Below are 56822 nucleotides of genomic sequence, written 5' to 3'. Positions count from 1 at the left end.
CCGCAGGACGTCGTCCGGTTCGAGGCGCCCGAGGCGGGCCGGCATGTTGGTCTCGCACAGGGCGTCGAACGCACGGAGGGCTATCGACGCGTGCGCAGGGCCGCCCATGGCGGGCTCGAAGCGCAACGCGTTGCTCCACGCGGGCCGACGGCAATCCGGGTCGGCCGGGACGACGCCGAGTTCGGCGAGCGCGACCCTTGCCTCCGGCAACATCGCCGCGAGGTCGCGCCGGGCCGGCGCTTCTAAGATGTGCGCCGCCGCGGTCATAAGGGAACGGTTGAAGTCCGAGAGCCCCGCGGCCGAAGCGCCTCGCACGACCAGCACGCCGAGCCACTCGGCATCCCGGAGGTCGAGCAGGCGGCGCACGCCCAGCGCGAGGCCGAGGGCGGATGGGCCGTCGGCCTCAAGGGTCGGCGGCTGATGCGGCCTGAACCAGCTTCGACTGCCGAGCCACACGACGCCATCGCGGAATGGGACGGAAAACACCTCGGCAAGGCGTGGATCGGTCGAGGCGTAGCCGAGAATCGCCACGTGGCCGGCGGATCGCGCGCCGGGCGACCCCAACGCCATCGCGGCGCCCTTGGCGAGTTCCACCATCGGATCCGCGATCCCAAGCACCCAGGCCCGGAAGGCCTGGGCGAGGGGGGATGCGTCGGCTCCGCGGGCGGCGGAGGCGAGGCCGGCTCGGATGTCGGCGATACCGGGTCCGTCGCTCAGAGGAACCACGGCTTCCTCATGACGCGGCCGCCTTCGGCGGCATCCGTGTCCCAACCGGGGGTCCGCTCCAGGCCCGACAGCTGCTTGGCGATCTCGTCGGCGTAGACGAGCGGGATGGGCAGGCCGGACGGCCCGAACGTGCGCCAGGAATGGAACGCGAAATCCGATGCCTGGCGCACCAGGACCGGCATGTCCCGATAGGTCGAGCTGTCCTGGAGGCGGAGGAGCACCGGGCCGGGCAGACCGTGGGAGGCCGCCTTCACCTCCCTGCGTCCCGTCAGCGTCAGGAGCCACTCCGCCTCGCTCAACCGCAGCGCCTGCCCCCGCTCCGGGGCGAACGCTCCCTTGCCGTCGGGCCAGGCGCGGTCGAACATCGTGAACGGATGATCCTCGACGACGTGCAGGAATGCGAAGCTCACGTTCGTCGTTCCGATCCCGGCGACAGCCCTCTCGACGGCCTGGACCGTCTCACGACTAAGCTGCGTGAACGCGTGGAAGACGAGCCTGACCGCATCGCCGGGACGCCACGCCTCCTCCCGGCCGATGCGCTTGATGGCGTCGACGATGCTATCGCTCAACGCGGCCGGGTAGGCCTCGAACGGCACGGCCGCGGTCCGGGCGTCCAGGAAGTAGTGGCCTTGGCTGGAGAAGACCGTCGCGATTCCGACGAACCGCTCGCCGGCCCCGCGACGACCCTCCCTGACCGTGTGCGACCCGAGCCCGACGACGAGTTCGTGATCGGTCGGCGACCGCGCGACCAGCAGCCAGGGGGCTCCGCCCAGCTTCGCGTAGGTCGCCAGGCTCATGTTGGCCAGCGCGTTAGCGTAGCCGAACGCGTCGAGGTCCAGCATCTCGGTCGAGAGCGCCTGGACCGGCACGTCCCGCTTGAGGAACGTCGCCTTGCTCATCCAGTACGGGCTATCGGCGTGCGGCCGGTCTTGCCAGGCCCGCTCCACCTGCACCATGGCGAGGTCCCAAGGCTCGTCGCGCGAAGCCGCGTCCCTGAGGGCGGACCGCGCGGCGTCGGCATAAGCCGGGCCGCCACGGCCGGCGGCCTCGAAGTAACGGACCTCGGGCTCGTGCAGCCTGAACCGGCCGAGCAGCCCGCTGCCGTGGGGGACGAGGCCCGCGTCGCTCGCGATGTCGGGCCTGCCGTGCAGGAAATCCCGCATGGCCGCGGCGACCTCGTCGCGACGGCCGGCCTCGTGAACGACCGCGATGCGCGGTCGCTTCGGCTCGAACGTCTGCCGGTCGAACGGTCCGGTGCGGTCCAGGCTCTGCTGTTTCCAGCTGTTCGAGGTCTCGGGCGAATGGACCGGGTCGAACGACAGCTTCGGCCTCCAGACAGCCTCGGCGGGCGGGAAGGCGTCCGCGTCGGCGGCCTGGTCGATCAGCCCTCCCAGGCGGAGCGGGACGCCGTCGGCCAAGTCCATCGACCGGTTCCCGAGCTGGTTGAGCACCCCGTGAACGATCTCGATAGTCCGCCGGCCGCCATGCCACTCCGCCTCGGCCTTCTGGACCGCCTTGAAAGCCCGCTCGGAGTTCCCCTGCGTGATCACCTCGACCACCTTGTTGAAGTTGGCCCGCGTGGGTTCGAGGAAGACGTCCCCGCTCGACACCACGGAGGGGCCCGCCCCGTGATCGTCCAGGGTCAGCGTGTCCTGCCCGACCTCGACGACGCGACCGGCGTAGGCGAGCCGCCGCGATACCTTCGGGTCGGGATCCTCGCGCCAGGACGAGACCGCCGCACCGGTCAGCGGCACGCCGAGTTCGAGGAGCGTCCGGCACGACGCGTCGATGATCGTGCGCAGCCGCTTCGAGCAGGTCAGGACGACGTAGGCGTCGCCCCGGGGCGGCCGCAGGATGCGCGTGTCGAACTCCAGGACCAGCCGCTTCTTCAGCCAGTCGGGCAGGCCGATTTCCTCCGCGAGGACGTTCTCCCGTTTGCCGGCGACGGTCGGCGGCCTCCTACGGATCAGGAGGTCTGCCTCCGGGGAGGCCGCGAGCAACCGGAAGACCGCCTCGCGGGTCAGCGCCGACACGAGCCGCAGGTGCTCGGCCGCGGGCAGTCCCATCCTGTCCGTCGGGAGGTTCGCCCCGGGGGTGAGGGGCACCACGGCCATGTCCGTCTCGCCGTGCCGCGTCGCGAACACGTCGTTCTCCGGCCGGTCGAGATAGGCGTGGAGCAGCGCGCGGTCGAACGGGGCCACCGAAGCCGGGATCGTTCCCGGAGGCGTCATGACGTGGATCGCGTTCAGGGCGAGCTGCGGACGGACCCTTTCGCCGGGACGGAAAGCCATGCCGCACTATACGCGGCAGTCACGTTAAGACGAGCCGCAACCGTCCTGCTGCGCGGCCGTCCACACCCTATGCCGTCGAAACCTCTAAGCGAACAAAGTCGAAGGGTCCCGTACGTCGACCTTCGGCTTGCCAGGCGAGCGTTTCGAGAAATCGCACTTCGTTTGTGAGGGGTCCCTGATAAGCCCGAGTCATTACCTGAGGCGGGGACCACGTCATCGGTTGGCCCGGCAGGTCGGCACGTGCCGGTCCGCTGATCCCGCCTGCACCGCCCGGTCCCGTCAGACGGTACATGCGCCGATGTGGTGTCTGGATTCGGGCCCTGCTCCCGGTCGTCATCGACACGGAGGCATCGAAAGTCGGCCGATTGGGCGACGGCACCGGCATCGCTCCGACGATCCATCCGGCGGGTTTCGGGGCGCCTTGGTCAGCTTATCCGCCGTTTCCGGTAAGGACGAGGGCGTCGTGAGGCTGAACGTTCCAGATATGTTCCCCGTCGCCGACCACGCCGCGCAGGGCCTCGTCGAGGACATCGACCTCGGTGATGCGGTTCACCAACACGATGGTCGACGCCCTACCATGAGCGCCGTCCTGGCCGACGACGCGCGCCATCGCCTCCCGCACGGATTGTCGCCGATGCCACCGTGCCGACTGGTCCCTGGGCGGACGCAGGTCGACCGGCGCGTGCATGTAGAGGCACGACAGATCCTCGAACAGGCGGAAGACCGACAACCTGCTCAGCCCGGGCAGGTCGAAGTACGGGTAGAGCCGTGCATCGACCACCAGCGCGTGCCGGCTCATTGAGACCGCGCGCGTGAACGTCACGCCGTGGATGTCGGCCATGGGCAGGCACGAGATCCGGCGAACAGGACGATGGTCGAAGAGCGAGAGCTGCCGCACCGGCGCAGACGGGGCAGGAAAACCGTCGGTTTCCCAGGACGTTGTCTCGACGAGGCGGAGGAGTGGTTTGCTCACGCTTGCAGCGCTCCCAGGCCCGATTCGAGATCTAGATAATGTACCCGCAGCACTTCTGAGTGACCACCCCAAACCGGCTCGCCGACCCTGTAATCCCCGGTCAGCTTGTCCTTGTAGTCACGGTCTTTCAGGAAGGCGCGGGCATACATCCTCGGTGCGACCCCGACGAATGGATGGAACAGGACCTTGGCGTTGGCCGCGGGGGCCGGGACACCGGGCCGTGCGGGGCCGACAGATCCCGAACCCTGTACGCCCGAGGGCGGTTCCCAGCCGTCCACAGCCGTCGTGATGGCGTCGCAATGGAGGTTGATCGCCCGGCTTTTCGGATAGGGCTCGATGTACTGGACCTCGTCGATCCCGGCGGCGACGATATGCCGGGCGCAGTAATGGCAGGGGAACGTGCTGACGTAGAGACGGCATCCCCTCGGCGAGGTGCCGGTCCGGGCGGCGGTCAGGATCGCGTCCATCTCCGCGTGGACCGCCCGGCTGAACTCGATCAGGCCGCCGATCTTCGTGCGCCGGAGCTCGGCCACCGCCTGGCCTTTCTCCCGTCCCTCGGCCAGCGCGGGGTACTTGTCGATGAGTTCGCCGATGATCTCGTTCTGCTCGCGGTTGCTGCTGCAGAACTTGTCCGGCCGGAACGCGCAGCGATGGTCGGAGGCCTCCCCGTCGAGGTCGGTCCCGTAAAGCCCTCCGCCCGCCCTGGGCACGTCGTTGGTGCCGGTCGCGACGATGTTGCCCTTGGCGTCCACGAGCGCCGCGCCGACCTGCCGCGACAGGCATGCGCTCCTCAACTGGGCCGAATGGGCCTGATGCATCGCCGTCTCGGCGACGTTCGGCCGGATGACGTCGGACGCCGTGAGGATCCGCACCAGGCGCCGCAGCGGCTCGTTCATCCCGGTGTTCTTCGGGTCGTCGCCGGCATCCTTCGAGTTGTCGACGAAGAAATCCGCCTCGTGGAAGGTGTCGACGACGTGCTGGCCGTGGCTCTCCGGCGCGTCGCCGTCGCGATCCATGAAGGCAGTGACGGCGCGGCGCGTCTCCGGACGGCCTCTGTCGTTGAAGTCGAACAGCTCACGGGTCAGCCGGCCATGGCGGGCATCGTCGTCGCATACGACCCCGACGAGCGTGAAGGCGTCCTGGTAGATCCTGCGGAGGAGATGCGCCTCCGCCGGGTGGCGCAGGGAGTCGATGATGTAGGCACGGGGCCTGCCGTCGATCTCGCCCTCCGGCCTGCCGCTCGCCTCCGCGCGGAGGGCGCGGATGCGCGCGACGACCGCGCGGGCGACCGCGGCGTTGTCGCCGAAGGCGAGCCGCATCGCGTCGCCCAGGTCCTGCATGTGCACCACGCCGGCGAGGGTCTTGCGGCCGCCGACCGGGCCGAGGTCGCGGCCGTTGTTCCGGGCCCAGGCCTTGATCTCAGCGCTCGCCTTGACGATGCGGACCTCGTATCCGCCGTCGCCGACCGACTGCGTTTCGAGGAATTCCTTGACGATCTGTGCTGCCCGGCCTGCCCCGGAACCGCCCGGTCCGACGACCGCGATGAAGAGCTCGTTCGCGCGGAAGCTCCGGAGCAGGCGCTGGCTCGTCTCGCCCGGGCGCGGGCCGGCCGCGGTTGGCAAACGTCCGGTCGTCGCTGCATCGGCCATTAGGGGTCGACTCTTGGAATGCCGTGGTCACGGGCGCACCGCTGGAACGCCGCGGGGATGACACGGCGGCCTCCGCCTGTGAAGTGGCCGTCTCAGGGTGCCTCTAACCGCTCCGACCTTTCGAAGGCGTGTTCCGTCTTTCCCGCTGGTTAATCATCGGCTGCTTTGCGGGGCTGCTCGCGGAGCCGACCTAACGTTTTCATGCTCGCGAGTGATGCGATTCTCAGCCGTTCGACGCGCGAATGGCAACGTTTTGAGCCATGGCGACGCCTGTGCACCGACCCGCCCGCTGCGGAACCAGGGCGATCAGGCTACGGTCAGCCGCTTCGCGTCCGCTACAGTCATTCGAATGCCATCGCAGGTATCTCCACAGCGGACATCGGCTTAGAGGCCTCGGCCTCGATTTGACCGCGCTGAGCCAAGCAGTCCGCAATCGCGGTGCAGGCCTTCGCCCAGGCGACTCCCAAACACCACCGGCCAGGACGTCCGTCGGCCAATGCACGCGGAGTGCGACCCGGCTGATGCCGACCGTCAGACTGATGACGTTGCCGGCAGCTACGAAGTAGTGCCGGGTCGCGCGGCGCGGCACAATGCGGGCGAGAAGCGCGGCGAGCGTCAGGTAGGTCACCGCGGCGAGCGTGGCCTAGCCGCTGGGGAAACCCGCCGTGAACACCTCCGGCGCGTTCGGGACCGGTGTCGGGCGCGGGCGCGAAGATCAGCTTCAGGATGGTTGACAGAACTTGGCCGCCGAGCACGGAGACGGGGACGAGCAGGAGCGCTCGCCTACGGCGCGCCACGGCGAGATAACCTAGGACAAGCAATAGCATGAGCCCCAGGAACACGGTGCTGCCGAGGCTCGTCAGGTCCCGCACGGTCTCGGGCAACCAGGGCGGCCCGAGCAGGTGAGCCGGATCGCCCGGCTGGCGGAACATGACCGGCACGTGCCGGTCGAAGGCTATCGTATCGCCCTCCGCCATCGCCTCCGCGAGCTAACCGAAGCCGAGCGTGAGGGCGGATGCGACGAACAGCGCAGCCAGCCAGGCGAAGACCGGCCGGCGTGCCGGCGGCTGCGCCGAAAGGGATGCGTCGCGGCTCATCGCGAGACCTGCGGATCGGCGCCCGGATGCCGGCCGGCCCGCTGCGGCAGGAGCACGATCAGGGCGATGATGAAGGCCGCGATGACGGCTGAGGCGAGCGGCCGGCTCAGGTTCAACCCGCCCTGGGCGACCGGCTTGTCGAGAAAATCGCCCACCGTGGCCCCGAGCGGCCGGGTCAGGATGAAGGCGGCCCAGAACAGGCCCACTCGGGAGACCCGCGTCCGGTAGTAGAGCACCACGACAACGGCGAGTGCAGCCCCGAAGACGAGCGCGCCGCCCTCGTAGCCGAGGCCGCCCGTGTCGGCGAGCCAGTCGCCGAGCGCGGTCCCGAGCGTCTGCGAGAAGGTGATGGCCGCCCAATAGAAGGCTTCCACCCGCGGGGTCGAGACCGTGTCCACCGACACCGTGCCCTCGACCGCGTACCAGAGCCCGAGCACGGCCGCGAGGCAGGCGAGCAGCAGCGTCGCGCCGCCGGTATAGCCGATCCCGAGGGAGCGGTCGGCGAAGTCGGCCATGGTCGTGCCGAAGGTAGTCGAGGCGACGATGGTCGCCCAGTACAGGGCCGGATGGAACCGCTTCGCCAGGATCTGGGCGACGACCAAGGCGACGAGCACCACCGCGAACAGGGCGGTGCCGGCGAGGTAGCCCCAGTCGAGGGTCATGGTCACGGTGTCGCCGCCGGTCTCGCCGAGCGTGGTGGCCAGGATCTTGATGACCCAGAAGCCGAGCGTGACCGCGGGCACCTTGCTGAGGGTGCGTTCAAGATGTTCGCTCATCCGTCTCGGGATCCCTTTCGTAAGATGGCTCAGGCCACGTCGGCTTGCGCCGGATGCTGGCCGGCCCGCTGCGGGACGAGGAGGACGCAGACGACCATCGCCAGGGCGAGCAGACCCGAGAGCGTGATGTCGCCGATGCCGAGGCCCCCCGAGGCGGGTGGCTTGTCCAGCGAGTTGGCCAGCGTCGCCCCGAGCGGACGCGTCAGTACGAAGGCCGCCCAGAACAGGGCAGGCCGGGAGACGCGGGTGACGAAGAAGAGCGCCGTGACCCCGGCCAGGGCAACGAGGATCAGGACGGCGCTGCCCTCGTAGCCGAGGCCGGTGCTGTCGGCCATCCAGTCGCCCAGCGCGGTCCCGAGCGTCTGGGAGAACATGATGGTCGCCCAGTAGAAGCCCTCGGCCTTCGGGGTGCCGACGGTCTCCACGGCAACGGTGCCGAGCGTCCGCTTCCAGAGGACGAGGGTCGCGAGGACCGAGACGAGAAGGATCAGCGAGCCCCCGAGATAGCCGATGCCGAGCGAGCGGTCGCAGAAGTCAGCGAGCGTGGTGCCCGCGAGCGTCGTGGCGGTGATCACCGCCCAGTACAGGAGCGGATGGAAGCGGTCCGACCGGAGCTGTGCGACGAGCAGGAGGACGAGGATGCCGCCGAAGATCGCGGTCCCGGCGAGGTAGCCGAGGCCCAGCGTCAGCGTCACCGCATTGCCGCCGACCTCGCCCAGCGTGGTTGCAAGGATCTTGATGGCCCAGAAGCCGAGGTTGACCTCCGGGACCTTGCTCAGCGTCGCTCTGCTCTCGATATCCATGCGGCTGAACTCTTATGCGGCGACATCCGCCTCGATGAAATGGAGGCATCAGACTTCATCGTCAGTCGGGGTTCGGACCTTCGACTTTGTTTTCGAGAACCCGACCGGTCGCGGCGTCGACACCGACTTCATGCGTCACCGAGCCGTTCCTGATGTCGAACGAGTAGCGGAGGCCGCTGCCGCCGGGCTCAAGCTCCAACTCCTCGTCCGTGACCTTCCCCGGATGCGCCTTGAGGGCGATGGCCCGCGCCTCGGGCAAGCCGATCTTGGCCTCGCGGGAGAGTTCCTGGCCGGTGAAGGCCAGCGCAGGCTGTGCCACCAGAAGTGAGGCCACGACCGCAGCAGCGTGCCACCTCGGACGATTGGTCGTCATCGCTTCTCTCCACGTCGGTTCGATCACGGGGCAATCACGCGGCGCACCCGCGCAGGGCCGCCGTCCGGGAGAGCGATAGCCTGCTAAAATGAGGACAGAATGAGCGGCGCGTCAGGCCGGCAGCACGATCCGGGCGAGGACGCCTCGGCGGCCGTCCCGCCGGTTCTCGACGGTGAGCCCGAGGCCATGGCGCTCGGCGATGTGCCGGGCGATGGCGAGCCCGAGGCCGGTACCCTCGATGTCCGGGGGCGCGGCGCGGTAGAAGCGGTCGAACAGGCGCGCCTCGCTGCCCGGAGGAAGGCCGCAGCCGGTGTCGTGCACGGCGAGGACCGGCATCCCCGCCTCCCGTCCCAGGCTTACCTCGACCTCGCCGCCCGCCGGGGTGTAGCGCAGGGCGTTGTCGAGCAGGGTCGCGATGAGCGTCCGGATCTCGTCTGCAGGGGCGTGCAGCGTCGCCGAAGCGGTGATCGCCACGCCGAGATCGATCTCCTTCGCCTGCGCCAGGACCGCATGGTCGCCTACGCAATCGATCAGCACCGCGGCCAGGTCGAGGCGTTCCGCAGCGCCCTCCTGCCCGTCGAGCCGGGCGAGGCGCAGCAACTGGTCGACGAGCCGGCTCGCCCGGCGCAAGCCTTCGGCCAGCGCGTCGCGGCTCCCGGGCATGTCGGATGCGGGGAGAACGTCGAGCTGGGCCTGCATCGCGGCGAGCGGCGTTCGCAGTTCGTGCGCGGCATCGGCGACGAAGCGCCTCTGCGCGTCGAGCGCCGCCTGCAGGCGTCCGATCAGCCCGTTCATCGCGCCGACCAGGGGGGCGACCTCGACCGGCACGTCCTGCGTCGGCAACGGGGTCGTCGCGGACACGCTGCGCCCGGCGAGGTCTCCCACGAGCACGTCGAGCCGGCCGAGCACCCTGTTCATCGCCCAGCCGACCACGAGCCAGGACAGGGGCACGAGCAGAAGCAACGGTGTCACTGCGCCCAGCGCGGCGTTGCGCGCGAATTCCGAGCGGACCACGTCGCGCTGGGCGACGCGCACCGTGACGGGGCCCGCGGCCCTGGTGTAGGTCCGCCAGGTCTCGCCGCCCATGACCGCCTCGGCGTAGCCGAGCCTTTCGGGCCGGCGCATGTCCACGCCGGGATCGTTGCGCAGGATCCGGCCGTCCTGCCAGATCGTCACCGCGATCTGGTCCTCGGGATCCTCGTCGGCGGCGGGCGGGGCTTGCGCGGCGCTCCGCCCATCGACGAGGCCAGGCCCGGCATTCAGGGCGACCTGCCGCAACTGCCCGTCGAGGAAGTCGGCCGCCTCGCCCCGCGCGAGAAGGTAGGCCGCGAGCATGGCGGCGATGCCGATGCCGGCGAGGAGCGCGGTCATCCAGCCCAGCGCGGTCCGGCGCAGCGAGGCCCCGCTCACGGCTTCGCCACCATCCAGCCGGCGCCGCGCAGGTTGAGGATCACGCCCTTGCCGACCTTGCGGCGTATCGACAGGATCAGCGCGTCGACGGCATTGCTCTCGACCTCCTCGCCCCAGCCATAGATGCGTTCCTCGATCTCGGCCCGCGACAGGATGCGGCCGGGCCGCTCCATGAGGGCATGCATCAAGGCGTATTCGCGTGCGCTGAGCACCGCCGTCGCGCCAGCATGGGTGAGGGCGTGGCTCTCCATGTCGAGCTCGGTGTCGGCGGTGATAAGTCGAGCGCTGGCCCTGCCCGCACGCCGCCGCAGCACGGCGCGCATCCGGGCAAGGAGCTCGCGCGTCTCGAACGGCTTGACGAGGTAGTCGTCCGCTCCGAGGTCGAGACCCGCGACGCGGCTGTCGAGGCCGTCGCGGGCGGTGAGGATCAGGACCGCAACGTCGTTCCCGACCATTCGGGCGGACCGCAGCAGGTTAAGTCCGTCGGCGTCGGGCAAGCCGAGGTCGAGCAGGACAAGGGCATGGCCACCGGCCCGCAAGGCGGCCTCGGCGCCTTCCCCGTCCCGCACCCAATCCACGGCATAGCCTTCCGTCGACAGGCTGCGGCGTAGCCCGTCGCCGATCATTGGGTCGTCCTCGATGAGGAGAAGGCGCATCGGATGAGTTCCCGCCCGCCCTGCGCAGGCCACAATGGTTCGACGTTCGACGCTGCCGGCCCGCCGTCGGCACGGGGCCAGCATGCCCGCCGCGGTGACGACCATCCAGGTCGCGGTGTTTCACGGTTCCCCGCTTTCGCACGTAAACCGGACCGGGCGGAATTCTCGAACGCCGCTCTCAGTCTTCGCTCGTGGTTCGACGGGCCGCTCACCGTCGCCGGCCCGGGATGATAGGATGACGGGGGACGCGGTTCCCCCTGCAGCGATACGACGGCTGTCCGTGAAAGAGCTTACGTCATCCTGGCCATTCTGGGCCGTGCTCTCGGCAGGGTTCGCCGCCCTCACCGCGATCTTCGCCAAGGTCGGGGTCCAGAACGTCGGCTCGGACTACGCCACCTTCGTGCGCACCCTCGTCATCCTCGCCGTGATCGCCAGCATCCTGGCTGTCACGGGCGGCTGGCAAACGCCCGGCTCGGTGTCGAGGCGGACCTACCTGTTCCTTCTCCTGTCCGGCGCGGCGACGGGCGCGTCCTGGCTTTGCTACTTTCGCGCCCTGAAGCTCGGGGATGCGGCCCGTGTCGCACCGATAGACAAACTCAGCGTCGTGCTGGTGGCCGTGTTCGGCGTGCTGTTCCTCGGCGAACGACTTTCGGCGCCGAACTGGGTCGGCGTGGTCCTCATCGCGGCGGGTGCCGTCCTGGTCGCCTTCAAGGGGTGAGAGGGGGCCGCGCGGTCCTCGACCGCCCCTTTCGAAGACCGAAGTTCAGCACCCTCATCCGACGTTGCCGAGCGGAGACAGAACGGCACAATCCTCGGGGAACCCCCGCGGGGTACCCACGGCGCGATGGCGACACGGGACGGCACCCGGCATAGTCCACCCCATCGACATAGGACGGACCGGACGCGTGAACCGAGACTTGGTCGCCAATCTCATCCGGCACTGGCGGGAGGACCCAGGGGCGTCCTACAGGACATGGTTCCTCTGGGAGGAGCGCATCAAGAACTTCCGCTCGATCCGGCGCGGCCTGCAGGCCGTGGTCGACGAGATCAGGGCCGACACCTTCGGCAATGCCTACCGGGGCTCTTCCCTTGAGACGGTCGTCCACTCGGTCGCCGAGCAGCGGCAGGTGTTCAAGGGGGCGGACCACGCGTTTCTGTGGAAGCCGAAGTTGCGCATCCCCGACATCTACGAGGACCGGGCAAACCAGGTCGCGTTCGGGCGCTTCCTCGATGCCTGCCTGTGCTGCAACGCCGAGGCCCAGGTGCTCGCCGCAGTCCACGCGCTCGACCAAGCACGGATCAAGGGCCTGGGACCGGCCGCGGCGAACCTCCTCTACTTCCTGCACCCGACCTGGGTGCCGCCGTTCAACACCGCCATCGTCAAGGGGTACAACGCGCTCACCGGCGCGAAGGTGAAGCTCGGGCGCTGGGACGAGTACCTGGCGATGCGGCGGGGCATCGTGGAACTCAACGAAACACACCGGGCGCTGCTGTCCAACGATTTCGGGGCCGCCGCGGGATTCCTGTTCGACGTCGGATCGGGACGTTATCCGTTGCCCGACCTGGATGCGGACGGAGCCTTGGCGCGCTGGCGGGAGGATCTCGACCGCGTCCGCGCGGAAGCCGCGGCGACGGCGTCGCGGTCGGTCCAGGCCGGGCGCGAGGCCGACCATACGCACACCGAGGTCCAGGGCTGGCTGCGCGACCTCGGGCTCGCCCTCGGCTACGACGTTTGGATCGCCTCGAACGACGGCAACCGGCCCTACGGGTCCGGGCGGCTCTCCGACGGCTGCCTGGACCGCCTACCGGCGAGCCTCGCCGCGAAGGGGTCGACGGAGACGGTGCGCCTGATCGACGTGCTCTGGATCGGCAAGGGGACCGCGGACGTGGCGGCCGCGTTCGAGGTGGAGCACACGACCAGCATCTACTCGGGCATCGTGCGCATGCTCGACCTCGCACTCGGCGTCGAGGGCGCCACGGCCCGCAACTTCTTCCTGGTCGCACCGGACGACCGGGAGGGCGATGTCCGCGCCCAGTTCGCGCGGCCGGCGTTCTCCCGCGTCGCGGAACTGGACCTGCGCTATCTGCCCTACAGCGAGCTCCGCGGCCATCGCGAGGCCATCGCCCGCTTCGGCAGCGGCCTGAAGGGCGTGCTCGCCATCGCCAAGCCGATCTCGCGAGGGGCGTGAGGCCCGAGCTCGGCCCACGGCACTCCCGCCGTCGGCCGTCACCGGCGACGTCGCCGGATCGGCCGCGGCCACGGGCGTACCTCTCGTAGCGCAGACGCCGGCTCGACGCAGGTCGTACCCCGGCTCGGTCGTCCGCCCGGTCCCTCACGATATGAAGGAGGGAAGCGGCGCGCGCCGACGAGGCCCGTCCCGGAACGCATCGGGTCGGGCGGGGACGCACGGCGCCCCGCCGACACGCCGGGCCGCGCGGCCGGCGGCGGTGTTGCCCCGCGATCACATCGGCCGCGGAACGCGCTCACGGCGCGACGGCCGGCTTGATCCTCCCACGTGGGAAGGCGGCAACCTCGCGGCAACCTGACATGTCGCCCGGCCCCACGCCGTGGCCCATCTGGGGAACCGCAAGTGGCATCGATCCCGCAAAACAATTCCACTCCGACGCGTCGGAGGTTCGTCTCCGGCCTGGGCGCCTGCGCCGCCGTGGGCCTCGCGGCGCACGACCGCGCAGCCTTCGCCCTGACGAGTCCAGGCGAAGCTACCGTTCCGCGGGCCGCCACGTACGACCTCACCCTGACCCGCCGAACGGTTGACAAGACCGGCACCCCGACCTGGGCCAACACCATCAACGGCGGCGTGCCCGGGCCGGTGCTGCGCTGGCGCGAGGGCGACGTCGTCACCATCAACGTCCGCAACGAACTGCCCGAGATGACGGGCATGCACTGGCACGGCATCATCCTGCCCAACGACATGGACGGAGTGCCCGGCCTGGAATTCCCGGGCATCCAGCCGGGCGAGACCTTCACCTACCGCTTCCCGGTGCTGCAGAGCGGCACTTACTGGTACCACAGCCATATGGGCTACCAGGAGCAGAAGGGGGTCTACGGCGCGCTGATCATCGAGCCGCGCGGCCGTGACTTGGTCCAGGCGGACAGAGACTACGTCGTGCTCCTCAGCGACTGGACCGACGAGGATCCCGAGCGCATCCAGAACAAGCTCAAGTACCAGGCCGACTACTACAACTTCGGCAAGCGCACGGTCCGAACGTTCTTCGCCGACGCCGAGCGAAGCGGGCTGGCCGACACGATCAAGGAGCGCTGGCACGAGTCCGAGTCGCGCATGGACCCCTCCGGCCTGGAGGCGCCGTCCGGCGAGACCTACACCTACCTGATGAACGGGCAGCCCCCCGGGGCCAACTGGACGGCGCTGTTCCGGCCCGGGGAGCGGGTCCGGCTGCGCATCATCAACGCCTCCGCGGCGACGTACTACGACGTGCGCATCCCCGGCCTGACTATGAGCGTGGTCAATGTCCACGGCAACGACGTCGTCCCGGTGCAGGTCGACCAGTTCCGCATCGGCGTGGCCGAGACCTACGACGTGATCGTGCGCCCGCGCGAGGCGCGGGCCTACACGATCTTCGCGCAGGACCTCGGCCGCTCCGGATACGCCCGCGGCACGCTCGCGCCCCGGCCGGGAATGGAGGCCGAGATCCCGCCCTTCGACCCGCGGCCCCTGCGGACGATGACCGACATGGGCATGCAGGGCATGATGGGCCGCGACCAGATCGGCGCGTCGCACCCCGACGGCTCGCGCATCGGCGGCATCCTCGGCGAGCACGCCCACGAGATCGTCCCCGACAAGCGTCGCCTCGCCGGCCACCAACCCATGGCGAAGTTGCCGCCGGGCGTCGAACTCGACGAGACCGGCGTCGAGGTCCAGATGAAGCCGAAGATGCTGACGGACCGGACCCGCATCCCGGGCGACGGCCTGAACCAGCTGGACCGCCGCGTGCTGACCTACGCGGACCTGCGTTCGATCAACCCCGCGGTCGACGACCGCCCGCCGACCCAGGAGATCGTGCTCAGGCTCAGCGGCAACATGCAGCGGATGATCTGGGGCTTCGACGGCAAGAAGTTCACCGAGGTCGGCCCCATCGACGTGACGGTCGGCGAGCGGTTCCGGCTCGTGATGGTCAACGAGACGATGATGAGCCACCCGATCCACCTGCACGGCATGTGGATGGAGCTGGAGAACGGCCACGGCCGGCACCGGCCCTATCTCCACACCGTCAGCGTCGCGCCGGCCGAGAAGCTGTCGATGCTGGTCACGCCCGTGGCGACCGGGCAGTGGCCACTGCACTGCCACATCCTGTACCATTTCGAGGCCGGCATGTTCCGCACCCTCCGCGTCCTGCCGAAGGGGGCCTGATGCGCGCGCCGGCAACCTTCGCCCTCGCGGCTTCGCTCCTCGCCCTCGCTTCCTCGGCCGCATTCGCCCAGAGCGTCACGGGGCTTCTCAACGGCGGTACCCGCCTCGGGCCGGACACGCTCCAGGGTGCGGCGCCCTACGGCAATCCGATCCGCGACGACCGGGTCTACGCCCACGCCTTCTTCGACCAGTTCGAAGGCCGCCTCGGGAGCGAGAGCTACTTCCGCTACGACGGTCAGGCCTGGATCGGCGACGACTACAACAAGCTTTGGCTGAAGTCGGAGGGCCGCTACAACGCCGACAATCGGGGCCGCTTCTCGGACGGCGACCACGAGGCGCTCTACGCCCGGCCGATCTCGACCTACTTCGACATGCAGGTCGGCGTGCGCTCGGACATCGACAGCCTGCGCAACCGGACCTGGGCTGCCTTCGGCATCCAGGGCCTCGCCATCGGGTTCTGGAACCTCGAACTGACCGGCTACGCCAGCGACAACGGACGCTTCGCCTTCCGGGGCAACGCCTCCTACGACCTCTACCTGACGCAGCGCCTCATCCTGCAGCCGCAGATCGAGATGAACGCCTATTCGAAGGCCGACCGCGGCCGGGAACTCGGTTCGGGCGTCTCGGACATCGATATGGGCCTGCGCCTGCGCTACGAATTCACCCGCGAAATCGCGCCGTACGTGGGCCTCTCCTACCAGCAATTCCTCGGCGGAACGGCGGACTACCGGCGCCGGTCCGGCGAGGGGAACGGGGACCTGCGGGCGCTGGCCGGCCTGCGCCTCTGGTACTGAGCCGCGTCCCGACGGCCCGACGCACCCCACGGTGTCGCGAAGCCGGGGCGCCGGGTGGCCGCCCGATGCCGCGAAGGCGTCCGAGGCCGCGGCATATCGTTCGAACACCACGGCCAACGTGTCAGGCGACCCCATCGGACCTGTCCGGCGCGCCCGACGCGATGCCGTCCTCCACAGAACCAAGGACATCGACCGTGCCGCTCGCCTCCCGCCCGATCATCTCTGCGCTGTGGCTCCTGGCAGGCCTTTGCTCCGCGCAAGCGCAGGCCGTCACGGAGCCGGGGATGAAGGGCTTCGGGATCAGGGCGGTGGAAGGGAGGACGCTTCCCGAGATGCTCGGCCGCTGCGCCGCCGCCGACAGAGGCGAGGCCGCCCTCGCTCCGGGCGAGACCCCGGACTTGTTGGCCGCGCGGTGCGACCAACTCCGGCGTTCGCTCCGGACCCAGCCGGGCAACACCGCCCAAAGGCGCTGACCCGCGGGCCGCCGACGCGAACGTCCGCCAGGTACGTGCGGCTGGCGCGCCGGAGCCCCGGATCGCCATCCGATCCGGACCGAGCCCGTCATTTCGTCGGGCCGGCCGCGGCGCCCGTCGACGGGGCTGGAGCGGACCCGCCCCCCGTCCGCGCGGGGTCGTGGGCGAGGGCGTCGAGCAGCGGGCATTCCGGCCGTTCGTCGCCGGGGCAGGTCCCGGCGAGATCCCGCAACGAGGCCGCGGCGTCCGCGAGCGCGGCGGCGCGTCGTTCCATGTCGGTCGCGCGCCGGAGGGCCAGGTCCTTCACCCCGGCGCTGGCACGCGCCTCGTCGCGCCACAGGCGCAGCAGCATAGCGGTGTCGGCGACGGAGAAGCCGAGCAGGCGGGCCCGGTGCACGAACCGCAGCGTGCGCACCTCGTCCTCGGCGTAGACCCGATGGCCCGACACCGACCGGGTCGGCGCCGGGATCAGGCCCGCGCGCTCGTAATAGCGGATCATCTTGGGCGAGATCCCGCAGGCGCGTGCCGCCTCCCCGATCCTCATCGCCCGCCCTCCCGGTTCGTCGAGGCCCTTATGCGCGCCCGGACGGGCCCGAACGCCACGACCGACCCGGCCCCGCGAACGCCCGGCTCGGGTGAACCCGGGAAGAACCCGAGGCGCGGTCGCATCGCGGGCGGCCGACCGGGTCCGCGCGGCCGCAGGTCCCGCGTCGCCGCCGGGGCAGTGATGGACGGCGGTGGAACCCCGAGCGCCGCGCGCCCGTCCGCCTTCACGCCCGGGTGCGGCCGCACCGGAAACGCGTCCGGCGCGCAAGCCGGGTAGGGGGAAGGGGCGTGTCCGCAATCGGGGAAACGCAGGGCGAGAGCGCGCATCGGCTAGGCCGCCTCCCGCGTCGACACCGACCTCGCGATGCCCGGCCGAACGCCGGCCGGGAACTCGACGGCCCGCGTGACCTCGGCGAAGCGCGCGGCGGCGTCCGACCAATCCTGGGCGAAATCGAAAAGCTCCCTAAGGGCGGGCGCGATCTCCTTGTAGGCCGCAAGCGCCGCCACGAGGGCCCCGAGGGAAAGGCGACCTTGCACGACGAGGTACCCGCCGATCAGGAAGAAGAAGAACGGCGTGAGGTTGGACGTGTAGTTGTACAGGCTCTTGATGCCGCCCTTCATGTCGTTGATGGCGACCCGCACCCGCTCAAGCTCCTCGACGTGGGCCATCCGCCGCCGCAACGACGAGGCGTGCGGATCGCGGCCCGCCGCGGACGTGGTCGGGCCCGGCGGCCCGTCCGCATCGGGCGTCGTGACGAAGGCCCCCAGGGTGCGTGTGGCGAGGACGCGCTGCCGTACCTTCGCGTTCAGGCGTCGCTGAAGGCGCGGCAGGACCGTGAGCTGCACCGGCAGCATGATCAGCGCGGCGAAGCCCAGGGCGACGTCCTGGAGCAGGAGGAAGGCGACGCTCGTGACCAGCACGCCCCCCTGCACGATGGGGACCGCGACGAGGCTGCCGCCGAAGTATCCGATGGGCTCGACCTCCTGGACCGCCACGGCGGCGAGCGTCGTTCGGCGGTCGGCCGAGCGCTCCGTGCGCACGCGCCGCAGGACGGCGAGGCGTAGGCGCCGCACGACGCGCTCGTTGACGCGTCCGCGGACCCGGGTCGCCGTGTACTTCGTGAGCCCGTTCAGGGTGAGGACGGCGAGGTAGCCGGCGCACAGGGCGAACAGGAGTTCCGTGCGGCCCAGCGGAAGGCCGAGGAAGGTCATGCCGGGATGGCCGTCGCCTCGCGCGTCGGCGAGCGCATGGTTGACGATGTGCTTGGGTATCTCAAGGGTCAGCCAGGCCGCCGGCAGCGTCGCCAGCGACAGGAAGACCAAGCGGACCTGGATGCCCAGCGTGGCGTCCAGGACGTATGCCTCCAGGCGCCGGCCCGGTCGGAGCCCGACGCCGCGATGCCGACGGCCGCGGGACGGGGCGATCCGCCGGCCATCGGTGGATCCCCCAGCACCGCCACCGGGACCGTCCGACGAACGCCGATGGCGGCGCAACGCGGCGCGGCCGAGGAGCCATGCGGTCCACGCTGGCGCCACGACGAAGATGAGGACGGCGTCGGCGACGATCCACCAGTGGCCGTGCGGGTAGTCGAGGCCCGTGAGCCTGTGGGCGAGGGCGTGGATGGCTTCGATTGCCGTCACTGGGCAGCTCGGTTCGAATTTCCGGGAAGTGAGGGCGCGGTTCGTGGTCCGGCGTTCGCGATGGTCTCAGTCGGCACCCGGCGGCCCTGCCTTTCGTGCGTCGCCCTCCGAGGAGATGCCGTCCTTGACGGGCGCGCGGTCGCTCACGTCCCGTGCAGCGGGGCGCGCCCATCGACCTACGGTCCCCGTGTTCGGTTCGAACCGGACGGTCCGGAATGTCCCGAAGGCGAACTGGCGTCTCGTGCGGATCGAACAGGGCGTGAGGCCCGCCCGCTCGACGGCCTTGAGGGAGGCGGCGTTGTCGGCGTCGACGAAGGCCACCAAGCGTCGTTTGCCCTGCGACCGGGCGCGTTCGGCGATCAGGTGCACGGCGGCCGCCATGACGCCCAGGCCGCGGAAGCCCAGCGGCGTGAAGGCGTTCTCCAGCATGGCCTCGTCGGCCGCCAGGACCGGCAGGGCGCCGGAACGCCGGACCGCGTCGCCGTAACCCGGCCCGGTAAGCCACTGGATGTGACAAGCTCGGTCAGATCCGGCGTCGGCGAGCACGTAGCAGCGGCTCGGCAGGACGCCATGCGCGGCGGCGCGCAATCGCCACATGACGTCGTCGCGCTCGCGCTCGGCCGCCTCGTCGCCCCCGACGGGGAAGAGGGCCGGCAGGTCGTCCAGTCGGAAATCGCGCAGCCGGACCGGGATCCTGGCAGCCGGCGATTCGACGGGGACCGTCAGATACCGCTCGAAACCTATGGACACGCGCTCGGAGTAGAGACCGAGGGCCATGCGGCGGGCCAACCTGGCGCGCAGCATGGCCCATCCATCGCCGAGGGAGCCGTCGCCGCGCGCTTGCGGATAGGGCTTGAACGTCATGCCGGGCCTGCCTCGCCTGTCCGGAGACGCGCGAAGGCGACCGTGCACCGAAGGGCACGGGTCCCCGGCGGTCTCCGGCGCACCTGGTTCGACGGCGGGGACACCGCCCTTGAGGGCCGCATCAGCCGCCCCCCATGATCCGGGCGGTCCGGATCTCGACGGCGCGGACCCGCGCGACGTGGGCGGTCCAGAACCGGTTCGCCAGGAGCGAGACGGCCGTCGGCGCCGCGCGGGGTCTCGTTGCGGATGTCCGCGGGATGCCGGGACCGGCAGTCGCCGCGACCGTCGCGAGCGACGACCTCACGGCGGCCAGGCGGTCGCGGACGCGCCGGCAATAGTCGATGGAGCGCGGCGTCATGCGCTCCTCGCCGTGGCCGGCGCGATACTTGGCCAGGGCACGGCATACGTCGCCGCCCGCAAGGCTCCAGGCCCGTGCGAGGTAGGCGACGCCGAAGCGGGCGTTCGTGGCCGGGTCGAGGAGTTCCGCGGCCGGCCCGCGATGGCCCAGCATCGCCGCCGTCGCCGGCCGGACCTGCATCAGCCCGAGTTCGCCGACCGTTCCGACGGCCCCGGCGTCGTAGCCGCTCTCGACGAACGCGACCGCCTCGGCGAGCGCGGGCGGGATCCCGCGCGCCGAAGCCTCCCGCGCCAGGAGTTCGCCATAGGCGGCTCGACCGCCGGCCGTGACGTTCCCGACGTCGACGCCCGTGACGGTCGCTCCCGCGTTGCCCCCCGGCCCCTCCGCCGCCTTCGCCGCGCCGGCGGCCGCGGCGAGGCTGAGGAGGACGCCGAGGGCGCGAGGCGCCGCGGCCGGGATTGGGCGCCGCCGGCCGGTCCCCATCACTTGGCCTTCTGGATGCGGGTGACGGCGATGGACCCGTTCACCCGGTCGGCGGAGAACCGCACCCGCTCGCCGGGCTTCAAGCCCTTGAGCATGGCCGGGTCCTGGACCTTGTAGGCCATGGTCATCGCGTCCATCCCGATGTTCGGGATGGTCTCATGGTCGAGGGTCACCTTGCCCGCGGCGTCGTCGACCTTCTTCACGGTCCCGGCGACGAGGGGTGCATTGGACGGCGTCGCCGGCGGCGCCGGCTGCGAGGCCGCCTTTTCAGCGGGAGGCGGTTCGGGCCGGGCCTGGGCCGGGGCCGCCTTCGCTTGACGGTCGAGCGGTCCCTCGCCCGAGGGCGTCTGGTTCGGCTGCGGCCGGTACCCGGCCTCGCGGCTGCGGACCAGCCACCGCTTCAGGTCGTCGATTTTCCCTTGCTGCTCGTCCTGGATCTTCTGCGCGGTCTCGCGCAGCTGCCGGTCCCCGCCGTAATCCAGCTGCGTCTTGGCCAGGAACAGCGTCTCCTCGTAGCTGGCGATGAGCAACTCGGCGAAGTCCCGGTCTGGGTCGCCGGTCAGCTTCGTGTCCCGGAAACGGTTCGCCATCGTCTCGCGCGCCCTCTCCAGGGCGGCCGGCGCACCCTTCGCGGGCTGTGCGCCGGCGCGCTCCGAAACCGAGCAGAAAAGGACCGCGGCGAGCGCGGCGGACAGGATCAGGCGTCGCATGGTCGCTCCATCTCAAAAGCTCGGCGCCCTCGCGCGCGCGACCGGGCGGAAGCCGCGCGAGGACTCGCCCACAGGGCGCTACTTCGCCTTCTGGATCTTCGTGACGGTGTAGGCCCCGCCCGCCTCGGCGACGTCGAAGTCGACCTTGTCGCCGGCCTTGAGATCCTTCAGCATCGCGGGATCCTTGACCGGGTACGCCATCGTCATCGCGTCCATGTCGAGCTTCGGGATCGCGGCGTGGTCGAGCGTGACCTTGCCGGCGGCCGGGTCGACCTTCGTCACAGTCCCCTTCACGGACTGCGCCCACGCCGGTGCCGCGACCGCCAGGAAGGCCGCCGAAAGGAAGGCGAGCGTGATCTTGCGTCTCATGGCTTCTCTACTCCTTGGGTCCATCGAACCGCCGCGCCGGCGCCGTTGAGGGGATCGGCGACCGGCGCGGCGGACTTCGGAAGGGATCGCTCCCGCTCCGAACGGGTCTGCCCGCCGCGCGCGCAACGCCCCCGGCAGGCCGTCGGGCGGCGCGCGGCCGCCGGCTCAGTGCTCGTGGCCGCCCGCGTTCGACGCGGTGCGGCGCGTGCGCGGATCGACGACCCGCAGGTCGGTCTGGCGGGCGCGCCGGCCCTTGGGCGTGTCCGGGGCGCGGGCCGGCTCGGGCATCGGCTCCCCGGTCCACTCGTAGGCCAGGGTGCCTTCCGGGTGCCGGTACCAACCCGGGTCGCGGTAATCGCCGGCCGCCAGGCCCGGGCGGACCTTCAGGACCGTGAACATCCCGCCCATCTCCACGGACCCGAACGGGCCGGCGCCGGTCATCATCGGCAGCGTGTTCTCGGGGAGCGGCATCTCCATCTCGGACATCATGCCGCCGCCGGTCGAGCCCATCGGCATGTAGCCCGGCGCGACCTTCTGGATCTGCTTGGCGGTGCTCTTCAGGTTGACGCCGATATAGGTCCGGACCGAGTGACCCATCGCGTTCATGGTGTGGTGCGACTTGTGGCAGTGGATCGCCCAGTCGCCGGGATTGTCGGCGTTGAACTCGATGGCCCGCATTTGCCCGACCGCAACGTCGGTCGAGACCTCCGACCATTGGCGGCTCTCGTCGATCCAGCCGCCATCCGTGCCCGTGACCTTGAAGTCGACGCCGTGGACGTGGATCGGGTGGTTGGTCATGGTCAGGTTGCCGAAGCGCATCCGGACCTTGTCGCCTTGACGCGCGACCATGGGGTCGATGCCCGGCCACACGCGGCTGTTGAAGCACCACATGTTCATGTCGAGCATCGTGTTGACCTTGGGCACGTAGGACCCGGCCTCGATGTCGTAGGCGTTCAGCAGCCAGACGAAGTCGCGGTCGACCCGACGTTCGGCCGGATCGCGCGGATGCACGACGAAGAAGCCCATCATGCCCATCGCCATCTGGACCATCTCGTCCGAGTGCGGGTGGTACATGAAGGTGCCGGAGCGCCTCAGGATGAACTCGTAGACGAAGGTCTTGCCCGGCGGGATGCCGGGCTGGGTCAGGCCGGCGACCCCGTCCATGCCGTTGGGCAGCGTCTGGCCGTGCCAGTGCACTGCGGTCGCCTCCGGCAGACGGTTGGTGACGAAAATGCGCACCTTATCGCCCTCGACGGCCTCGATGGTCGGTCCCGGAGATTGGCCGTTGTATCCCCAGAGCCGCGCGTTCATGCCGGGCGCCATCTCGCGCACGACCGGCTCGGCGATCAGGTGGAACTCCTTCCAGTCGCCGCGCATCCGCCAGGGCAGCGTCCAGCCGTTGAGCGTCACCACCGGCTGGTAGTCCGGCCCGCTGGTCGGATAGAGCGGCGGCTGCATCGTCGCCTTGTCCATGATCGGGGCCTCCGGCAGGCCCGCGGCCTGGACCCGCCCGCTGATCATGGACGTGCCGGCGAGCACGAGGCCGCCCGCTCCCAGGATCCCTCTGCGCGAGATGTCGGTCATGATGCTTCTCCGAATGCCATGGGCGGACCGGGGTCCCGACCTCAACCGCCGGGCGTCGCGACGGCGAGGCTCGTGCCCGGGCTGCCTCCGGCGGCTTCGCCGCCGTAGTTGTCCGCCGAGAACCCGCCGCCGACGGTGGCCGCCTTGAGGTCGGTCGCCGCGATCCAGAAGTCGCGTTGCGCCTCGATCGCCTGGATGTTGCTCAGGATCCTGGCCCGGGCGTCGACGATCAGCGTGGTCACGTCGAGGAGCATGCCGCTGTATTGCAGCAGCGCCTGGTCCTGGATTGTCCTGCGCAGGGGCAGGACGCTGGTCTGGTAGTGCCGGGTGATGTCGTACTGCCCGCGATAGCGCTGGTACGCCTCGCGGACCTCCGAGCGGGCGTTGACCGCGCGCTCCGCCAAGCGGTTCGCGGTGGCGAGGTAAGACTCCTTCGCGCCGAGGACCGCCGTCGTCCCGAAATCGTAGATGGGGATGGTGAGATCGGCCGTGAACCCGTTCAGGCTGCTCTTGTCGACCTTCGGGGCGGAGCCGCTCTCGAACGTCCTCGACCGCGTGTACTGGTTGGCGAAACCCACGTCGAAGACGCTGACGAAGCCGCTGGCCTGGTTCAGCCCCAACTGCCCCACGAGCGACTGCAGCTCGAAGCGGGCCGCCTGCACGTCGGCCCGCTTGCTCACCGCCTCGGCCTCAATGGCGCGGCCGTCCACGAGACGCTTCGGCAGGGCCGGCAAACCGCTCGGCAGTCGGAAGTCGATCTCGCGCCCCCAGAGGCCGAGCAGGCGGGTCAGGCGCTCGCGCTCCGCCCGCTGTTGGACCCGCGCCTTCCCCAGCTGCGCGCCCAGCTCGCTGTAGAAGGCGTGCTCCCGCGCCTGCTCCAGCTTGTTCAGCGCGCCCGTCTCGCCCAGCTGCGTGGCGAGCGTCGAGGCGGATCCGGCAGCCGCCAAGGCCTGCTCCAGGAAGGCGGTCGCCTGGTTGGCCGCCACGGTCCGGTAGTATTGACGCCGCGCCTCGCCCCCGAGCCGCAGGACCTGCTCCGCCGCGTTGTACTGGTCGGCCCTGAACCGCTGCCGCGCGATCTCGGCGCGCACCGGCAGCGTCGCCAGTTCCAGGACGCTCGCGGCTACGGAGCGCTCGATGTCCGTGTTGAACCCCAGACCCCACTGCGTGATGGAGAAGCGCGGGGAGGGCGGCAGCGTGGCCTGCACGTACTGCGCCTCGGACACGCCGAGGTCGTTGAACGCGGCCTGTAGGCCCCTGTTCTTGAGCAGGGCGACCTGCACGGCGCCGTCCGCTGTCAGCGGACGACGCAGCAGCTCGTCCACCCGCGCTTCCGCGGTCGGCGCGATCCCCTGGTCGCCCCCCTTCACGATGTCCTTGCGCAGTTCGAGCGAGGCGTAGTCGCCCGCGACCGAGAGGCCCGCGTCCGGCGAGAAGCTCGCGCAGCCTCCCAGGAGCGCGGCCAGGACGGCCGAGCTCGCGGCCACGCGCGCGGAACGCCCCCGGACGGTCTCGTCCGGCGCGCGCGCGGTCTTGCCGCCTCGTCCCGGCGCGGTCGTGGTGCGTCCCATGTCGGGTAGTCCGGGATGGGAGCCGGTTCGGTTACAGCGACGGAGCATCATCGGCCTCCGGAATCGCGCTTGCCGCCCATTCCGGGCATCCCGTCCATGCCGGGCATGCCTTCCATCCCGCCGGACCCCGTCTTGGGTGCGACCTGCCGGTTGAGCTCCCGCCAGTCCTTGGGCTCGACGACGCGGAAATCCTGCACGCCCGCGGTCACCTTCGCGTAGCGGGGTGGCGGGACCGGCACGTGCGGTTCCGAGGGTAGGACGAGCCCGACCGGAACGGCGGCGGGCATGCAGCCGGCGAGCGGCAGGACCGCCGCGAGCGCGGCCGGTCTCGGCAACTTGAACATCGTGGATTTCCCGGACTGAGGCGGACGGCCGCGGGCGAGGCCCGGCGCGGCGCCGGTCGCGCGGCCGGGGCCCACGACGGCGTCGCGCCCGACCGAGGCGTCGGGTCGTCGAACGGAATGGTTGCTCGTCCCGCCGAAGCGGCCGTGGGCGCGTGCTAGAACCGCCCGTGCGTCAGGCGCCCAGCCTCGGCGGTCGCTCGATCCGGAGCGGATGCGCGTCGACGGCCCCGTCCTCCTGGACGATCAGGACCCGGTCGGAAGGGCGGTAGTCCGTAGGCGTACCCAACCAGACCGCCACCGGGAGCGCCGCTTGGCAGCCGAGGGTGCAACACGGCGACGGGCAGGCCGGGCGCTTCGAACGGTGCCGGTGTCCCGGGCAACCATCATCGCTGGCGGTCGCAGCCGGCACGTCCTGGGAACCCGCATGAATGCCGGCGTGCCCGGTATCATCCGAACCGTCGTACACCAGTCGCGTGTGTGCGTGGCGTGCCTGGGGCACCGCGCCCGAGATGTCGGCGAGCACGCGGTCGGTCATCGTGGCATGCCGGCCCATCGTGCACGGCGCGGCCGGCGCGATGGCCAGGGCCAAGGCGAGCACGGCAAGCAGCAATGTGCGCACGATGTTCAATGATCAGGGCCCCTGCCCAATCTTGGCGTACATTCGCACGGCCCGGCGGAAGCGGCAATCCAATGCGGCGGGCGCACGCCGCGGAACAACAGTCTGTTGGATTTGCGCCACAAGGCAGTTTCAAGAAGGCTACCGCGAACGCGCCGACATGCACGACACAGTTGTTTGAGCGCGAACCGGACCGGCGGCGCGCCGGTCAATGCGTGTGGTCGTGGTCATGCGGAGCGGCGGCATCCGGAGCCTGAGCCGTACCGGCCTTGCCCGCGGCGGCATCGGGCGTCGCTGGCCCCTGCGCGGGGGCCGCGGGGCCCTGATCCTGCGGTAGGCCGGGCTCATGGCCGTGGTCATGGTCGTGGTCGTACCCATGGCCATGGTCGTGCGGAGCGGCGGCGTCCGGCGCCCGAGCCGTCCCGGCGTTGCCCGCGGCTGCTTCGGGCGTGGCCGGACCGTCCGTTTGCGTGTGGTCATGGTCGTGGGCATGAACGTGGGGCTGGCCGCCGCTTCCGGGGTGGACGTGGTCACCCGATTTCGGGAGCGCCATGACGCCCAGGCCGTAGCGGTAGACGTTCTCGCCGCCGAGCCAGCCCGTGACCGCGAGCGCCCCGGCCCCCCCGGCGAGGAGCGCCAGCAGCGCGATGCCCGCGCCGGCGCCCTTCCGCCGCTCCAGCCAGGCTACACCTCCGGCGACGAGAAAGACCAACGCAGTGGCGACGGCCCAGCGGAGGTGGACGGACATGTTCTCGTGCGAGGCCGCGTCGTGCGCGACCGTGTTGTACGCCGACCAGCCCGTCGCCAGGGTCGCGACCGTGACCGCGATGCCGATCGCGAGGTTCCAACGGGCGGCCGTCGTGAGCGCGGCCCCGGACGGCGCTTTCCTGAACAGGGTTCCTGCGGCGAACAGCGCGGTGGCCGTGATGAGGAGGGCAATCGTGAAATGGACCGCGACCGGATGCCAGTTCGGGATCACCTCGATCATGACCGTACTCCCAGGAAAACGTCGATGATGGGACGGTCGGCTTCCGCCCGGACCGGTTCGGATGGGCAAAGGGCGTCGAGCGGGACGTCGTGCCGGGGTGAACCAGCCGTCGTCGCCGAGTCGGAGGAGAGGCCCGTTCCCGGATACGGTCCCGGACGACCAATCCCCGCGGACGGGGTCACGCCCGCAGGGAGGTTCGGAAGCCCCGTGCCCGCCCCCTCCCGTCGTACCCAACTCGGGTCTAAGAACGGCGCCCAGGCTTGGCAATAATTAGCCGCACATGCCTGCGGGTAGTGGCATGCCCCGAGCGCTGTAACCTTTCGGGGCCCGTTTGCGGACTGACCTTCGAGCCGTGGCGGTTCCCCTTCGCGTTCGGGCGACGGGCCGCGTGACGCGGGCCGGCGGACGACGTGCGCGCCCCATGCGGCACGACGCGGCGGTCGCGAGGGGCATTGCGGGGTGGTGGATGACGCGACGGACTTCGAGCTTTGGCCCGGCATCCACGAACCGGCTCGGCTAGGTAGAAGACTCATTCAGGTCCATGCGATGACACAGGAAACGAGCGCGACGGCGGCGAGGTAGTTGCAGGCCAAGCGGTCGTAGCGGGTCGCGACGCGCCGCCAGTTCTTGAGATGGCCGAACAGGCGCTCGATGCGATTGCGCCGCCGGTAGGCGATCCGGCTGTGCTTGTAGGGCACCGTCCGGGTGGCCGTGGACGGGATGGTGGCGATCACCCGGTGGCTTTTCAGCCAATCCCTCAGGCTCTGCGCATCGTAGGCCTTGTCGGCGATCAGGCGCTTGGGCGGCACCACGGCCTGCACCAGAGGCAGGGCCATGCTGATGTCGGCCACGTTGCCGGGCGTCAGGGCGAACGCAACCGGTCGGCCACGACCATCGGCCAAGCAATGGATTTTGCTCGTGAAGCCGCCGCGCGAGCGCCCGATGGCCTGGCTCCAGGCCCCCCTTTTCCGCCCGATGCCGAGCGGTGTGCCTTCACGTGCGTGGCATCGAGCATCAACTCGTCGGGGACAGGGCCTGCGGCAGCGATCTTGGCAAACAAGCGCTGCCAGACACCGCGCTGCGACCACCTGTTGTAGCGGTTGTAGATCGTCGTGTGGGGCCCGTAGGCGGAGGGCGTATCCTGCCAGCGGCAGCCGACCTTCAGGACGTGCAGGATGCCGCTGATCACCCGCCGGTCGTCGACCCGAGGCTTGCCGGGTTGGCCGTGCGGCAGGTGCGGCTTGATCCGCGCCCAGGCTTCATCCGAGAGCCAGAACAACCGTGCCATCGCGATCCTCTTGCGCTGGAAACCTCAAACTCAGGAAGAAAACGCAAGCGAGCGCAGATGGTTGTATGGGTTCCCTACCTAGCATTACAGTTGCGTTCTTGACGATGTTCTGACTCATTGCGTCACCATGATTCGCACATCATGGACCTCGGGGACCTCAATCGAGGCGACGCTGGAGCTCTGGGCCTCGTCCCTGCGTGACGTGAAGGGTCGTATGCGGCCCCTGTTCACCCAGGAGCGGGTCGCCGCCTCGGCCGGGGCATTTTTGGACGGGCTGCTCGGCGCGGAGCGGCGCAAGACCGGTTGGATGCGGGCGGAAGCCGCGGGCGACCCCGGGCCCTGGCGTCAGCAGGCCGTGCTCGGGCGCGGGCGCTGGGATGCGGATGCGTTGCGCGACGTGGTGCGGGACTATGCCCTGGAGACCCTGGCCGATCCGGACGCAGTCCTGGTCCTCGACGAGACAGGTTTCCTCAAGCAAGGCAAAGCTTCGTGCGGCGTGCATCGCCAGTACACCGGCTCGGCCGGCAAGATCACGAACTGCCAGATCGGCGTGTTCGCGGCCTACGCCTCGCGGCACGGTCACGCGTTCATCGATCGGGCCTTGTACCTGCCCAAGACCTGGACCTCGGATCCGGCCCGATTGGCCGCCGCCCACGTGCCGGAGGGGACGGGCTTCTCGACCAAGCCGGGCTTGGCCCTGGCGATGATCGAGCGAGCGATCACCGCCGGCGTGCCGTTTTCCTGGGTGGCGGCCGACACTGTGTACGGGGTCGGCGACATCGAGATGGCGCTGCGGCGCGCGGGCAAGGGCTACGTGCTCGGGGTCAAGACCGATCACATGTTCAACTCCTGGGCCGGCAAGCCGCCGGTGGCTGGCACTGCCGAGGCGATCGCCGACGGCCTCGCTCCGTCGGCCTGGACACGTCTGTCGGCGGGCGAGGGCACGAAGGGCGCGCGGCTGTACGATTGGGCCTATTGCGAACTGGCCGACCTCGACGGCGCCGACGACGACCAGGACGGCCTGTGGACGCGGGGGCTCCTGATCCGGCGCAGCCTGGCTGACGGCGAGCGGGCGTACTTCACGACGTGGTGCCCGGCCGGCACACCGATCGCGACCTTGGTGGCGGTCGAGGGACGGCGCTGGGCGATCGAGGATGCGTTCGAGACCGCCAAGACCGAGCTTGGGCTCGCCCACAACGAGACCCGCTCCTGGCACGGCTGGCACCGGCACGTCAGCCTGGTGATGCTGGCCTTCGCGTTGCTGGCGGTGATCCGCCATCACGCCAACGCGACGCCCCCAAAAAGCCGAGCCCGGCCGAGGCTACGCGATCCCTGATCCGCTGGTCGGTCCAGGAGATCCGCCGCATCGCCGTGCGGCTGGCGCAGCGGCGCATCCAGCCCGCCCACGTCATCGCGTGGTCGCTCTGGCGACGGGCACATCAGGCGGCCGCCCGAAACGCCCATCTCAAACGCCGCGCCTCAGACGCCAAACCGCATCGACGCCGTAAGACCGGCACGACAAGCCGCAAACAGAAAAGCCACAAAACGCAACTGTAATGCTAGCCCTGGTGCCCCGGGCGGAGGAGGAACTGCGTGGGCTGCTCATCGCCAGCCTCGGGGGTAGCGCGGCCGACTACCGGCGCTTCCTCGGGCGTCTCGGCTCGCATCTGCGCGCTTACTACAAGGGCAAGCTGGTCCGCTCCGGACGGAGCGACACCGAGGCGGAGGATCTCGTCCAGGAGACGCTGATGGTGATCCATACGCGCCGGCACACCTATGACGTCACGCAACCGGTGACGCCGTGGATCCACGCCATCGCCCGGTACAAGCTCATCGACCATCTCCGGCGCACGCGCGCGTCCACGACGGACGTCCCGGTCGAGGATGCGGGCGTGCTGGTGGCCCATGACGATCACGTCGCGGCGGAGAGCTCGCTCGACGTCGAGCGCCTCCTCGCGCACCTGCCGGCCAAGATGAGGAGTGCGATCCGGTCGACGAAGGTCGAGGGACTGAGCACCGCGGAGGCGGCCGAACGCTCCGGCATGACCGAGACCGCGGTCAAGGTGAGCGTCCATCGCGGCCTGAAGGCGCTGGCGAACCTGGTGGGAGGCAAGACGCGATGAAGACCGACGAACTCATCGGCCTCCTGGGCAGCAGCTTCGAGCGCGAGCCTGTCCGGACCCCGTGGATGACCCGCCGGCTCGGGCTGGCGGTGGCCGTCGGCGCCGCGGCCGCGCTCTGCCTCGCGCTCGCGGTCCTGGGGGTTCGTCCCGGCCTGATGCAGGCCCGCCCGCTCGTGTTCCTCGCGTTCAAGTTCGCATTCGCGGCCGCGGTCGGCGGTCTCGCGCTCCGGTATCTCGTCAGGGCCGCGAGGCCCGGCGGCGAGAGCCGCGTCCATCTCGGGGTCGCCGCCCTGCCGTTCGTCGCGGTCGCGGCGCTCGCGGGGGCGAGCCTGTCGATGACCCCGCGCGAGCACTGGCATGGCCTGATCTCGGGCCACACCTGGCTCGAATGCCTCGTCTCGATCCCCCTAATCGCCGTCGTGCCGTTCGCCGTCGTCACGTGGGCGGTCCGGCGGTTCGGGGCGCCGACGGACCTTGTGCGGGCCGGGGCCCTGGTTGGCCTCGCCTCGGGCGCGGTCAGCGCGCTCGGCTATTCCCTGCACTGCATGGACGACACCGTGCCGTTCGTCGCGGTCTGGTACGGAGGGACCATCGCGCTGTGCACGCTGGCGGGGGCGCTCCTGGGACCGCGCCTGCTCCGATGGTAGCGAACAAGCCAAGGGCGTACCAAGGCGGTCGGCGAAGATGACTGTGTCTCGCGGCGCCGGCCGCAGCACGAAAAAGAATTCGCGCAATGTCGTAACAATGAGCGCGGGACGTACGGACTCAAGGAAAGGAGCCGCGAGCTTCCGAGTAATGATCGAGTTCCGCCATGAGAACCAAGATCCTTCCCGTCTTCGCCGGCATTGCAATGCTTGCCGCACTGCCAGGTTATGCGCTCGCGGGGTGGATGGACAACGTCCCGTCCCGCTTCATACCCCAGACGCATCGAACGCCGCCCCGTCCTGTCGGATCGGCGGAGGTCGGCTCGACGACCGGGTCGATCACCGAGATGCGCCGGCGCCCTTCCGTTGAGCGGCCGGCGCGTTCCACCCGGGACTTCTGACGCCGTCGGATCACTTGGCCTTCCGCCCGGACCGAAAAGCTGGCATCGTGAATCCGTGACGTTCTGGCTCGCCCTTCGGCGGCTGATCCCGCTTCTCGCGGTTCTCAGCCTCGCCCTGACGCCGGTGGCCGCCCCCGCGGCCGTCGCGGGCATGCGCGCGTCCGTGATGGCGCAGGTGGGCGTCGGGCACGAGGCGATGCCGGTCGCGGACCCCGCCGACATGGCGGATGTCGACATGGCCGAGATGCCATGCTGTCCGCCCGTGAAGACGGCGAAGCCCGACTGCGCCAAGGCGGGTTGCCCGCTGCTGGCGCTCTGCCTCGCCGGCATCGCTTCCCTCCCGCCGTCCGCGGTGTCCGTGCCGGCACCGGTCGCGACGCGGACGAGCCGGGCGTGGCCCGATGCCGCGTCCTTCGCCAGCATGCACGGGCCACCGTTACCCGAGCCCCCCCGAGCCTGAACCCGATGCCGCCGGCGTAAGCGCCGGCACGATGGCGCGCGACCGCGCGCCGGCGACCATCGCGTTCAGGAGACCGTACCCGTGACCAGGAATCCCTTCGTGCGCGCCCTTACGGCCGCGCTGCTCGGCGCCACCCTGTCGGCCCAGGCCCTGCCGGCGCTCGCCGGCATCAAGGACTATCAGTTCCAGCTCGTGCAGCAGGACGCCAAGGTCGGCGACGCCGTCCTCGCCGTCCGGCTCGTCGACAAGCGCAGCGGCAAGCCGGTGACCGACGCCGTGATCTTCGCCAAGCGCCTCGATATGGCTCCGGACGCCATGGAGGAGATGGCCACCAAGGTCGAGCAGGTGCCGTCGACCGAACCCGGCATCTACCGCTTCAAGGCCCATCTGGGGATGCAGGGCCGCTGGCGCCTGTCGCTGGCCGCCAAGGTCCAGGGCGAGACCGGCACGGTCGAGGGCGACCTGATCGTCCAGGCCGCGAAATGAGCCGGTCCGGATGGCTGGCCGGGGCCCTCGCCGCGCTCGCGGCCGCGGGCGTCGGGTATTGGGCGGGGCACGACGGCCCCGCCGTGTCCGAACTCGCCGGACGCGCGGTCTCGGCGCTGCCGACCGCGCTCGCGGACCGGGCTCGCGACGGGCTCGCGCATCTCCTGCCTCCCGCGGCGGGCCCCGCGAGGGCCGCCCCGTCCGGCCCGATCGTCTACTACCAAGACCCGGACGGAAAGCCGGTCTACTCGCTCGCGCCGATGGTCACGACGGACGGACGCGAGTTCCGGGCCGTCCGCGCCAGCGAGGACGTCCGCTTCGACGGCGAGGCCGTGGAGGCCATGCCCGCCGACATGGCCGCCCACGGCATGGCGGACGGCGGCCAGCCAGCCGGGTCGTCCAAGCCCGGCTCCGGTGACCGACGCGTCCTGTACTACCGCAATCCGATGGGCCTGCCCGACACCTCGCCGGTGCCGAAGAAGGACTCGATGGGGATGGACTACATCCCCGTCTACGCCGGCGAGGACGAGGGCGGCAACGTCGTGACCGTCTCCCCCGGCAAGGTCCAGCGCACCGGCGTCCGGACCGAGACCGTGGAGCGCCGGGTCGTCGCCCAGCCCGTGCGCGTGCCCGGCACCGTCGCCCTCGACGAGCGGCGCGTGACGGTCATCGCGACACGCTCGGACGCGTACGTCGACCACGTCGAGGACGTCACGACCGGCGACCGGGTCCGCAGGGGCCAGCCCCTGGTCCACATCTACTCGCCCGACATCAACGCCGCCGCCGCCCAGCTCATCGCCAATCCCGGCTTCGACGGCGCCCGGCGGCGCTTGCAGAACCTCAACGTCTCCGAGGCGGTGATCGACGAGATGGAGCGCACCCGGAAGGTGCCGATGGCCATCACCTGGTCGTCGGCCCGGGACGGCGTGGTCCTGCAGCGTACGGCCGTCGAGGGCATGAAGGCCGCGGCCGGCGACACCCTGTTCCGCATCGGCGACATCTCGGTGATGTGGGTGCTGGCCGACGTGCCCGAGCGCGACCTCGCCGGGGTGCGCGTCGGACAGTCGGTGACCCTTCGGGTCCGCTCGGCCCCGGGGCGCACGTTCTCGGGCAAGGTCGGCGTGATCTACCCGCAGGTGAACCCGGACACCCGCACCACACGTGTCCGCATCGAGCTGCCGAACCCGGACGGAGCGCTCCTGCCCGACATGTACGCCGAGGTCGAGATCGCCACGGGAACCGGAAAGCCCGTCGTGGCGGTCCCCGACGACGCGGTCATCGATACGGGCGCGCGACAGGTGGTGCTGCTCGACCGCGGCGAGGGCCGGTTCGAGCCGCGCGAGGTCAAGATCGGGGCACGCGGCCCGGGCTACACCGAGATCCGCGAGGGCGTCGCGGCCGGCGACCGGGTGGTCACGGCGGCGAACTTCCTGATCGACGCCGAGAGCAACCTCAAGGCCGCGCTGCAATCGATGGCGGCCCCGAAGTCGGACGACCGGCAGGCCGCGAACATGGAGGCCAAGCCATGATCGCGCGCCTCATCGGATGGTCGGCCCGCAACCTCGTCCTGGTGCTGGTCGGGACCGTGTTCGCCGTGGCGACGGGCGTCGTCGCCCTGCGCACCCTGCCGCTCGACGCCATCCCCGACCTCTCGGACGTGCAGGCCATCGTCTACACCGAGTATCCGGGTCAGGCGCCGCAGGTGGTGGAGGATCAGGTCACCTACCCGCTGACCACCGCCATGCTGACGGTGCCGAAGGCGAAGGTGGTGCGGGGCTTCTCGTTCTTCGGGGTCTCCTTCGTCTACGTCATCTTCGAGGACGGCACCGACCCGTATTGGGGCCGCTCGCGGGTGCTGGAATACCTCAACGGCGCGGCGAGCCGCCTGCCGGCCGGGGTCACACCGACGCTGGGCCCCGACGCGACGGGCGTCGGCTGGGTCTACCAGTACGTGGTGGTGGCCCGGGAGCGGACGCTCGCCGAGCTGCGGTCCCTGCAGGACTGGGTGGTCCGGTTCGGGGCCTCGCGCGCCGAGGGCGTGGCCGAGGTCGCCGGCGTCGGCGGGTTCGTGAAGCAGTACAACGTCGTCGTCGACCCGAACCGTCTGCGCGCCCAGGGCATCTCGCTCAACAAGCTCCGGGACGCGATCCGAACGAGCAACGCCGACGTCGGCGGGCGCACGGTCGAGCTCTCCGAGTTCGAGTTCATGGTGCGGGGGCGCGGCTATCTCAGGAGCGTCGCCGACATCGAGAACATCGTGCTGAAGACCTCCGGCGGCACCCCGCTGCGGGTCCGGGACGTCGCCCGGGTCGAGCTCGGGCCGGACGAGCGCCGCGGCATCACCGAGCTGAACGGCGAGGGTGAGGTCGCCGGCGGCATCGTGCTGCAGCGGTTCGGCGCGAACGCCCTCAGCGTCATCGAGAACGCGAAGGCGAAGCTCGCCGAGGTGGCCAAGAGCCTGCCCGCCGGCACCGAGATCCTGCCGGTCTACGACCGTTCGCAGCTCATCGACGCCGCCATCGAGACGCTGCGGCACACGTTGGTCGAGGAGAGCGTCGTCGTCTCCCTGGTCTGCATCGTGTTCCTGTTGCACGTCCGAAGCGCGCTGGTGGCCATCCTGATGCTGCCGGTGGGCATCCTGATGGCGTTCGCGGGCATGAAGGCTCTGGGGCTGGGCGCCAACATCATGTCGCTCGGCGGCATCGCGATCGCGGTCGGCGCCATGATCGACGCCGCCATCGTCATGATCGAGAACGCCCACAAGCACCTGGAGCGGGCGCCGGAGGGCAAGCCGCGCGTCGAGATCCTGGTCGAGGCCGCCGCCGAGGTCGGCCCGTCCCTGTTCTTCTCGCTGCTCATCATCACGGTGAGCTTCCTGCCGATCTTCACCCTGGAAGGCGAGGAAGGCAGGTTGTTCGGGCCGCTCGCCCTGACCAAGACCTTCGCCATGGCGGCGGCGGCGCTCCTGTCGGTGACCCTGGTCCCGGCCCTCATGACGCTGTTCGTGCGCGGGCGCATCGTCCCGGAGCACCGCAACCCGGTGAACCGGCTCCTGATCTGGCTCTACCGGCCCCTCATCGCCGGCGTGCTCCGGGCCCGGGTCCTGACCATCGTGCTGGCCCTCGGCGTGCTGGCGGCCACGGTGTGGCCGGCGCGTCAGCTCGGCTCGGAGTTCATGCCGGAGCTGAACGAGGGGACGTTGATGTACATGCCGACCACGTTGCCCGGCATCTCGGTGACGAAGGCCGCCGAACTGCTGGCGACCCAGGACCGGATCATCAAGAGCTTCCCGGAGGTGGCCTCGGTCTACGGCAAGGCCGGGCGCGCCAACACGGCGACGGATCCGGCGCCGATGGAGATGGCCGAGACCATCATCAGCCTCAAGCCGAAGGCGGAGTGGCGCCCGGGCGTGACGCTCGCGAGCCTCAAAGCCGAGATGGACCAAGCGCTGCAGTTCCCGGGCGTGTCGAATGCCTGGACGCAGCCGATCCGCGCCCGCATCGACATGCTCTCGACCGGCATCCGCACGCCGGTCGGCATCAAGGTCCTCGGGACCGACCTGAAGCAGATGGAGGGCGTCGCTCGGCAGGTTGAGGCGGTGGTTCGGAAGGTGCCAGGCACTTCGAGCGCCTACGCCGAGCGGGTCATCGGCGGCTACTTCCTCGACATCGCGCCGGACCGCGAGGCGCTCGGGCGCTACGGCCTGAGCGTCGGCGACGTGCAGGACGTCATCGCGACGGCGCTCGGCGGCCAGTCCGTCACGAACACCGTCGAGGGTCGCGAGCGCTACACGGTGAACGTTCGCTACCCGCGCGCCTTCCGCTCGGATCCGCGGGCCATCGCCGACGAGGTGCAGGTGCCGCTGCCGGCGGGGGGGACGGTGCCGCTTCGCGAGGTGGCCAAGGTCGAGCTCACGCGGGGGCCGACCTCGATCCGCACGGAGAACGGGCAGCTCGCGGTCTACATCTTCGTCGATCTCGCGGGCCGGGACCTCGGCAGCTACGTCGCCGACGCGCGGGCCGCGGTCGACAGCGAAGTCAGGCTACCGCCGGGCACGACCCTGCAGTGGAGCGGGCAGTACGAGTACCTTGAGCGGGCCGCGGCGCGCCTGAGGATCGTGGTGCCCCTGACGCTGCTGGTCGTGTTCCTGCTGCTCTACCTGAACTTCCAGCGCCTGACCGAGACGCTGATCGTCATGCTGTCGCTGCCCTTCGCGCTGGTCGGGGGCGTCTGGCTGATGTGGTGGATGGGCTTCAACATGTCGGTCGCGGTGGCGGTCGGGTTCATCGCGCTCGCCGGCGTGGCCGCCGAGACCGGCGTGATCATGCTGGTCTACCTCGACCATGCACTCGACGAGGTCAGGGCCGGATGCGGGCGAGAGGATCGCCCGCTCACGAGGGAAGATCTGCGGCGGGCCATCATGGTCGGCGCCGTCGAGCGGGTCCGCCCTAAGATGATGACGGTGGTCGCCATCATGGCGGGCCTCCTGCCCATCCTCTGGAGCACCGGCTCGGGCTCCGAGGTCATGCAGCGCATCGCGGTGCCGATGATCGGCGGGATGGTTTCGTCGACCGTGCTGACCCTCGTCGTGATTCCGGCCGTCTACGCGCTGGTGAAGGGGCACGGGCTACCGCAGGCCGCTGTGGAGACCGAGGATAGGGCACGGATGCCTCTGGCCGCCGAATGAGGAACCGACAGGAGCGGATGATGAGGTCATATAAGATGCCGTCCCGACGAGTGTTGCTCGCAGGCCTGGCCGCGGGGCTGGCTGTCGCGCGGCCCGTCTTGGCGGAGGGTTTGCCGCCGATCGCCGTCACCAAGGACCCGAACTGTGGCTGCTGTCAGAAGTGGGTGGCTCACCTGCGCGAGGCCGGCTTCACGGTGGCGGTGACCGAGGGGCCGGTGAATCCGGTCAAGGCGCGTCTCGGCGTGCCGCAGGACCTAGCCTCCTGCCATACCGCCGTCGTGGACGGTTACGTGGTCGAGGGACACGTGCCGGCCGACGCGATCAAGCGCCTGCTCTCGGAGAAGCCCAAGGGAACGGGCTTGGCAGTTCCGGGCATGCCAGTCGGCTCGCCCGGCATGGAGGTCACTGGCATCGAGCCCCACGCCTACGAGGTAGTTCTATTCGGCCCGCTAGGCCGAAGCCCTTTCGCCCGGTACCGTGGCGAGATGCCGGCCTGAGGCCGTGGCCGGTTCAGCGTTCGGGTATCGCTGCCGCAGGCGGGCCCCCCTCGCACCCGACTTCGATGTGGGTTTCGGACGCTCGTCCCGCATGACGGAGCCGGGCGGCGGATCGGGCCCGTGCGGGCGCAGCGGCCTTGCCTTCGGCGGTGACAAGTTTGGGAAGCGGCGCCCGCTCGATGTGCTCGCGGTCGAGCGCGATCCTGTGGGCGATGTCCGATGACCCGCAGCAACTCCAAGACATTCGCGACCCTTGACCTTCCCATCATGGGAAGCCCCATCTGGATGGGACGCCACCATGAGAGAGCGTCATGTATCACTTCAAGGTCGACAAGATGGGGTGCGGCGGCTGCGCCAAGTCAGTGACCAGGGCCGTCGTCGACATCGAGCCGGGCGCCCAGGTCGAGGTGGACCGCGAGGCCAAGCTCGTGACCGTATCGGGCGCCGCCGGTCCGAGCGACCGCATCGCCCAGGCCATCGCCGCCGCAGGCTACCCGGCCGAGCCGCTCGGCACGACGGCGTGAATCGAGCCGGGGCAACCAAACCCAGCTGCGCGCATTCACGTGCCAGGGGCGACGCAGTCCCGGCATTCGGGATCGAGATCAGCGACCGGCATGGGTTTCGACAGGCACATCGTGCGTTCGATGGCGGTGATGGTCCTCGCGATCATCGCCTTCGTCGCGCCGTTCGCCGTCGAGGCGCACGAGGGGCACGTCCACTGCGCCGGCCACAAGCGCGCGGTATCGGTGGTCCCTACGGCGTCCGCTTCCAAAGAGAACCCAGGTCCCGCCGCGTCGTCGCGCATCTCAGAGATGCCGGTGAAGCTCCTGGCAGCGCCCCGCCTCCAGGCGGCGGCCGGTCGGTCGACCGCCTCGCTTCGGGCGGCCGGTGCCGACCGATGCTGCTGCCCCAGCGCCTGTAAGCGCGGCTGTTGCGGGGCGATGGTCTGCGGCACGGTCGGCATCGTCGCCGGAGCTGCATCCCTGGTCGCCCCCGTGTTCCGGGCGGCTGTGCTGATCCCGCACGACGCACCCGGTCGCGCGGGCATCGGCCCCGAGGCGCTACGCAAACCGCCACGAACCCTCGCGTGAGATAAGGCGCGCCTGAGGCGCGCGACGCCCGAGGTGCGCCCGTGAACGCGGCCCGCGCCCCGACATCCCGTCGCGAGGCTTCCTTCCATGCCGGGTCGTCTTGTCGCCGCCTTCGGCGTGTCCGCGGCGTCCGGGTCCGCCCCCTTGGGCCGCGCCCGGAGCCGCAATCCCGACAGCCATGACCCGGTGGCGATCCGCGAGGAACAAGCCCCGGTTCGCATCCGCATTGCGCGAACGCGACGGCGAGTGCGCCCGGCATGGCGGGCGGTGACCGGCTCGGGATGTCCCGGAGCTTGGGGCATCGCACTTCCACGGCACGCCGGGCCCCAATCCGCATCGGTCACGGGGCACTTCCACCCCTCGGGTGTACGCCCTGATATATATAAGTATTAAGGAAATTAGTCAGAACAAAAAGATTGAACAATCTGCGCTTAACGAACTTGTTCAACTGTCATTGTCGTTATCACTGCTCGTTTGGCAGTCATGACGATTATTCATGACGCCCTAAAAACTACCTAGTCAGAGGAGATATCGAATGCACCAGATGTCGAGCGAGATGCAGTCCTGCATCGACGAGTGCCTGCGTTGCTATCAGACCTGTGTCGGCATGGCCTCGAACCACTGCCTTCCGGCCGGGGGCAAGCATGTCGAGCCGGAGCATTTCCGGCTGATGCTGGCCTGCGCCGAGATCTGCAGGACCTCGGCGCATTTCATGCTGCTCGGCACCTCGCACCACAAGCATACCTGTGCCGAGTGCGCCGACGTTTGCGAGGACTGCGCCCGCAGCTGCGAGCAGGTCGGCGACATGCAGCACTGCGTCGAGCAGTGCCGTCGCTGCGCCGAGAGCTGCCGGAAGATGGCCGCCTGACGGACCCGGGGCGGCCGGTCGAGGCCGCCCCTCGACTTCAACGAGAGGAGGCGATCATGCTGGTTCGTACCTTGATCCTCGCCGCGGCCCTAGCTCTCCCGGGCGCCGGGACGGCCCTGGCGGCCGACCACGACCACAATCCCGTGCAGTCCGCCGTGAAGCTGCCGGAGGCCTGCAAGTCGGCCACCGCCGGCAAGGACGCCGAGCTGAGGGACATGCAGGGGCACATGTCCCAGGCCATCCAGGGCATGGGCGGCGAGATGACCGAGACGCAGAAGGGCCTCCGTCAGGTTATGATGGCGATGAACGGCCCGATGATGCAGGGGATGATGGCGGGGGACCCCGACGTCGGCTGGGTCTGCACCATGATCCCGCACCACCAGGGCGCCATCGACATGACCCGGGCCGCGCTGAAGGGCCTCGACAACGCCGAGAGCAGGCACCTCGCCGAGAAGACCATCGAGGAGCAGGAGAAGAGCGTCAAGGAGCTCGTCGCCTGGCTCGACAAGAACGCCAAGAAGGAAGGCAACCGGTAAGCCGCCGGGCTGCGCCGCCCGCGGCACGGCGCAGCCCGGCGGCCCACGCGAAGGGATCGGTCATGAGCGACGCGCCACAGGAACACCATCCGGCCCCGGCAGGCCACGCTTGCTCCGGAGGCCACGACCATGTCGCCCACGGCCACGGTCATGGGCATCGCCACGACCACGGCCCTCAGGCCGGCGTCGCGGCGAACGACGCGGGTGCCTCCCGCGTGAAGGACCCTGTCTGCGGGATGATGGTCGATCCGCACGCGACGGAGTTCCGGGCCGGGCACGACGGGCACCCGTACTACTTCTGCTCGAACGGCTGCCGGACCAAGTTCGAGGCCGACCCGGTCCGCTACGTCGATCCGGCCCAGGCTGCCGCGAAAGCCGAACCGGTGCCCGAGGGCACGGTCTACACCTGCCCCATGCACCCGGAGGTCAGGCAGGTCGGGCCCGGGGCATGCCCGATCTGCGGGATGGCGCTTGAGCCGGCGATGGTCGGCGCGGACGACGGCCCGAGCGGGGAACTCATCGACATGACGCGCCGGTTCTGGGTCGGGCTGGTCCTGACCGTGCCGGTGTTCGTTCTGGAGATGGGCGGGCACCTGTTCGGCCTGACGGAGCGTCTCGGCCAACAAACCTCCAACTGGATCCAGCTCGCGCTCGCCACCCCGGTGGTGCTTTGGGCTGGCTGGCCGTTCTTCGTCAGGGCCTGGCACTCCGTTCTGTCCCGCAACCTGAACATGTTCACCCTGGTCGCCCTCGGGACGGGCACGGCCTACCTCTACAGCGTGGTCGCGACGCTGGCCCCGGGGCTGTTCCCCGACGCGCTGCGCGGGCACGGCGGGGCGGTGCCGGCCTACTTCGAGGCGGCCGCCGTCATCACCGTGCTCGTGCTCCTTGGGCAGGTCCTGGAGCTCCGCGCCCGCGAGAGCACCGGGGGCGCCCTGCGGGCGCTGCTCGACCTCGCGCCGAAGACGGCGCGACGCGTCCGGCCCGATGGCACGGACGAGGAGGTGCAGCTCGACGCCATCGCCGTCGGCGACCGGCTGCGGGTGCGACCCGGCGAGAAAGTGCCGGTCGATGGTGCGGTGGTGGAGGGCCGCAGTTCCGTCGACGAGAGCCTGGTGACGGGGGAATCGATGCCCGTCGCCAAGGAGGCCGGCGCCCCCGTCATCGGCGGCAGCCTCAACCAGTCCGGATCGCTGGTCGTCGAGGCGACAAAGGTCGGCCGCGACACCATGCTGGCGCGCATCGTCCAGATGGTGGCCGAGGCCCAGCGCTCGCGCGCACCCATCCAGCGCCTCGCCGACCAGGTCGCGGGTTGGTTCGTGCCGGCGGTGATCGGCGTGGCGATGCTCGCCTTCGGCGCCTGGATGGTCTTCGGGCCGGAGCCGCGCTTCACCTTCGCCCTGCTGGCGGCGGTGGCGGTCCTCATTATCGCCTGCCCGTGCGCGCTCGGGCTCGCCACGCCGATGTCCATCATGGTCGGCGTCGGCCGGGGCGCCGGGGCCGGTGTCCTCGTCAAGAACGCCGAGGCGCTGGAGCGGATGGAGCGGGTCACGACCCTCGTGGTCGACAAGACCGGCACGCTGACCGAGGGCAAGCCGGCGGTGACGCGGGTGGTGGCGGCCGAAGGCTTCGACGAGGACGCGGTGCTGCGCCTCTCGGCGAGCGTCGAGCGCGCGAGCGAGCACCCGCTCGCCCTCGCCATCGTGGCGGTCGCCGGGAAGCGCGGGATCGCGACCGCCCCAGTCTCGGAGTTCGACAGCCCGACGGGGAAGGGCGCCCTCGGCACGGTCGAGGGCCGTCGCGTCGCGCTGGGCAACGCCGCCTTCCTGGGCGAGCAGGGTGTCGACGTCTCGACCCACGCGGCCGAGGCCGACGAACTCCGGCGCGACGGCGCCACCGCGATCTTCGTCGGCGTCGATGGCCGGTTGGCCGGGGTCATCGCCATCGCCGACCCGGTGAAGGCGACGACGGCGGAGGCGCTGGCCGCGCTCCGGGCCGAGGGCATCCGCGTGGTGATGCTGACCGGCGACAACCGCACCACCGCCGAGGCGGTGGCGCGCCGGCTCGGCATCGAGGAGGTCGAGGCGGAGGTCCTGCCCGACCAGAAGGCTGCCGTGGTCGAGCGCCACAAGGCGGCGGGGCAGGTGGTCGCGATGGCGGGCGACGGCGTCAACGACGCCCCGGCGCTCGCTGCCGCGGACGTCGGCATCGCCATGGGCACCGGCACCGACGTGGCCATCGAGAGCGCCGGCCTGACGCTGCTCAAGGGCGACCTCACAGGCATCGTGCGCGCCCGGCGACTCTCGCGAGCCGTGATGGGCAACATCCGCCAGAACCTGTTCTTCGCCTTCATCTACAACGCCGCCGGCGTGCCGGTGGCGGCGGGCATCCTCTACCCGTTCCTGGGCATCCTGCTCTCGCCGGTCATCGCGGCGGCCGCCATGGCGCTGTCCTCTGTGAGCGTGATCGGCAACGCCTTGCGCCTGCGGGCCGCGCGCTTGTGAGGGGCGACGCGTGACCGCGCTCTCGGACGCCCTCGCCGTGATGCACCCGCTTGCCGCGACGACGGCGGAGCGATTCCTGATGGCGGTCGACGCGGAGCTGCCGGGCCTCGTCACGGGCCTCCACGTGGTCGGCTCCGCGGCGCTCGACGACTTCGTGCCGGGACGGTGCGACCTCGACTTCGTCGCCGTCACCGCGTGGCGCCCGGATGCCGACGCCCTCGACCGGCTCGCCGACATGCACGCGACCCTGGCCTCGACGGAGCGGACGGCCCTTGACGGCAACTACGTCGCCGCGGCTGACTGGCGGGGATCGGGGATCGAGGGACTGGTCGTCCGTTCCGGCCGCTTGGAGGCGCGGTCCCAGCGCCGCGATCGCCCGGTCGACAGGCTCGCCCTCTCCGAGCACGCCCTTACCCTCCGCGGTCCGCCGCCCGGCTGGTGGGACGTTCCAGAGGTCGATGGCTGGGCGGCCCAGGCGCTCGGATCCCTTCGTCTGTCGGCCGATGCGGCGGAGGTGGACGAGGTCGTGCTGGGCGCCTGCCGGCTGCACTACCTGCTCGCGCTCCGACGCATCGCCTCGAAGTCCGAGGCCGGGCTGTACGGGCTGATCACCTTCGAGGAACGCTGGCGGCGCATCGTCGACGAGGCGCTGCGCCTACGCCGCTCGCCGGATGCGCCGGCCCTGTACACCGACGAAGGCGAGCGCCGCCGGGAGGCGCGCGCCTTCGTCGACATGGCCGCGGAGGATGGGCTTTCCCTGTCCTGAATTAGCTTCCGGGGTTCCGGCGGGCGGCGCGGGCGCCTATCTAGGCGGTCGCAACATGGGCCCGAGATGAGCGAACCGGACGACAGGCACGGCGGCGTGGCCGTGGACCATACCCGCCAGATCTCCCGGCTGCGCCGCATCGAGGGGCAGGTTCGCGGTCTCCAGCAGATGATCGAGAACGGTCGTTACTGCGTCGACGTCGCCCATCAGGCCGACGCCGTCATCGCCGCGCTCCGGCGGGTGCAGTCCGACATGCTGCGCGACCACATGCAGGCCCTGGTTCAGGCCACGCTCACCGGCGACCTGCCCGAGGAGGAGCGCCGCCGCCTTGCCGACGAGATGAGCCGCCTCGTCGCCAAGGTCATCTGACCGGCGTCGGGAGCGGCAGCCGTGGCTGAACTGCAACGGACCTGAAGCAAACGACGCGAATTCCGGGATAGCGCGCGCCGCCCCCCTTTTCCGCGCCCTCGGCTGAAAATACCCCTGTAGGGTATCGAGTCGGAGGGCGACATGATCGGACGGCGCACATTCCTGGCCGGCGCGCTCGCGTCGGCGGCCGCGGGTCCCTTCGGAGGGATTGCCGCGCGGGCGCTCGGGAACATCGAGCAGCGCAACGAGGTCAGCTTCCTCAGGGGGCCCTACAACCTCGCATTCTTCTACCGGCTCAACAAGGCCTACCGCATCGGCGCCGGGATGCACTTCTTCCACTCGAAGCAGCACGACCTGCTGCAGCTGACCCGGTTCGAGGACCACGCCGCGGTCGACGCCCGCTTCGACAAGGAAGCCCAGGAATGGCTGCGCGATCCGCCGGCCATCGAGCCGGAGATGCCGTACTACTCGAACTACGTCGACCGGGCCATGCACACGCTGTTCCGGACCATCGACTGGACGCACATGCATCACGAGCAGACCTACGACGTGATGGCGTTCCGGGAGATCCCTTGGGCAGAGAAGAAGGCCTGGACCGACCGCGCGGTCAAATACTACCTCACGATGCAGACGCCGGGGGTGCCCCGCAGCGTCGCCCCGCTGGAGCTGACCATGCGACGGGCGGGCATCATGATGAAGCCCTACTTCAACTACTTCCGGAACTTCTATCCCCTCGACCAGAGCCTGTTCTACGTCGCCCACTGGTGGCACCCGGCCGCCTACGAGACGCAGATGATCTCGGGCAACCGCGACCAGGAGGTCGCCATGGCCCAGACCATCGACCTCATGTACCGCGAGGTGATGGCCGACCGGCCCGCCCGCATGCTGCTCTCGCGCGAGATCATGCCGCGCTATTCGAGGATGTCGCCCGAGAGCGCGAACATCTTCGACAACCTGCACATGCTCCACGGCATCGCCTACTCGATCCTCGCCTACAAGGGCTGGTCGGTCGAGGAGAAGCGGGCCGAGATGTACCGGGTCATCGAGGCCATGGGCTATCAGCCCGGCGACGAGGCCTTCACCCGTAAGTTCCGCGAGCCGTATCCGTCGTTCGATCCGCGCACCTATCCCGCCTGGGTGCGGTCCCCGCAAGGCGCCATGGGCATGATCATGATGGACATGCTCATGGAGATGCTGCCGATGATGTACCCGCAGGGACTCGCCAAGGCGCAGAGAGCCGCGATCATGCGGCAGATGATGATGAACGGCCGCCTCGGCATCGAGCCGGGCGAGGTCCCCGGTTCGCTCCACGACGCCATGATGCAGGTCGCCCCCGGCATGCGGATGATGCCCGGTTCGACGGAGCCGGGCGAGGCGCCGTCCATGATGGTCGAGCACATGGTCCAGGCCTGGAAGGCCAAGGCCGCCCGCATGCCCGACGTCGCCCCGATCGACATGACCATCGAGCCGAGCCTCGGCCCGGCCCGCATCGCCATTCGCTGAGGAGGCGCCCGATGTCGAAGACCACGCGTGCCGCCCTCGCGACCCTCCTCGCCCTCTGTGCCGGCCCGGCGCTCGCCGCCGACCACTCCAACCTGGAGGAGGGGCTGCCCATCACCATCGAGGACGCCTATCCGATCAAGGAGAACGGCCTCGAAGTGCAGTCCTACTTCCAATACAACCGCATCCGGAACGATCCGCGGGGTGCCAGCAGCCTCATGGCGGTGCCGCGCCTGGAATGGGGCGCGTTCAAGAACTTCCAGCTCTCGGTCGAGGCCCCTTACCGGGTCGGCACGGCGAGCGACACCGACCAAGGCGAGTTCCGGGCGCAGGGCTTCTACAACTTCAACCAGGAGGGGCTGGTCCTGCCCGCCATGGCAGTCGCGCTCGGGGTGAACACGCCCTACGGCCGGATGGCCGGCGGCACGGAGACCGAGCTCAAGTTCCTGGCGACGAAGTCGTTGGGCACGCCAGATCCGGAGGGGCTGTCGCCGTACTCCTACGTGCCGCGCCAAGTGCACTTCAACGCATCGTGGTACCACAACTACGACCCGACCACCGGCCGGGAGGCCGAGAGACGCGACCGATACCGCGTCGGCGTCGCCTATAGCCAGCCGATCTCGAATTCCGTCGTCCTCGTCGCCGACGTCTACCGCGAGACCGACCGGGAACGCGGCCGGGCGGTGAACCTGGCCGAGATCGGCGCACGCTACATGGCAACCCCGCAGACGGTGCTGGTCGGGGCGGTCGGCGTCGGCTTCGGCGGCGACCGCAGCCAGGACTTCAGGGTCACGGCCGGCCTGCAGCACTCCTTGAGCTTCCCGTATTCGTGGGACCCGCCGCGCTGACCCTGGTTGAACAGCATGGGTGGGTTGCGCCATATCACGGAACCCTACCCCTAGGGGGTATGTTGCACGGGCATTGCCGAAAGGGTGCCGCATGTTCCCGGAATGGTTCCACGCAGTCTCGATCCTGGCCCTGCTGCTCGGGGCGGCCTGCTCTCGGTTGCTCTCGGTCCAGGTGATCCGGCACCCGCAGCACATGACGGTGATGAACGTCGTCTGGCCGGTCAGCGCCCTGTTCGGGACGCTGGTCGTGGTCTGGGCCTACTTCCGCTACGGACGGCTCGCGACCATGGAGGCGCACCACCACGCCGAGGAACAGGGCGAGAAGCCACCGAACATGACCGGCACGCCGTTCCCGGTGATGGTCGGCAAGGGCGCGCTCCACTGCGGCAGCGGCTGCATGCTGGGCGACGTCGCCGCGGAGTGGCTCGCCTTCCTGGTGCCGACGGTGGCGGTCTGGTTCGGCTGGCACTCGCTCTTCGAGGAGAAGATGTACGCGGTCTGGGTGCTGGACTTCGTCTTCGCCTACGCGCTCGGCATCGTGTTCCAGTATTACGCCATCGTGCCGATGCGAGGCCTCTCGCCGGGCGAGGGGGTAGTGGCGGCCGTGAAGGCGGACACGGCGTCGCTGATCGCCTGGCAGGTCGGCATGTACGGCCTCATGGCGCTGGTGCAGTTCTGGCTGTACCCGCACCTGGCCGGGCAGCGGGCGCCGGTGAACTCGGTCGAGTTCTGGTTCGCCATGCAGGTCGCCATGGTGGCGGGATTCCTGACCAGCTACCCGGTGAACTGGTGGCTCGTCGGCTCCGGCATCAAGGAGCGGATGTAGAGCGCCCGGCGCCTACCGGCGGATCAGGACGAGGTAGACGAGGATCGCGCACGCGACCGCGAGCATGGCGATCCGGTAGCCCGTCTCGTCTTGAGGGGACGGCTGCGGCTCGGGCCCGATGGCGGCGAGGCATGTCGGGCACCGCGATGCATCCAAGCTGACCGGCCGTCCGCAGCGATGGCACTTCGATAGGAGCATGGCCCGCCGTCCACCGGCCGGAGCCGGAACGTCAACGCGGCGTCGCCCGGCCGAGCCGCACTCTTCGCCCATGCCGCCTGTCAAGACCGCCGCCGCGACGGTCTCGGATGCTCAGGTTAAGGCGCCGGGAGCGTGCGGAGAAGTACGTCCTTCGCGTTAGGACGGCGCGATCTCGGGTGCCGTGCCATGGCCAGGGAGGTGCCGGGCGAGATCCCGCGTCTTCAGGACTTCCGGCAGCGTCCCCCGAGGCCTCCACCGACCGTCGCGCAGCCACGGAGACCCGCGGGCGTCCATAGGACCTTCCGCGGGCGCGCCCATGCCGTTAATCCTCGCCGAGATCCTCAGCCAGGAATGAGACGAGGCTACGCATCGCGGGTTGGACCGCGCGGGACAGCAGTGTCGTGGCCTGACGCTCCTGCACGGCCAGACCCGTCTCGATCAGGCGACGCAGGTGGTGGGACAGCGTCGAGGCCGGGATGCCGACGCGCCGCTGGAGCTCCCCGACCGGCAGACCCTCCTGGCCCGTGCCGGCCAGTGCGCGGTACACCTTCAGGCGGACCGGGTTGCCGAGAGCTTCGAGTTGCCGGGCCGCGAGTTCGATGTCCATGCAGCCGCTATGGCGCAGGCTTCGAACGTCCGCAATTCGTATTTCCGGTAATTTCGAATAACACGTGGATGGTACCGGCCCTTTCCACATCGGCCCCAATCGAGGATGCGGTCGCGTCCGCCGCTCCGCCCCCCTCAGATCGGCCCGGAGCCGGAACGCGCGGTCCGCCGGAACACCGAGCAGCTGCGAGGCCCACCGGGCAGGGACGTCGCGATACGCAGGCAACGGGCCGGTCGATCGTCACCGGCGAAGTCGCAGGCACCGCTCACGCCCCGATGGTCCCTTTCCCCTGGGCGGAGCGCCGGCCGGCTTGTACCCCGGTCGCCGGGGCCAGGCCGTCCCATGGTCCGTCGCACGGGATGGCCGCGAAACGCCCATCGGCAAGCTCACGGAACGGCCTGCGCTCCTTGATGCGCTGGCGCAGCTTCCACCGGAGGAGACCGGGCGTGAGCCCCTGGAAGCGCCGCGCCGCGTCGACCCGCCCCGGCTCGATCCCGGCCAGCACCGCCTCCGCCGTCTTGGGTCCATCCCGGCAGAGGAGGGCGTGGACCTCGCGGATGACTTCGCGCCAGAAGCGCCGGCCGCTCGGCGCCTCGACCCGTTCCGCGGCGTGCGGCCCCGGCGGCGCAGCCTCCTCCGCCTCGGTCCCGGCGAGGGCGAAGCGGTGGCCCACCACGGCCAGGCCATCGCCATCCTCCGCCATCCGCAGCAGGTGGTAGCGCAGCCATGCCGGCGTCAGCGGGAAACCCATCCGCGCGCCGTCCGCCTTCAACGACGCCGGCAGCGCCTTGAACAGCGGGTGGATCGCCAGGGGCCCGCGCTGGCCCACGACGCTCTCGACCGCCTCCCACACTTCCCTCCAGAAGACGTCCGCCTCCCGCGCGAGCTTCCCCCCGTGAGCCGCATCGACGAGCCCGACGCCCTCGCGCCCGGAGGCCGCGGGCCGCCCCTCGGGCGCTGGGTCTCGGAGCGCCCCCGTGGCGGGAGCGGGCGCGGCGGCGCGCAGCCGGTCCAACTCGGCTTGCATGGCTGCGATCCGCTCCTCCAGGAGGTCGACCCGAGACAGCGCCTCGTCGAGCACGTCCCGCTCCGTGGCCCTACGCTGATCCGCCTCGACGAAATCGGCCAGCCTCGCCCGTGCGGCCTCGACGCGCGCCATCTCAAGCAGTTCACGCCCGATGGTCCCGAGGCGTCGCCCGAACGCCTCCGGCAGATCCGCCTGCTCGATGACGGGCCGGTAGTCCTCCCGCACCTTCCACCGCGCCAGCGACCGGGCGATGTCCCCGAAGGAGCCTCCCCCGAGCTCCTTCCTGACCGTGCGGACCGAGACGCGCTCCTTGACGCCGCCGGGCGGCGCCTGCCTGACCCGTATGCGGTCCGCCGCCTGCCAGACCTCGTTCTCCGCGACCATGACCGCCGTCCCCGCACGATCCGGGCATTCTGCGGGCCGCCGATGAAGAAATGGTCGTCGCGCGCGGCATGGGTCGGGTCGGTCCCGGTGGGACGGCCGTCGGCGTTCGTTCGAGGTCGGGAAGGCGCGCCGGATGATGGCTCGATGCGCCCCCGGAGTGCCGCCGCCCTAAGCGCCGCCATCCCGGTCGCGGAGGTTCGCCGGCCCGCCACCGCCGCGCGGCCTCACGCGCACGGCGACCGCGCCAGCCCCGACCCGGAGGGCACCGACGCTCACCGCACCCGATGGCGATCCGGCCGAACGGCAGAAAGCCCAGGGATCCGGTAACCAGCTTATTCCTTATTTCTTGAATTATAGAAATAGACGTGTCAAGATTCCAACGATGCAACGGCCTACAGGAGGACGCCGTGATCGCAACCATCCATTCCGATGACCGTACCGGCCTGCTGGCCGCGGCCCTGGTCGCGGGCGGCCTCGCGGCCACCGGCGGCCGCCCGACCGTGGTCGCCGTCGCCGCCAACGGGGCCCAGGCCTGTGGCCTGGCGCGCCTCGCGGGTCCCTTCGACCTGCTCCGCCCCGACCCGCGGGACGTCGCGACCGTCATGTCCGGGTTGGCGACGCGTCGGGCCGGCGACGTCGTCGCGGTGCTGCCCACGGACCTGCTCGGCGGCAACGGGACGGACCGTCGCGACCACGTGCGCCTCGTGGCCACGGCCTGTCGGCTGACCGCGGCCCAGGCCCTCCACGCGAACGTGTCGGGCGCGTGGCACCTGCGCTGCGACGACGGGCCCGGCCACCCGGCCTGGCGCAAGGCCCCGCGGGTGCTGCCGCTCCGCCTTCCGCGGCTTTCACCGCTCGAACAGGTGCGCTTGCTCGCGGGCGACCTCGACGCCGCCGCGCGGGATATGGCGGTCGCGCTGACGGCCACCCTTCTGGCACTCTCGGCCGACCCGCATGCCGAGCGCTTCGAGGCGGGCGACCTGGCCGCGCTCCTGGCATCGGCGGACGTGGATGGGAACCTGCGCGAGCGTCTCCTCGACTGCGCCGCCGCGCTGGGCGACCCGCGCCCCCTGGCCACCCCCTTCGGCATCGCCGGGCGCGCCTCGGCGCGCGTCCGCAGCACCCATCCGGAGCCGGCGCCCGCCCGGCCCCGCGCCACGCAACCCGCCCGCCTGCGCGCGTGATCGAAAGGACCTGAGCGATGACGAGCCACACCAAACAGAACCGCGCCGCGCCCGCTCGCGGGCCGCGCATCGCGGCGCCCGGATCCGGCCGGCCCGGTCGCTCGGGAAGCGCCCGGCGCGCGCGCGCCGGGGCCGCATCCCCGCGTGCCCGGATCTTCCGCCTCCCGATGCCGGTGGCGCACCCAAGTCGATCGGCGAACCCCTACGAGGAGTTCTACGCCCTGTCCGCCGAGGGGGTCGGCCTGCTCGATCCCGGCTTCGACGACTGGGACGCGGACCCCCGTGTCCTCGTCGGCCTGTCGCCCCGCCTCGGAATCGGGCGCGACGACGCCTGATCGCCAAGGGATCAAGGTCCGGTCCCGAACGGGATCCTTCCTCGGCCCAACGATCTCGCCGAACGTCTCGCCCGCGGCTCGGAACGCCCTGAGCGGGACGTCATGCGCGAGTCGGACGGGAACGCGTAACGAGTAACGTACCCCGTTACGCGTTACAGCTCGACGAACCCCGGGTCGGCCGGGTCGCACGACGCCGCGCCAGGCGCCGGCATTCCACCGTCAGTGCTTAGGTATTCGTGACGTCCGAATACATCGGCGTGCCAGTAAAATTAACCATCAAGCGATGGCCTGAATTGATCTGCTGAACAAACTGCTGTTATTTTCCGCCTTTTTGCCTTAAGATTCACAAATCAATCAAACGCATCCGGCCATGCGCACCCGGTGGACATTCCACCGGGCGCGTCCGCGTCCGGATTCTGTCACGGAGATCGCCCTTGATCGCAGCCTTCTTCGGCACCGCCGGTCGGACCCACGCCGCCTACGCCGCGCTTCTGCTCGCGGATGCGTACGGGATCCTCGGCCAGCCGGTCACCCTCCTGCGCGTGCGGCTACCCGAGGAGGCGCCGCTGCCGCGGCGGGCGATCACGGAGGAGGGGCTCACCGTGAGCGAGCGCGAGGCGCGTGACGCCCGGGAGGCTGGCGCCATCGCGGCCGAGGCGGTGGCCGGTGAGGGGGACCTCATCCTCGACCTGCCCGCGGTCTGCCTGGCCGACCTCGGGCTGAGGGCGCGCATCGACGCGTTGGTGCTGCCGGTGGGCCCGACGCCCCTCGACGAGCATGCCGCGGCCGCGGCGCTCGCGGGCATGGAGCCGTCGGTGGAGTTCGGGCTCGATCTGGTCCCGCCGCCGTGGCTCCTCGGCTGCGGGCGCAGCGGCGGGGCGGCCGCGGCCGACGCCTTCGGCCACCGCATGCGCGGGCACGAAGCGCTCCCGCCCGGCCGCGGCCGCGTCCGCGCCTTGCCCATGGTGGTACCGGCCTTCGGTCGCGCCGAGGCCGAGCGCATCGCCGAGGGCGACCGCACGAGCCGCAGCCTAGCGGCATCGGTGGGCCTGCTCGCGGCCCTGCGCGCCGCGGCCTCGGACCGCCACGCCGACGCGGTCGATCCCGCGGCTTATGCCGCCGCCCTCGGCGTCGACGCCGAGCAGGCACGCGCCCCGGACGAACGCGAAGCCGGCGACCGGCTGCGCGAGCTCGCCGACGAGCTCCAAGGCATCCGCGACCAGGTGAAGCCCGCGCCGGCGGACCTGCGCGACGCCCCGCGACTGGAGCGCTGGCGGTTCACGAGCCGATCCGTGAGGGTGCTCACCGGCGAGGTCTTCGGGCATCCGAACTTTACCGACGGCCGCCGCATCACCACCAGCGATCTCTACGCCTCGGATGGCCGGCGCTGGGCGCGGACGTTGTCTAGGTATTTTATCCTAGGTCAGCCCGACGCTGCCGCCGGGCGCCCCGAACGGCACTAGCCCTCCGCCATCCAGTCCGACGAAACCTGCCCGTGCGCCGCGGCGCGCGGGGGCGAGACGTATTGCCCATCGCGAGCCCGGAGGACGCATGCGCGCGAACGACGACCCCCATCCCCTCGACCGGCCCCGCATGCGCCGCAACGCGTCCCGGGAATGCCACCCGCTCGCGCTCTGGCGCACGGTACGGCTTCCGGACATCGGGGCCGAAGCGATCAATAGGGTCCGCCGGGCCCTCGCCGGCGACGTCTGCCTTCACCACAGGTCCTGGCCCGCGGCCAGGAGGGGCGACGCGGCGGCGGCCATCGCCGTGACGCTCGACCTCGCCCGGGGTCGCGCGCCGGACCCCGCCGTCACGGACCTCGCGCTCTCGGCGGTGCTCCTCGCCGCTTGGGGAGGTGACGCCGCCGCCCGGGTCGTCCTCGGCCATGTCCGCGCCGGCCCGCGGCCGCGCCGCCAGGTCGCCGGTCCTCGGAGCCGGGTCGGGGTCCGGGCGCCCGGACGCCGGCCTGCGCCGCGGCGGTGAGATGCGCGGCTCCACGACCATCGAGATCACGTCCCAACCGGAGGAGTCGATCACTTGCGGATCTGGATCTTCAGCGACCTGCATCGCGACCTTTCGCGGGCGCCCTGGACGCCCGGGCACATCCCCGATGCCGACGTGGCCGTCGTCGCCGGCGACGTCGGGCAGGGCCTGGCGCGGACGGTCCTCTGGCTGGCCGAGGCCATCCGGCCGCTGATGCCGGTGGTGGTGGTTCCCGGGAACCATGAATATTACTCCGCGGCCATGGACGAGGAGCGCGTCCTGGGACGCCGCGCCGCGGAAAGGCATGGCGTGACGCTCCTCGACGACGACACCGTGGAGGTCGGGGGCGTGGCCTTCTCCGGGGGTACGCTCTGGACGGACTACGCGATCGACGGCGCCGGCGGCCGTCGCCGGGCCATGGCGGTCGCGCAGGCCGGCCTCAACGACCACAGGTGCATCGCGAAGACTAGGAATCCCGGCTGGCAGACCTTCCGGCCGGCGGACGCGGCGGCCCTGCACGCCGTGACCCGCGGCTTCCTGGAACGTGCGCTTCTGGAGCGGGACCCGCCGGACGCGCGGGCGCGACCGCATGTCGTGGTCACGCACCACGCCCCGGCCCGCGGCTCGCTCGACCCTTCCTACGCCGGCAGCCCCCTCAATCCGGCCTTCGCGAGCGATCTCGGCGACCTCATCGCCGCGGGCCGGCCGGACCTCTGGGTCCACGGACACGTCCACGCCTGCCGCGACCATCGCATCGGCCCCACCCGGATCCTGTGCAACCCGCTCGGCTACGACGGCGAGAACGGCGGCTTCGATCCCGGCTGCGTCGTCGAGGTGCCGTCGTAGGCCGCGCACCGGCGCCTCGTTCAGCGATCCGGAACGCGGCGCCTCCCGGTCCAGCACATCGACCCATTCCCGGACGAGGCGACTATGGCCCATCTCTCCTTCCTGCGCGACGACCTCAACGAAGCGGAGACCGGTGACGTCGCCGCCGACGAGCGCCGGCCCGCGACCGAGACGCTGGCGATCTTCGCCCTCGAAGCGGCGCTCTCCCCCGCCCAGCGCCGCCGCATCGCGGTCGACCCGGCCTTCGCCCTTATCGTCCAGGTCCCGGCGGCGGATTGGGTCGAGCCGGTTCGCGACGCGTGCACGCGCTTCGCGGAGTGGGGTTTCGTGGCGGCGCGCAGCGGCGCCTCGCGCAGCGAGGATCGCCCGGACCGCGGAAACGATAGGGTGGCGAGCAGTCTCTCCCGCGGGGACCGGGTGCTCGGGGTCTCGCAGTCGCCCGCGCGGTTCCTGCCGTCGGCCCTCCTGGCCGCGGCGGACCTGCATGTCCGCCTTCCGGGTGCGACCGATGCCGTGGTCGCGCGGGTCGTCCAGGCCGCCACGGGGCGGCGTCCGAAGCTGCCGCCCGGGATCGCGCGCGGGCTGGACTTCTTCGAGGTCGCCGCCGCCGTGCGCGGGGCGACCGCCCAGGCCTGCGTCGCGCGCCTCGCCGCGGCGGCGCGCTCGAAGGCCACGGCCGATCCGAGCGTCGGCTCGGCCGCCGATTTCGCCACCCTGGTCGGCTACGGCGAGGCCCACGCCTGGGGAACGCGCCTCCTCGACGATCTCGCGACCTGGCGCACCACCGGCGAGCCCGCGTTCCACAGGCTCGACCGTCACGTCGCCCTCAGCTCCGCGCCCGGATTGGGGTAAATCGTCCTTCGTGCGGGCGCTCGCGAAAGCGGCTGGGGTGCCGCTGGTGGCGACGTCCGTCGCCTCGTGGTTCACCGGCTCCGACGGGTATCTCGGGGGCGTTCTGAAGGCCTGGGACGCCGCCTATGCGAACGCCTGCGCGCTCGCACCCAGCATCCTCCTGATCGACGAGGCGGACTCTATTCCTAGTCGGGAAAAAATGGACGACCGCGCGCGCGAGTGGTGGACGCCGCTGTGCACGAGCATCCTGCTTGGCTTCGATGCCCTTGACGCGCCCGGCGCCCCCGAGGTCTGCATCATCGCGGCGACGAACCATGGCGCTAGGCTCGACCCGGCCTTGATCCGTCCGGGCAGGCTCGGCCGCGTGATCGAGATCAAGCCGCCTTGCGCCGCCGAGCTGGCGCTGATCTTCCGGCAGCATCTTGACGACGGCGAGCTGCCCGACCTCGACCTGGGGCCGCTCGGCATCCTCGCGCTCGGCGCCACCGGCGCGCAGGTGGCGGGCTGGGTCTCCGAGGCCCGCGCCGTCGCGCGCGCCGCCGGCCGCCCCCTGCGCGCGGGCGACCTGTTCGAGCGGGTCGCGCCGCCTGACCGGCGCAGCGCGGCGGACCTGCGCCGGAGCGCGTATCACGAGGCCGGTCATGGCTTGGGCTTCGAGCGGACCGGTTCCGCGCACGTCGTCCAGGTCGACCTCGTTCAGCGCCGGGATTCGGTCGGCGCCACGTCCGCGGTGCCCGGCCTCGGCCCGTCCCCCACCCGGAAGGAGATCGAGGGCCTCGTGGTGGCGCTGCTGAGCGGGCGCGCGGCGGAGATCGCGTTCCTCGGGGAACCGAGCGCGGGTGCGGGCGGCGATGTCGCCTCGGACCTCGCGCGCGCTACGACCCTGCTCGCCGGCGCCCACGCGTCCCTCGGCCTCGGGGAGGGGCTCGCCTACCGCGGGGCCCCGCACGAGGTGGCGGTCGGGCTGACGCTCGATCCCAGGCTCCTGGATGCGGTGGAGCGCGATCTCGCCCGGTTGGGCAGCGAGGCGCTGGCCCTCGTGGAGGCCAACCGCGCCGTCGTCGAGGCGGTCGCCGAGTTGCTGGTCGAGGGGCGCGTCGTGTCCGGCGACACGCTTCGGGCGCTGATCGCCGAGGCGGACCAAACCCGTGCCGCCCGCGACGGAGGACATGCGTGATGCTGGACGTTCCCCATCCTTCCGCTCGGGTCGAGGTGCCCGCGCCGGGCGGGCCGGTCGGCGCCGGCATCGAACCCGGCGCCGTTTCCTTCGGACCGGCATCATCCGAGCCCGTTCCGATGCGGCTCTGGATCATGTCGGACCTCCGCGTCGATCTTGCGCCTTTCGACCTGCCCGACACGCCCCCTGACTTCGACGCCGTCATCGTAGCCGGCGGCATCGGTCCCGGCCTCTCCCGGTCGGTGCGCTGGCTCGCCCAGGCGCTCGACGGGCATCGGCGCGACCGGCCGGTCGTGCTCGTCCCGGGTCCGGCCGAGTTCCTCGACGGCGTTCCGGTCGCGGAGGCGCTCGCCGAGGCCGTGCCGCTCGCGCGGAGCCTGGGAATCGCGCTCCTGCACGATGCCTCCGTCCGTCTTGGGGATCCCACCTCGTGCGGCATTCATGTCCTCGGTGCGACGCTGTGGCCGAGCTTCGCCGTCGACGGGGCGGCCAACGAGCGGCAAGCACGGGCCCACGCCCGCCACCGCTGGTCGGTCAGGGCCCGGGCGACAAGCGCACCGGGCGTCCCGTTCTATCCGCACGATGCGGCCGGCGGTCATCATCGGTCGCGCGCCTACATCGAGGACGCGCTCTCATCCGTCGTCGCCGGCGGCTACGGCCACACGCCCGATCCGGTCGTCGCCGGCATCCGCGGCGGCGACCGCGCGGTGGTCGTCACCGCCTATCCTCCGTCGCGGTCGTGCCTGCCGCCGACCCTCGCCCGGCCGCTCCTCGATCCGTGGCGCGTCTGCTGGCACGTGTCGGACCTCGACGGCGTGATGGAGGCGTGGGGCGCACCGGTCGCGTGGGTGCATGGCCAGGTGCCCGCGGCCTGCGACCTGCGGATCGGGCGCACCCGCGTTGTCAGCAACCCGCACGTCCGCGACCCGACGGCGGGGTTCGATCCCCGCCGCACGATCTTCGTCTGAACCGACCGCCCCGGAGATAGCCTATGAGGTCCGATGAGCGCGCTCCGCCGTCCCATCCCCCGCGCGATCACCTTACCCGGGAGCAGCCTCCCGCAACGTCGAGCGCGGAGGTGGTTCCCATGGAGGCCGCGCGCCGACCGGCGTCGCGCCGGGCCGAGGCCGTGCCGGCGCCGGAGGCACTGCTCGTCGTCGACATCGAGACGACGCCCGACGAAACCCTGCTTCCCGCCGATTGGCCCAACGACAAATTCCCAAAAATTGCCTGGCACCGGATCGTCGCCATCTCGTTCGTCGAGGCCGACATCCTGCGTGACGCCGCTGGCGGCCGCGAGGCGTACCGGTTCGCCGATTGTCGCAGCGGAGGCGAGGAAGGCTGGGGCGAGGCGCGGCTCCTGAGGGGCTTCTGGAAGCGCTTCTCGTCGCGGGATTATCGGTGCGTCTCCTGGAATGGGCGGTCGTTCGACATCCCCGTCTTGCTCCACCGCTCCATGCTGCATGGCGTCGCCGCGCCGAAATGGTTCGGCCAAGGAACGCGGTGGTCGGGCTACGGCACGCGGTACTCGGGGGAGTGGCATGCGGACCTGATGGACATGATGTCCACCTACGGAGCCTCGTCACGCCTCACGCTTGATGAGGCCTGCGCCATGATCGGACTTCCCGGGAAGGGCGGCGAGCACGGGTCGCTGGTCTCCGACATGGTCGCGCAGGGCGAGATCGGCCGGGTGCGGAATTACTGCGAAACTGACGTCCTGAACACCTACGTCGTCTACCTCCGCCATCAGCACCTGAGCGGTTGCCTGGACGCCTCATCGCACGACGACGCCGTGCGCGGCGTCATGGATTTCCTGCGGCGCGAACGCACTGGGCGGCCGCACCTC

At 70.6% G+C, this 56822-nt stretch carries 56 protein-coding genes and 1 pseudogene (2 of these 57 cut by a window edge); 31 read left to right on the top strand and 26 right to left on the bottom strand.

What is annotated here, in order from left to right; all coding sequences use genetic code 11:
• From ABC766_RS08815 to ABC766_RS08775, 10 genes are all read right to left on the bottom strand, one after another.
• A protein-coding gene (locus ABC766_RS08815) for a hypothetical protein (protein ID WP_345821854.1) crosses the window boundary here: on the bottom strand, positions 1–597 show its 5' portion. 600 nt of this gene lie to the left of the window's left edge; only the first 597 of its 1197 coding nucleotides appear in the window; its start codon is at positions 595–597; its stop codon lies beyond the left edge, outside the window.
• 116 nt (positions 598–713) lie between these two features.
• On the bottom strand, positions 714–3017 hold the full coding sequence (locus tag ABC766_RS08810; RefSeq protein ID WP_345821853.1) for a hypothetical protein: 2304 nt from the start codon (positions 3015–3017) through the stop codon (positions 714–716).
• A 430-nt stretch (positions 3018–3447) separates the two neighbouring features.
• Positions 3448–3858 (bottom strand): hypothetical protein, encoded by a 411-nt coding sequence (locus tag ABC766_RS08805; protein ID WP_331302676.1) that lies wholly within the window; start codon positions 3856–3858, stop codon positions 3448–3450.
• Positions 3859–3986: 128 nt separating this feature from the next.
• Positions 3987–5612 (bottom strand): anti-phage dCTP deaminase, encoded by a 1626-nt coding sequence (locus ABC766_RS08800; protein ID WP_345821852.1) that lies wholly within the window; start codon positions 5610–5612, stop codon positions 3987–3989.
• Positions 5613–5862: 250 nt separating this feature from the next.
• Positions 5863–6267, bottom strand: a complete 405-nt coding sequence (locus tag ABC766_RS33980) for a phosphatase PAP2 family protein (protein WP_419539925.1) — start codon at positions 6265–6267, stop codon at positions 5863–5865.
• A 465-nt stretch (positions 6268–6732) separates the two neighbouring features.
• Entirely contained in the window at positions 6733–7512 is a 780-nt protein-coding gene (locus ABC766_RS08795; protein ID WP_331302674.1) for a hypothetical protein, read from the bottom strand.
• Positions 7513–7541: 29 nt separating this feature from the next.
• Positions 7542–8315 carry a hypothetical protein gene (locus tag ABC766_RS08790; RefSeq protein ID WP_345821851.1) on the bottom strand — a complete coding sequence of 258 codons (774 nt, stop codon included), beginning with the start codon at positions 8313–8315 and terminating at the stop codon, positions 7542–7544.
• Positions 8316–8376: 61 nt separating this feature from the next.
• Positions 8377–8688, bottom strand: coding sequence for a PepSY domain-containing protein (locus tag ABC766_RS08785; protein ID WP_331302672.1), 312 nt, complete (start codon positions 8686–8688; stop codon positions 8377–8379).
• Between the two features lie 111 nt (positions 8689–8799).
• Positions 8800–10098 (bottom strand): sensor histidine kinase, encoded by a 1299-nt coding sequence (locus tag ABC766_RS08780; RefSeq protein WP_345821850.1) that lies wholly within the window; start codon positions 10096–10098, stop codon positions 8800–8802.
• Positions 10095–10754, bottom strand: a complete 660-nt coding sequence (locus tag ABC766_RS08775; RefSeq protein WP_331302738.1) for a response regulator transcription factor — start codon at positions 10752–10754, stop codon at positions 10095–10097. The genes ABC766_RS08780 and ABC766_RS08775 overlap by 4 nt, the downstream gene beginning before the upstream one ends.
• 280 nt (positions 10755–11034) lie before the next feature.
• Between ABC766_RS08775 and ABC766_RS08770 the strand changes: the two genes are divergently transcribed.
• The 4 genes from ABC766_RS08770 to ABC766_RS08755 all read left to right on the top strand — a co-directional run bounded on the left by ABC766_RS08770 (position 11035) and on the right by ABC766_RS08755 (position 15939).
• Positions 11035–11472, top strand: coding sequence for an EamA family transporter (locus ABC766_RS08770; RefSeq protein WP_331302670.1), 438 nt, complete (start codon positions 11035–11037; stop codon positions 11470–11472).
• A gap of 187 nt (positions 11473–11659) precedes the next feature.
• A complete protein-coding gene (locus tag ABC766_RS08765; protein WP_345821849.1) occupies positions 11660–12943 on the top strand; it encodes a type II restriction endonuclease in 1284 nt (427 codons plus the stop codon).
• A 402-nt stretch (positions 12944–13345) separates the two neighbouring features.
• Positions 13346–15145: a copper resistance system multicopper oxidase gene (locus ABC766_RS08760; RefSeq protein ID WP_345821848.1), complete on the top strand. Its 1800-nt coding sequence runs from the start codon at positions 13346–13348 to the stop codon at positions 15143–15145.
• Complete coding sequence (locus ABC766_RS08755) at positions 15145–15939, top strand: copper resistance protein B (RefSeq protein WP_345821847.1); 795 nt, start codon at positions 15145–15147, stop codon at positions 15937–15939. The genes ABC766_RS08760 and ABC766_RS08755 overlap by 1 nt, the downstream gene beginning before the upstream one ends.
• Before the next feature lie 561 nt (positions 15940–16500).
• Here ABC766_RS08755 and ABC766_RS08750 read toward each other — a convergent pair.
• The 12 genes and pseudogenes from ABC766_RS08750 to ABC766_RS08695 all read right to left on the bottom strand — a co-directional run bounded on the left by ABC766_RS08750 (position 16501) and on the right by ABC766_RS08695 (position 27774).
• Positions 16501–16956: a MerR family DNA-binding transcriptional regulator gene (locus tag ABC766_RS08750; RefSeq protein ID WP_331302666.1), complete on the bottom strand. Its 456-nt coding sequence runs from the start codon at positions 16954–16956 to the stop codon at positions 16501–16503.
• 332 nt (positions 16957–17288) lie between these two features.
• Positions 17289–18599, bottom strand: a complete 1311-nt coding sequence (locus tag ABC766_RS08745) for a multidrug ABC transporter ATPase (RefSeq protein WP_331302665.1) — start codon at positions 18597–18599, stop codon at positions 17289–17291.
• Between the two features lie 66 nt (positions 18600–18665).
• Entirely contained in the window at positions 18666–19463 is a 798-nt protein-coding gene (locus ABC766_RS08740) for a GNAT family protein (protein ID WP_331302664.1), read from the bottom strand.
• Positions 19464–19584: 121 nt separating this feature from the next.
• On the bottom strand, positions 19585–20304 hold the full coding sequence (locus tag ABC766_RS08735; protein ID WP_345821845.1) for a lytic transglycosylase domain-containing protein: 720 nt from the start codon (positions 20302–20304) through the stop codon (positions 19585–19587).
• On the bottom strand, positions 20304–21014 hold the full coding sequence (locus ABC766_RS08730) for a copper-binding protein (RefSeq protein ID WP_331302661.1): 711 nt from the start codon (positions 21012–21014) through the stop codon (positions 20304–20306). The genes ABC766_RS08735 and ABC766_RS08730 overlap by 1 nt, the downstream gene beginning before the upstream one ends.
• Before the next feature lie 78 nt (positions 21015–21092).
• Positions 21093–21383: a copper-binding protein gene (locus ABC766_RS08725; protein WP_331302660.1), complete on the bottom strand. Its 291-nt coding sequence runs from the start codon at positions 21381–21383 to the stop codon at positions 21093–21095.
• Positions 21384–21548: 165 nt separating this feature from the next.
• Positions 21549–22967, bottom strand: coding sequence for a copper oxidase (locus ABC766_RS08720; RefSeq protein WP_331302659.1), 1419 nt, complete (start codon positions 22965–22967; stop codon positions 21549–21551).
• 41 nt (positions 22968–23008) lie between these two features.
• A complete protein-coding gene (locus ABC766_RS08715; RefSeq protein ID WP_331302658.1) occupies positions 23009–24538 on the bottom strand; it encodes a TolC family protein in 1530 nt (509 codons plus the stop codon).
• Between the two features lie 47 nt (positions 24539–24585).
• Positions 24586–24882, bottom strand: coding sequence for a hypothetical protein (locus ABC766_RS08710; RefSeq protein WP_345821844.1), 297 nt, complete (start codon positions 24880–24882; stop codon positions 24586–24588).
• A 172-nt stretch (positions 24883–25054) separates the two neighbouring features.
• Positions 25055–25501 carry a hypothetical protein gene (locus ABC766_RS08705; RefSeq protein ID WP_331302737.1) on the bottom strand — a complete coding sequence of 149 codons (447 nt, stop codon included), beginning with the start codon at positions 25499–25501 and terminating at the stop codon, positions 25055–25057.
• Between the two features lie 205 nt (positions 25502–25706).
• A complete protein-coding gene (locus ABC766_RS08700) occupies positions 25707–26486 on the bottom strand; it encodes a DUF2231 domain-containing protein (RefSeq protein ID WP_345821842.1) in 780 nt (259 codons plus the stop codon).
• A gap of 533 nt (positions 26487–27019) precedes the next feature.
• A pseudogene (locus tag ABC766_RS08695) lies at positions 27020–27774 on the bottom strand (IS5 family transposase).
• Between the two features lie 127 nt (positions 27775–27901).
• On the opposite strand from ABC766_RS08695, the gene ABC766_RS08690 reads away from it, so the two are divergent.
• The 10 genes from ABC766_RS08690 (at position 27902) to ABC766_RS08645 (ending at position 37596) form a co-directional block, all read left to right on the top strand.
• Positions 27902–29110 carry an IS701 family transposase gene (locus ABC766_RS08690; protein ID WP_286964676.1) on the top strand — a complete coding sequence of 403 codons (1209 nt, stop codon included), beginning with the start codon at positions 27902–27904 and terminating at the stop codon, positions 29108–29110.
• 220 nt (positions 29111–29330) lie between these two features.
• Positions 29331–29897 carry a sigma-70 family RNA polymerase sigma factor gene (locus ABC766_RS08685; protein ID WP_345821841.1) on the top strand — a complete coding sequence of 189 codons (567 nt, stop codon included), beginning with the start codon at positions 29331–29333 and terminating at the stop codon, positions 29895–29897.
• Complete coding sequence (locus tag ABC766_RS08680) at positions 29894–30544, top strand: DUF1109 domain-containing protein (protein WP_331302655.1); 651 nt, start codon at positions 29894–29896, stop codon at positions 30542–30544. The genes ABC766_RS08685 and ABC766_RS08680 overlap by 4 nt, the downstream gene beginning before the upstream one ends.
• Positions 30545–30708: 164 nt before the next feature.
• A complete protein-coding gene (locus ABC766_RS08675; protein WP_345821840.1) occupies positions 30709–30942 on the top strand; it encodes a hypothetical protein in 234 nt (77 codons plus the stop codon).
• Positions 30943–30997: 55 nt separating this feature from the next.
• Positions 30998–31402: a hypothetical protein gene (locus ABC766_RS08670; protein WP_331302654.1), complete on the top strand. Its 405-nt coding sequence runs from the start codon at positions 30998–31000 to the stop codon at positions 31400–31402.
• A gap of 81 nt (positions 31403–31483) precedes the next feature.
• A complete protein-coding gene (locus ABC766_RS08665) occupies positions 31484–31888 on the top strand; it encodes a FixH family protein (RefSeq protein WP_331302653.1) in 405 nt (134 codons plus the stop codon).
• Complete coding sequence (locus tag ABC766_RS08660; RefSeq protein ID WP_345821838.1) at positions 31885–33417, top strand: efflux RND transporter periplasmic adaptor subunit; 1533 nt, start codon at positions 31885–31887, stop codon at positions 33415–33417. The genes ABC766_RS08665 and ABC766_RS08660 overlap by 4 nt, the downstream gene beginning before the upstream one ends.
• Positions 33414–36575 (top strand): CusA/CzcA family heavy metal efflux RND transporter, encoded by a 3162-nt coding sequence (locus tag ABC766_RS08655; RefSeq protein ID WP_345821837.1) that lies wholly within the window; start codon positions 33414–33416, stop codon positions 36573–36575. Before ABC766_RS08660 ends, ABC766_RS08655 begins: the two co-directional genes overlap by 4 nt.
• Positions 36576–36595: 20 nt before the next feature.
• Positions 36596–37072, top strand: a complete 477-nt coding sequence (locus ABC766_RS08650) for a DUF411 domain-containing protein (protein ID WP_331302651.1) — start codon at positions 36596–36598, stop codon at positions 37070–37072.
• 311 nt (positions 37073–37383) lie between these two features.
• Positions 37384–37596 (top strand): heavy-metal-associated domain-containing protein, encoded by a 213-nt coding sequence (locus tag ABC766_RS08645; protein WP_331302650.1) that lies wholly within the window; start codon positions 37384–37386, stop codon positions 37594–37596.
• 35 nt (positions 37597–37631) lie between these two features.
• Here ABC766_RS08645 and ABC766_RS08640 read toward each other — a convergent pair whose 3' ends face one another.
• Entirely contained in the window at positions 37632–38027 is a 396-nt protein-coding gene (locus tag ABC766_RS08640) for a hypothetical protein (RefSeq protein WP_345821836.1), read from the bottom strand.
• Between the two features lie 671 nt (positions 38028–38698).
• Here ABC766_RS08640 and ABC766_RS08635 point away from each other — a divergent pair.
• The 8 genes from ABC766_RS08635 (at position 38699) to ABC766_RS08600 (ending at position 46380) form a co-directional block, all read left to right on the top strand.
• On the top strand, positions 38699–39031 hold the full coding sequence (locus tag ABC766_RS08635) for a four-helix bundle copper-binding protein (protein ID WP_331302648.1): 333 nt from the start codon (positions 38699–38701) through the stop codon (positions 39029–39031).
• Positions 39032–39087: 56 nt separating this feature from the next.
• Complete coding sequence (locus tag ABC766_RS08630) at positions 39088–39567, top strand: DUF305 domain-containing protein (RefSeq protein WP_345821835.1); 480 nt, start codon at positions 39088–39090, stop codon at positions 39565–39567.
• Positions 39568–39629: 62 nt separating this feature from the next.
• Positions 39630–42071 carry a heavy metal translocating P-type ATPase gene (locus ABC766_RS08625; protein WP_345821834.1) on the top strand — a complete coding sequence of 814 codons (2442 nt, stop codon included), beginning with the start codon at positions 39630–39632 and terminating at the stop codon, positions 42069–42071.
• A gap of 10 nt (positions 42072–42081) precedes the next feature.
• Positions 42082–42837 (top strand): aminoglycoside adenylyltransferase domain-containing protein, encoded by a 756-nt coding sequence (locus tag ABC766_RS08620; RefSeq protein WP_331302645.1) that lies wholly within the window; start codon positions 42082–42084, stop codon positions 42835–42837.
• Between the two features lie 66 nt (positions 42838–42903).
• Entirely contained in the window at positions 42904–43206 is a 303-nt protein-coding gene (locus tag ABC766_RS08615) for a metal-sensitive transcriptional regulator (RefSeq protein ID WP_331302644.1), read from the top strand.
• A gap of 141 nt (positions 43207–43347) precedes the next feature.
• Positions 43348–44709, top strand: a complete 1362-nt coding sequence (locus ABC766_RS08610; protein ID WP_345821832.1) for a hypothetical protein — start codon at positions 43348–43350, stop codon at positions 44707–44709.
• Positions 44710–44720: 11 nt separating this feature from the next.
• Positions 44721–45554, top strand: a complete 834-nt coding sequence (locus ABC766_RS08605) for a hypothetical protein (protein ID WP_345821831.1) — start codon at positions 44721–44723, stop codon at positions 45552–45554.
• A gap of 91 nt (positions 45555–45645) precedes the next feature.
• Positions 45646–46380, top strand: coding sequence for a DUF4396 domain-containing protein (locus tag ABC766_RS08600; RefSeq protein ID WP_345821830.1), 735 nt, complete (start codon positions 45646–45648; stop codon positions 46378–46380).
• A 12-nt stretch (positions 46381–46392) separates the two neighbouring features.
• Here the strand turns inward: ABC766_RS08600 and ABC766_RS08595 are convergent, their stop codons facing one another.
• From ABC766_RS08595 to ABC766_RS08585, 3 genes are all read right to left on the bottom strand, one after another.
• On the bottom strand, positions 46393–46536 hold the full coding sequence (locus tag ABC766_RS08595) for a hypothetical protein (RefSeq protein ID WP_331302640.1): 144 nt from the start codon (positions 46534–46536) through the stop codon (positions 46393–46395).
• A 364-nt stretch (positions 46537–46900) separates the two neighbouring features.
• Entirely contained in the window at positions 46901–47185 is a 285-nt protein-coding gene (locus tag ABC766_RS08590; RefSeq protein ID WP_331302639.1) for a metalloregulator ArsR/SmtB family transcription factor, read from the bottom strand.
• 265 nt (positions 47186–47450) lie between these two features.
• Positions 47451–48596: a DNA-binding protein gene (locus tag ABC766_RS08585; RefSeq protein WP_345821829.1), complete on the bottom strand. Its 1146-nt coding sequence runs from the start codon at positions 48594–48596 to the stop codon at positions 47451–47453.
• A gap of 407 nt (positions 48597–49003) precedes the next feature.
• On the opposite strand from ABC766_RS08585, the gene ABC766_RS08580 reads away from it, so the two are divergent.
• The 9 genes from ABC766_RS08580 to ABC766_RS08540 all read left to right on the top strand — a co-directional run.
• Complete coding sequence (locus ABC766_RS08580; RefSeq protein ID WP_345821828.1) at positions 49004–49780, top strand: hypothetical protein; 777 nt, start codon at positions 49004–49006, stop codon at positions 49778–49780.
• 17 nt (positions 49781–49797) lie between these two features.
• A complete protein-coding gene (locus ABC766_RS08575; RefSeq protein ID WP_345821827.1) occupies positions 49798–50115 on the top strand; it encodes a hypothetical protein in 318 nt (105 codons plus the stop codon).
• A 434-nt stretch (positions 50116–50549) separates the two neighbouring features.
• Positions 50550–51578, top strand: a complete 1029-nt coding sequence (locus ABC766_RS08570; protein ID WP_345821826.1) for a hypothetical protein — start codon at positions 50550–50552, stop codon at positions 51576–51578.
• Positions 51579–51666: 88 nt separating this feature from the next.
• Positions 51667–52101, top strand: coding sequence for a hypothetical protein (locus ABC766_RS08565; protein WP_345821825.1), 435 nt, complete (start codon positions 51667–51669; stop codon positions 52099–52101).
• 54 nt (positions 52102–52155) lie between these two features.
• On the top strand, positions 52156–52947 hold the full coding sequence (locus tag ABC766_RS08560) for a metallophosphoesterase (RefSeq protein WP_345821823.1): 792 nt from the start codon (positions 52156–52158) through the stop codon (positions 52945–52947).
• A gap of 84 nt (positions 52948–53031) precedes the next feature.
• The gene (locus ABC766_RS08555; RefSeq protein ID WP_345821822.1) at positions 53032–53799 is read left to right on the top strand and encodes a hypothetical protein; all 768 of its coding nucleotides are present in this window, start codon (positions 53032–53034) and stop codon (positions 53797–53799) included.
• Positions 53800–53845: 46 nt separating this feature from the next.
• Positions 53846–54976 (top strand): AAA family ATPase, encoded by a 1131-nt coding sequence (locus ABC766_RS08550; protein ID WP_345821821.1) that lies wholly within the window; start codon positions 53846–53848, stop codon positions 54974–54976.
• 119 nt (positions 54977–55095) lie between these two features.
• Positions 55096–55944 (top strand): hypothetical protein, encoded by an 849-nt coding sequence (locus ABC766_RS08545; RefSeq protein WP_331302635.1) that lies wholly within the window; start codon positions 55096–55098, stop codon positions 55942–55944.
• Between the two features lie 119 nt (positions 55945–56063).
• Positions 56064–56822, top strand: partial view of a 3'-5' exonuclease gene (locus tag ABC766_RS08540; RefSeq protein WP_331302634.1) — the 5' portion only. 123 nt of this gene lie beyond the right edge of the window; 759 of the gene's 882 nt are visible here — the first part of the coding sequence; its start codon is at positions 56064–56066; its stop codon lies off the right edge, out of view.

The sequence above is a fragment of the Methylobacterium fujisawaense genome, from assembly GCF_039619325.1.
Classification (GTDB): Bacteria; Pseudomonadota; Alphaproteobacteria; order Rhizobiales; family Beijerinckiaceae; genus Methylobacterium; species Methylobacterium fujisawaense.
This window is presented reverse-complemented; position numbering and strand designations above follow the sequence as displayed.

Bases quoted from the DNA above. Each gene is read 5' to 3' on its own strand.
- ABC766_RS08675 (WP_345821840.1), top strand. From the start codon at position 30,709: ATGAGAACCAAGATCCTTCCCGTCTTCGCCGGCATTGCAATGCTTGCC.
- ABC766_RS08810 (WP_345821853.1), bottom strand. From the start codon at position 3,017: ATGGCTTTCCGTCCCGGCGAAAGGGTCCGTCCGCAGCTCGCCCTGAAC.
- ABC766_RS08730 (WP_331302661.1), bottom strand. From the start codon at position 21,014: ATGCGACGCCTGATCCTGTCCGCCGCGCTCGCCGCGGTCCTTTTCTGC.
- ABC766_RS08565 (WP_345821825.1), top strand. From the start codon at position 51,667: ATGCGCGCGAACGACGACCCCCATCCCCTCGACCGGCCCCGCATGCGC.
- ABC766_RS08740 (WP_331302664.1), bottom strand. From the start codon at position 19,463: ATGACGTTCAAGCCCTATCCGCAAGCGCGCGGCGACGGCTCCCTCGGC.
- ABC766_RS08715 (WP_331302658.1), bottom strand. From the start codon at position 24,538: ATGGGACGCACCACGACCGCGCCGGGACGAGGCGGCAAGACCGCGCGC.
- ABC766_RS08655 (WP_345821837.1), top strand. From the start codon at position 33,414: ATGATCGCGCGCCTCATCGGATGGTCGGCCCGCAACCTCGTCCTGGTG.
- ABC766_RS08805 (WP_331302676.1), bottom strand. From the start codon at position 3,858: ATGGCCGACATCCACGGCGTGACGTTCACGCGCGCGGTCTCAATGAGC.
- ABC766_RS08700 (WP_345821842.1), bottom strand. From the start codon at position 26,486: ATGATCGAGGTGATCCCGAACTGGCATCCGGTCGCGGTCCATTTCACG.
- ABC766_RS08585 (WP_345821829.1), bottom strand. From the start codon at position 48,596: ATGGTCGCGGAGAACGAGGTCTGGCAGGCGGCGGACCGCATACGGGTC.
- ABC766_RS08635 (WP_331302648.1), top strand. From the start codon at position 38,699: ATGCACCAGATGTCGAGCGAGATGCAGTCCTGCATCGACGAGTGCCTG.
- ABC766_RS08725 (WP_331302660.1), bottom strand. From the start codon at position 21,383: ATGAGACGCAAGATCACGCTCGCCTTCCTTTCGGCGGCCTTCCTGGCG.
- ABC766_RS08610 (WP_345821832.1), top strand. From the start codon at position 43,348: ATGATCGGACGGCGCACATTCCTGGCCGGCGCGCTCGCGTCGGCGGCC.
- ABC766_RS08605 (WP_345821831.1), top strand. From the start codon at position 44,721: ATGTCGAAGACCACGCGTGCCGCCCTCGCGACCCTCCTCGCCCTCTGT.
- ABC766_RS08710 (WP_345821844.1), bottom strand. From the start codon at position 24,882: ATGTTCAAGTTGCCGAGACCGGCCGCGCTCGCGGCGGTCCTGCCGCTC.
- ABC766_RS08600 (WP_345821830.1), top strand. From the start codon at position 45,646: ATGTTCCCGGAATGGTTCCACGCAGTCTCGATCCTGGCCCTGCTGCTC.
- ABC766_RS08685 (WP_345821841.1), top strand. From the start codon at position 29,331: ATGCTAGCCCTGGTGCCCCGGGCGGAGGAGGAACTGCGTGGGCTGCTC.
- ABC766_RS08680 (WP_331302655.1), top strand. From the start codon at position 29,894: ATGAAGACCGACGAACTCATCGGCCTCCTGGGCAGCAGCTTCGAGCGC.
- ABC766_RS08615 (WP_331302644.1), top strand. From the start codon at position 42,904: ATGAGCGAACCGGACGACAGGCACGGCGGCGTGGCCGTGGACCATACC.
- ABC766_RS08575 (WP_345821827.1), top strand. From the start codon at position 49,798: ATGACGAGCCACACCAAACAGAACCGCGCCGCGCCCGCTCGCGGGCCG.
- ABC766_RS08795 (WP_331302674.1), bottom strand. From the start codon at position 7,512: ATGAGCGAACATCTTGAACGCACCCTCAGCAAGGTGCCCGCGGTCACG.
- ABC766_RS08735 (WP_345821845.1), bottom strand. From the start codon at position 20,304: ATGGGGACCGGCCGGCGGCGCCCAATCCCGGCCGCGGCGCCTCGCGCC.
- ABC766_RS08645 (WP_331302650.1), top strand. From the start codon at position 37,384: ATGTATCACTTCAAGGTCGACAAGATGGGGTGCGGCGGCTGCGCCAAG.
- ABC766_RS08625 (WP_345821834.1), top strand. From the start codon at position 39,630: ATGAGCGACGCGCCACAGGAACACCATCCGGCCCCGGCAGGCCACGCT.
- ABC766_RS08690 (WP_286964676.1), top strand. From the start codon at position 27,902: ATGATTCGCACATCATGGACCTCGGGGACCTCAATCGAGGCGACGCTG.
- ABC766_RS08775 (WP_331302738.1), bottom strand. From the start codon at position 10,754: ATGCGCCTTCTCCTCATCGAGGACGACCCAATGATCGGCGACGGGCTA.
- ABC766_RS08755 (WP_345821847.1), top strand. From the start codon at position 15,145: ATGCGCGCGCCGGCAACCTTCGCCCTCGCGGCTTCGCTCCTCGCCCTC.
- ABC766_RS08720 (WP_331302659.1), bottom strand. From the start codon at position 22,967: ATGACCGACATCTCGCGCAGAGGGATCCTGGGAGCGGGCGGCCTCGTG.
- ABC766_RS08555 (WP_345821822.1), top strand. From the start codon at position 53,032: ATGGCCCATCTCTCCTTCCTGCGCGACGACCTCAACGAAGCGGAGACC.
- ABC766_RS08545 (WP_331302635.1), top strand. From the start codon at position 55,096: ATGCGGCTCTGGATCATGTCGGACCTCCGCGTCGATCTTGCGCCTTTC.
- ABC766_RS08660 (WP_345821838.1), top strand. From the start codon at position 31,885: ATGAGCCGGTCCGGATGGCTGGCCGGGGCCCTCGCCGCGCTCGCGGCC.
- ABC766_RS08785 (WP_331302672.1), bottom strand. From the start codon at position 8,688: ATGACGACCAATCGTCCGAGGTGGCACGCTGCTGCGGTCGTGGCCTCA.
- ABC766_RS08790 (WP_345821851.1), bottom strand. From the start codon at position 8,315: ATGGATATCGAGAGCAGAGCGACGCTGAGCAAGGTCCCGGAGGTCAAC.
- ABC766_RS08630 (WP_345821835.1), top strand. From the start codon at position 39,088: ATGCTGGTTCGTACCTTGATCCTCGCCGCGGCCCTAGCTCTCCCGGGC.
- ABC766_RS08590 (WP_331302639.1), bottom strand. From the start codon at position 47,185: ATGGACATCGAACTCGCGGCCCGGCAACTCGAAGCTCTCGGCAACCCG.
- ABC766_RS08750 (WP_331302666.1), bottom strand. From the start codon at position 16,956: ATGAGGATCGGGGAGGCGGCACGCGCCTGCGGGATCTCGCCCAAGATG.
- ABC766_RS08650 (WP_331302651.1), top strand. From the start codon at position 36,596: ATGAGGTCATATAAGATGCCGTCCCGACGAGTGTTGCTCGCAGGCCTG.